44 protein-coding genes and 4 tRNA genes are annotated in these 57671 nt (G+C 47.0%); 13 read left to right on the plus strand and 35 right to left on the minus strand.

Features of this window, described 5'->3' with window-relative positions:
• Window positions 1-119: 119 nt before the first annotated feature.
• On the plus strand, window positions 120-1112 hold the full coding sequence (locus MGMO_RS12990) for a tyrosine-type recombinase/integrase (RefSeq protein WP_023495521.1): 993 nt from the start codon (window positions 120-122) through the stop codon (window positions 1110-1112).
• Window positions 1113-1179: 67 nt separating this feature from the next.
• Here MGMO_RS12990 and MGMO_RS12995 read toward each other — a convergent pair.
• The 11 genes from MGMO_RS12995 to MGMO_RS13045 all read right to left on the minus strand — a co-directional run bounded on the left by MGMO_RS12995 (window position 1180) and on the right by MGMO_RS13045 (window position 11690).
• Window positions 1180-1255: transfer RNA gene (locus MGMO_RS12995), tRNA-Thr, on the minus strand.
• 493 nt (window positions 1256-1748) lie between these two features.
• Window positions 1749-2210, minus strand: a complete 462-nt coding sequence (locus tag MGMO_RS13000; RefSeq protein WP_023495522.1) for a DUF411 domain-containing protein — start codon at window positions 2208-2210, stop codon at window positions 1749-1751.
• Between the two features lie 105 nt (window positions 2211-2315).
• The gene (gene hemE, locus MGMO_RS13005) at window positions 2316-3383 is read right to left on the minus strand and encodes a uroporphyrinogen decarboxylase (protein WP_023495523.1); all 1068 of its coding nucleotides are present in this window, start codon (window positions 3381-3383) and stop codon (window positions 2316-2318) included.
• 1 nt (window position 3384) lies between these two features.
• Window positions 3385-4881, minus strand: coding sequence for an AAA family ATPase (locus MGMO_RS13010; protein ID WP_036307998.1), 1497 nt, complete (start codon window positions 4879-4881; stop codon window positions 3385-3387).
• Between the two features lie 5 nt (window positions 4882-4886).
• On the minus strand, window positions 4887-5966 hold the full coding sequence (aroB, locus tag MGMO_RS13015; protein ID WP_023495525.1) for a 3-dehydroquinate synthase: 1080 nt from the start codon (window positions 5964-5966) through the stop codon (window positions 4887-4889).
• A gap of 3 nt (window positions 5967-5969) precedes the next feature.
• On the minus strand, window positions 5970-6521 hold the full coding sequence (aroK, locus tag MGMO_RS13020; protein WP_407656525.1) for a shikimate kinase AroK: 552 nt from the start codon (window positions 6519-6521) through the stop codon (window positions 5970-5972).
• A 45-nt stretch (window positions 6522-6566) separates the two neighbouring features.
• Window positions 6567-8867 carry a type IV pilus secretin family protein gene (gene pilQ, locus MGMO_RS13025; RefSeq protein WP_023495527.1) on the minus strand — a complete coding sequence of 767 codons (2301 nt, stop codon included), beginning with the start codon at window positions 8865-8867 and terminating at the stop codon, window positions 6567-6569.
• Window positions 8868-8882: 15 nt separating this feature from the next.
• Complete coding sequence (locus MGMO_RS13030) at window positions 8883-9443, minus strand: pilus assembly protein PilP (protein WP_023495528.1); 561 nt, start codon at window positions 9441-9443, stop codon at window positions 8883-8885.
• Window positions 9443-10057 carry a type IV pilus inner membrane component PilO gene (locus MGMO_RS13035; protein WP_023495529.1) on the minus strand — a complete coding sequence of 205 codons (615 nt, stop codon included), beginning with the start codon at window positions 10055-10057 and terminating at the stop codon, window positions 9443-9445. Before MGMO_RS13035 ends, MGMO_RS13030 begins: the two co-directional genes overlap by 1 nt.
• A complete protein-coding gene (locus tag MGMO_RS13040) occupies window positions 10054-10629 on the minus strand; it encodes a PilN domain-containing protein (RefSeq protein ID WP_023495530.1) in 576 nt (191 codons plus the stop codon). The genes MGMO_RS13035 and MGMO_RS13040 overlap by 4 nt, the downstream gene beginning before the upstream one ends.
• Entirely contained in the window at window positions 10629-11690 is a 1062-nt protein-coding gene (locus MGMO_RS13045; RefSeq protein WP_023495531.1) for a pilus assembly protein PilM, read from the minus strand. The genes MGMO_RS13040 and MGMO_RS13045 overlap by 1 nt, the downstream gene beginning before the upstream one ends.
• Window positions 11691-11946: 256 nt before the next feature.
• Here MGMO_RS13045 and MGMO_RS13050 point away from each other — a divergent pair, with 256 nt between their 5' ends.
• Window positions 11947-14223 (plus strand): penicillin-binding protein 1A, encoded by a 2277-nt coding sequence (locus tag MGMO_RS13050; RefSeq protein WP_023495532.1) that lies wholly within the window; start codon window positions 11947-11949, stop codon window positions 14221-14223.
• Between the two features lie 40 nt (window positions 14224-14263).
• On the opposite strand, the gene rpmE is transcribed toward MGMO_RS13050, so the two are convergent.
• A complete protein-coding gene (gene rpmE / locus MGMO_RS13055) occupies window positions 14264-14464 on the minus strand; it encodes a 50S ribosomal protein L31 (protein WP_023495533.1) in 201 nt (66 codons plus the stop codon).
• Window positions 14465-14554: 90 nt separating this feature from the next.
• On the opposite strand from rpmE, the gene MGMO_RS13060 reads away from it, so the two are divergent.
• Window positions 14555-15322: an exodeoxyribonuclease III gene (locus tag MGMO_RS13060; RefSeq protein WP_023495534.1), complete on the plus strand. Its 768-nt coding sequence runs from the start codon at window positions 14555-14557 to the stop codon at window positions 15320-15322.
• Between the two features lie 79 nt (window positions 15323-15401).
• On the opposite strand, the gene MGMO_RS13065 is transcribed toward MGMO_RS13060, so the two are convergent.
• The 4 genes from MGMO_RS13065 to nhaD all read right to left on the minus strand — a co-directional run bounded on the left by MGMO_RS13065 (window position 15402) and on the right by nhaD (window position 19115).
• Window positions 15402-15749 carry a hypothetical protein gene (locus MGMO_RS13065; protein WP_023495535.1) on the minus strand — a complete coding sequence of 116 codons (348 nt, stop codon included), beginning with the start codon at window positions 15747-15749 and terminating at the stop codon, window positions 15402-15404.
• Between the two features lie 63 nt (window positions 15750-15812).
• Window positions 15813-17042, minus strand: a complete 1230-nt coding sequence (locus MGMO_RS13070) for an AmpG family muropeptide MFS transporter (protein ID WP_023495536.1) — start codon at window positions 17040-17042, stop codon at window positions 15813-15815.
• 62 nt (window positions 17043-17104) lie between these two features.
• The gene (locus MGMO_RS13075) at window positions 17105-17566 is read right to left on the minus strand and encodes a GNAT family N-acetyltransferase (RefSeq protein ID WP_023495537.1); all 462 of its coding nucleotides are present in this window, start codon (window positions 17564-17566) and stop codon (window positions 17105-17107) included.
• Between the two features lie 190 nt (window positions 17567-17756).
• Complete coding sequence (nhaD, locus tag MGMO_RS13080; protein WP_051384050.1) at window positions 17757-19115, minus strand: sodium:proton antiporter NhaD; 1359 nt, start codon at window positions 19113-19115, stop codon at window positions 17757-17759.
• Between the two features lie 152 nt (window positions 19116-19267).
• Here nhaD and MGMO_RS13085 point away from each other — a divergent pair, with 152 nt between their 5' ends.
• The 3 genes from MGMO_RS13085 to MGMO_RS13100 all read left to right on the plus strand — a co-directional run bounded on the left by MGMO_RS13085 (window position 19268) and on the right by MGMO_RS13100 (window position 22242).
• Window positions 19268-20920, plus strand: coding sequence for a nitrite/sulfite reductase (locus MGMO_RS13085; protein ID WP_023495539.1), 1653 nt, complete (start codon window positions 19268-19270; stop codon window positions 20918-20920).
• Entirely contained in the window at window positions 20907-21359 is a 453-nt protein-coding gene (locus MGMO_RS13090; RefSeq protein WP_023495540.1) for a DUF934 domain-containing protein, read from the plus strand. Before MGMO_RS13085 ends, MGMO_RS13090 begins: the two co-directional genes overlap by 14 nt.
• A 127-nt stretch (window positions 21360-21486) precedes the next feature.
• Entirely contained in the window at window positions 21487-22242 is a 756-nt protein-coding gene (locus MGMO_RS13100) for a DnaJ domain-containing protein (RefSeq protein WP_023495541.1), read from the plus strand.
• A gap of 17 nt (window positions 22243-22259) precedes the next feature.
• Here the strand turns inward: MGMO_RS13100 and MGMO_RS13105 are convergent, their stop codons facing one another.
• Window positions 22260-23204, minus strand: coding sequence for a GGDEF domain-containing protein (locus tag MGMO_RS13105; RefSeq protein ID WP_023495542.1), 945 nt, complete (start codon window positions 23202-23204; stop codon window positions 22260-22262).
• 261 nt (window positions 23205-23465) lie between these two features.
• Between MGMO_RS13105 and traF the strand changes: the two genes are divergently transcribed.
• The 3 genes from traF (at window position 23466) to rdgC (ending at window position 27272) form a co-directional block, all read left to right on the plus strand.
• Entirely contained in the window at window positions 23466-23996 is a 531-nt protein-coding gene (traF, locus tag MGMO_RS13110) for a conjugative transfer signal peptidase TraF (protein ID WP_023495543.1), read from the plus strand.
• A 270-nt stretch (window positions 23997-24266) separates the two neighbouring features.
• Window positions 24267-25946 carry a hypothetical protein gene (locus MGMO_RS13115; protein ID WP_023495544.1) on the plus strand — a complete coding sequence of 560 codons (1680 nt, stop codon included), beginning with the start codon at window positions 24267-24269 and terminating at the stop codon, window positions 25944-25946.
• A 417-nt stretch (window positions 25947-26363) separates the two neighbouring features.
• Window positions 26364-27272 (plus strand): recombination-associated protein RdgC, encoded by a 909-nt coding sequence (rdgC, locus tag MGMO_RS13120; RefSeq protein WP_023495545.1) that lies wholly within the window; start codon window positions 26364-26366, stop codon window positions 27270-27272.
• Between the two features lie 74 nt (window positions 27273-27346).
• On the opposite strand, the gene MGMO_RS13125 is transcribed toward rdgC, so the two are convergent.
• A complete protein-coding gene (locus MGMO_RS13125) occupies window positions 27347-27604 on the minus strand; it encodes an Lpp/OprI family alanine-zipper lipoprotein (RefSeq protein ID WP_023495546.1) in 258 nt (85 codons plus the stop codon).
• Between the two features lie 84 nt (window positions 27605-27688).
• Window positions 27689-28231, minus strand: a complete 543-nt coding sequence (locus MGMO_RS13130) for a L,D-transpeptidase family protein (RefSeq protein WP_023495547.1) — start codon at window positions 28229-28231, stop codon at window positions 27689-27691.
• A 73-nt stretch (window positions 28232-28304) separates the two neighbouring features.
• Here MGMO_RS13130 and MGMO_RS13135 point away from each other — a divergent pair, with 73 nt between their 5' ends.
• A complete protein-coding gene (locus MGMO_RS13135) occupies window positions 28305-29939 on the plus strand; it encodes an alpha-D-glucose phosphate-specific phosphoglucomutase (protein ID WP_023495548.1) in 1635 nt (544 codons plus the stop codon).
• Window positions 29940-30046: 107 nt separating this feature from the next.
• On the opposite strand, the gene MGMO_RS13140 is transcribed toward MGMO_RS13135, so the two are convergent.
• Entirely contained in the window at window positions 30047-32434 is a 2388-nt protein-coding gene (locus tag MGMO_RS13140; RefSeq protein WP_023495549.1) for a Lon protease family protein, read from the minus strand.
• A 281-nt stretch (window positions 32435-32715) separates the two neighbouring features.
• Between MGMO_RS13140 and MGMO_RS13145 the strand changes: the two genes are divergently transcribed.
• Complete coding sequence (locus MGMO_RS13145) at window positions 32716-33030, plus strand: BON domain-containing protein (RefSeq protein WP_023495550.1); 315 nt, start codon at window positions 32716-32718, stop codon at window positions 33028-33030.
• Between the two features lie 123 nt (window positions 33031-33153).
• Here the strand turns inward: MGMO_RS13145 and MGMO_RS13150 are convergent, their stop codons facing one another.
• The 3 genes from MGMO_RS13150 to MGMO_RS13160 form a co-directional block, all read right to left on the minus strand.
• Window positions 33154-38199 carry an EAL domain-containing protein gene (locus MGMO_RS13150; protein WP_023495551.1) on the minus strand — a complete coding sequence of 1682 codons (5046 nt, stop codon included), beginning with the start codon at window positions 38197-38199 and terminating at the stop codon, window positions 33154-33156.
• A 159-nt stretch (window positions 38200-38358) separates the two neighbouring features.
• A complete protein-coding gene (locus MGMO_RS13155) occupies window positions 38359-39291 on the minus strand; it encodes an ABC transporter substrate-binding protein (RefSeq protein ID WP_036308008.1) in 933 nt (310 codons plus the stop codon).
• A 173-nt stretch (window positions 39292-39464) separates the two neighbouring features.
• Window positions 39465-41501, minus strand: a complete 2037-nt coding sequence (locus tag MGMO_RS13160) for a TonB-dependent receptor plug domain-containing protein (protein ID WP_023495553.1) — start codon at window positions 41499-41501, stop codon at window positions 39465-39467.
• 468 nt (window positions 41502-41969) lie between these two features.
• Between MGMO_RS13160 and MGMO_RS13165 the strand changes: the two genes are divergently transcribed.
• Entirely contained in the window at window positions 41970-42863 is an 894-nt protein-coding gene (locus tag MGMO_RS13165) for an EamA family transporter (RefSeq protein WP_023495554.1), read from the plus strand.
• Here the strand turns inward: MGMO_RS13165 and MGMO_RS13170 are convergent.
• Together MGMO_RS13170 and MGMO_RS13175 are read right to left on the minus strand one after the other, a co-directional pair.
• Window positions 42860-43654, minus strand: coding sequence for a general secretion pathway protein GspB (locus MGMO_RS13170; protein WP_023495555.1), 795 nt, complete (start codon window positions 43652-43654; stop codon window positions 42860-42862). The two genes, MGMO_RS13165 and MGMO_RS13170, sit on opposite strands and share 4 nt — an antisense overlap.
• 6 nt (window positions 43655-43660) lie before the next feature.
• A complete protein-coding gene (locus MGMO_RS13175; RefSeq protein WP_235557286.1) occupies window positions 43661-45235 on the minus strand; it encodes an ExeA family protein in 1575 nt (524 codons plus the stop codon).
• Between the two features lie 237 nt (window positions 45236-45472).
• Here MGMO_RS13175 and MGMO_RS13180 point away from each other — a divergent pair, with 237 nt between their 5' ends.
• Entirely contained in the window at window positions 45473-46384 is a 912-nt protein-coding gene (locus tag MGMO_RS13180) for a DUF3014 domain-containing protein (RefSeq protein WP_023495557.1), read from the plus strand.
• 376 nt (window positions 46385-46760) lie between these two features.
• Here the strand turns inward: MGMO_RS13180 and MGMO_RS13185 are convergent.
• The 10 genes from MGMO_RS13185 to tig form a co-directional block, all read right to left on the minus strand.
• Window positions 46761-46848, minus strand: a tRNA-Ser gene (locus MGMO_RS13185).
• Window positions 46849-46949: 101 nt separating this feature from the next.
• A complete protein-coding gene (locus tag MGMO_RS13190; protein WP_023495558.1) occupies window positions 46950-48866 on the minus strand; it encodes an ATP-binding cassette domain-containing protein in 1917 nt (638 codons plus the stop codon).
• A gap of 212 nt (window positions 48867-49078) precedes the next feature.
• A complete protein-coding gene (locus MGMO_RS13195; RefSeq protein ID WP_023495559.1) occupies window positions 49079-50950 on the minus strand; it encodes a SurA N-terminal domain-containing protein in 1872 nt (623 codons plus the stop codon).
• Window positions 50951-51036: 86 nt separating this feature from the next.
• Window positions 51037-51113: transfer RNA gene (locus MGMO_RS13200), tRNA-Asp, on the minus strand.
• Between the two features lie 6 nt (window positions 51114-51119).
• Window positions 51120-51195: transfer RNA gene (locus MGMO_RS13205), tRNA-Val, on the minus strand.
• Window positions 51196-51207: 12 nt separating this feature from the next.
• Window positions 51208-51480, minus strand: a complete 273-nt coding sequence (locus MGMO_RS13210; RefSeq protein WP_023495560.1) for an HU family DNA-binding protein — start codon at window positions 51478-51480, stop codon at window positions 51208-51210.
• A 186-nt stretch (window positions 51481-51666) separates the two neighbouring features.
• Window positions 51667-54093: an endopeptidase La gene (lon, locus tag MGMO_RS13215; protein WP_036308011.1), complete on the minus strand. Its 2427-nt coding sequence runs from the start codon at window positions 54091-54093 to the stop codon at window positions 51667-51669.
• A gap of 189 nt (window positions 54094-54282) precedes the next feature.
• Window positions 54283-55545: an ATP-dependent Clp protease ATP-binding subunit ClpX gene (gene clpX, locus MGMO_RS13220; protein ID WP_023495562.1), complete on the minus strand. Its 1263-nt coding sequence runs from the start codon at window positions 55543-55545 to the stop codon at window positions 54283-54285.
• A 99-nt stretch (window positions 55546-55644) separates the two neighbouring features.
• Window positions 55645-56292: an ATP-dependent Clp endopeptidase proteolytic subunit ClpP gene (clpP, locus tag MGMO_RS13225; RefSeq protein ID WP_023495563.1), complete on the minus strand. Its 648-nt coding sequence runs from the start codon at window positions 56290-56292 to the stop codon at window positions 55645-55647.
• Window positions 56293-56309: 17 nt separating this feature from the next.
• Window positions 56310-57611, minus strand: a complete 1302-nt coding sequence (gene tig / locus MGMO_RS13230; RefSeq protein WP_023495564.1) for a trigger factor — start codon at window positions 57609-57611, stop codon at window positions 56310-56312.
• Window positions 57612-57671 lie beyond the last annotated feature (60 nt).

Below are 57671 nucleotides of genomic sequence, written 5' to 3' on the forward strand. Positions count from 1 at the left end.
GGCGAAATTCCAGCGGCCAAACCAGGGAAATGTTGGGTGTTCATCGAAGACGATTTGATTAATTGGCTGCGCAGCCTCTACAATACTGGTGGGGATGCAAGGCAAGGAGGTCAGGCATTATGCTCTTTAAAAGAAAAGACTCAAAACTCTGGTGGGCGCGTTTTACCACGCCCAACGGCAAACGCCTACGCGTTTCGACTGGGACTGAAAACCGCAAGCAAGCACAGGAATTCGCCGACCAATTGAAGGCGAAAACCTGGAATGTCCAGAAATTGGGCGAAAAGCCGGAACGGGGTTGGCAGGAAGCGGTGTTACGCTGGCTGGATGAAACCAGCCATAAAGCAACGCAGAAAGACGACATCGGTCATTTACGTTGGCTTGATCCTTACCTGGGCAGTTTGATGCTGCACAGCATTACCCGCGACATACTCGATGACTTGGTCGTGCGGCGGAAACAGGAAGGGGTCAGCAATGCCACGGTAAACCGGATGTTGGCTGTGGTCAGGGCGATCCTCCGGCGGGCGGCATTGGATTGGGATTGGCTGGATAAAGTCCCGAAGTTCAAGTTGCTGCCAGAACCCAAACGGCGGGTTCGCTGGCTTACGCACGAAGAAGCTGCCCGCCTCATCACGGAATTGCCAGATCATTTGGCGGAGATGGTGCGGTTTACCTTGGCGACCGGGTTGCGGCAAGCCAACGTGACCCAACTTGAATGGGCACAGGTTGACCTGGAAAGACAGTTCGCTTGGATCCATGCCGATCAGGCAAAGGCGAGAAAACCAATTTCGGTGCCGTTAAATTCAGGGGTTATGTCGGTTCTCACGCGGCAGATAGGCAGGCATCCAACACGGGTGTTCACTTACGAAGGCAAGCCAGTGCGACAGGTGAACACCAAAGCTTGGCGGAATGCATTGAAGCGGGCGGGGATCACTGGCTTTCGCTGGCACGACCTTCGGCATACCTGGGCTTCTTGGCATGTGCAAAACGGGACGCCGCTGAATGCGCTCCAGGAACTGGGTGCCTGGGAATCGGCGGACATGGTGCGTCGGTATGGTCACCTTGGGCAAAACCACCTGGCCCACTATGCCGAAAACCTGTGCCAACCAGATTAAAATTGGCACGTTTTTGGCACGGTGAGCCGGATACAGTAACTAAAATATCGCTAACTCGTTGAAAAAATGGAGCCAATGATGGGAGTCGAACCCACGACCTACTGATTACGAATCAGTTGCTCTACCAACTGAGCTACATCGGCTTTTAATTGACGATTCCTTTAATAACTCAGGAATTCGGGATCGCGTACACTTCTATCTCGATAACCACCCTTGCACTTTTCAAGCGCGGTTAAATTTAAGTCGAAACCAATGCTGGGAGGTGCGGACAATTTTAAAACATATCATTGGGTATGATATCGGTTTTTCCCTCAACTTTTATTGCATTAAGTAATGGAAGTTTTCGCTAAGACAACCCTGATTCGCACCTTATAAAAGAAGCCTTCATAAACTCGCCATTTTTTAACGCCGAAATATTTTCCACCTACGCCGCCTGTTAATTATACACCCGAATAAGGCAAGCATTTTAGGAAGAAATTTCCAGCTTCATGACCATATACCCTACAAATTGGCAGTTCGGTAAACGAACTGTATTCGCACTGGCGTACAAAGTCTTTTTCGCGCAAATCCAATTGTTATCGGATGGCTCGTGGCACCAGAATGATTTTGTGCATCCAACTTCGCCAACAAGAACCATCACTCGGCCTGATAACTGTTAAATACGTGATGCTGATTTTTTTTGTCGAAACCGATAACCTCGTAAGCGTCTTTTTTTCCGCCCATTTCCATGCCCGGCGTCCCATTAGGCATACCCGGAACGGTAAGGCCGACAATGTCAGGCTTATTTTTCAACAGCGTCCTGATATCGCTTGCAGGAACATGACCTTCAACGACATAGCCGTCAACAATGGCAGTATGGCATGAGGCCAGGTCTTGGGTAATACCGTACTTGTTTTTGATGGCTTGCACATCGCCTGAGACAATGTCTTTCACATTGAAGTTGTTTTGTTCCAGGTGTTCCACCCACTTCCCGCAGCAACTACAGGTTGGGCTTCTGTTTACGACTATATCCACCGATTTCTCGGTTTGCTTGCTTTCCGCAAAAATAAAACCCGTATTGACCAGTAATGCAATGGTCAGAAACTGTTTCGCTTTCATAATCAACATTCCTCTCTTCGGAAAATGTGCAGGTGAAGATTTTTAAATCAATTGCTATTCGCTTGCCCCAGCCCTCTCCCATGGGGAGAGCTTAGGAATTCCTTATCAGGACTTATGATACATCGGGCTGTATTGGTGAACGGCATCCACCATCGCTTTGACGTGATCGGGATTGATGTCCGGGAGGATACCGTGCCCTAAATTAAATACATGACCGAAGCCTTGCCCATATTTTTCCAGGATAGTTTTAACTTTATCGACAATATAATCGGGCTGTGCGTACAGCGTAATCGGATCCATATTGCCTTGCAGCGCGACCTTATCGCCTACCCTGGCACGGGCCAATTGAATGTCTGTTTGCCAATCCAGGCCTAATGCGTCATAGCCAGCATCAGCCATGCTTTCCAGCCATTGTCCGCCGCCTTTAGTGAACAGTATGGTGGGAATTTTATGTTCGCCTGTCTCCGTATTCAACAACGACCGCACTTGTTTGGCATAATACAATGAAAATTCCGCATAATCTTCGGAGGTTAACATCCCTCCCCAGGTGTCGAATAACATGACGGCCTGCGCACCAGCGGCAATCTGCGCGTTCAAATACGCTGCCACCGATAAGGCCAGCTTATCCAACATGATGTGCAGATACTTGGGCTGTTCATACATCAGGCTTTTGGCTTTTTGGAAGCTTTTGCTGCTGCCCCCTTCAATCATATAGGTTGCCAATGTCCATGGGCTACCGGAAAACCCGATGAGCGGTACGCTGCCCCGTAATTCTTTTTTGATTAACCGAACGGCATCGACCACGTATCGTAACTCCGTTTCAGGGTCGGGGATGGGCAGGTTGTTGATGTCGGCTACTGTCCTCACCGGATTCTTGAATTTAGGCCCTTCGCCTTCCGTAAAATATAACCCCAAACCCATCGCATCGGGGATGGTCAGGATGTCGGAAAATAAAATTGCCGCGTCAAAATCAAACCTCCGCAGGGGTTGCAGGGTAACTTCACAGGCCAACTCAGGGTTGGTACACAGATTAAGGAAACTACCCGCCTGCTCCCTAACCTCCCGGTATTCCGGCAAATAACGTCCAGCTTGGCGCATCATCCATATCGGCGTGTATTCCACCGGCTGTTTCAATAACGCCCGGATAAAGGTATCGTTTTTTAGTGTCGTCATTTTAATCAGGCGTATCGGTTGGGATTGTGGCGTTGATTTCAGATTGGACTACGCCTATTTTACGCAACCAAGTTTTCTGCAACTCTTTGGGCAACGTGTTTATGTCCGCTTTAGCCAGTTCCGGGCTGGCGAACGAGCCGTAAAGCAAGACGAATCTGTCCCTGCCGCTTCTAGTTTTAGTTTTTAGGTAGCGCAAGTTTTGCCCTACTGCCTGATGCCTTTGCATAACTTGGATGATGGCTTGTTCATTTGATAAGGCCATAAGTTGTAGCGTGTAGTTTTCAATGGGCTGTTCTAATAGCCATCGTTCACCGGCATCCAGCGCGACCGAAGGATCAAGTTGAACCTGACGGCCTGAATCCGCACCTATTTCTGCCGCCTTTGGCGTATCATTGGCTAAAGGTTGACTGGGGGGGGCTACGACAGGTGCTGGATGGGGTGCTTGTAATGGGGTATCGTTATGTTTCAAACCTTCTTCAATAGCCTCCCGGCTGTGCATGTCATTGATGACATCATTCCTGATGCCGGTTAATGGGGCATTATTCAATGATTCCACAGGTTTTTGGGGTTGGGATGAGGTAGCTTGGGACGCAGGGATTTCCGGTGCCTGGGCAACAGTTTGCGGTTGAACGGCCTGCGCCGGAACTGCTGGCTGCTGAATAGTTGGCTTAGTTTTCGGGGTGGCTATGGCTACGGTAGTTTCTGGGGCGGCTTTTTTGGGCCTGGAACTCCACCACTGCACACCCAATGCCAAAACAATTAATACAGCAACGGCAGAAAACAAGATAGTCTTGGAATAATCCTTTTTGTTGTCATCGGTTGCTGGTAAATGGGCCAGTATATTCCCAGGTATGCCATGCGTTTCACGATAAAGCGAAGCAACCATACTTTCGTTGATGGCACTGAACTGGATACGTGGGTTAGGCAAAGTCGATAAATATTCCAGGAAATCCCCGCATTGTTTTTCAGACAATGGCGGGATGTCGATTTGATAACAATCATCAATCGCGGGATCCGTGCCGTTCTTTAAATATATTTCACTGTGCGTCAATGTGAGAATGACCCTTAAAACGGGCTTTCTTTCCGCATAGGAAATGATTTTTTCAATCAACCCGGGCGCCAAGTTTCCGGCATCATCAATCACTAAAACGATTTTATTATGACGGGCAGCAATTTTGTCAAACGCATTTGCCAGAGGCAACGATTTAAGGTCGGGCATATACTGGGCGATATTTTCACCCAATATTTCCTGAATCTTTTCCATGCTTAATGAATTGTCGCCTTTTAGCCAACAAAAAATCCAGGATTCGGTAGTGGTTTCCTGAAATCTCTTGAGCAACCGGCTCTTGCCAACGCCTTCCGGCCCACAAATGATAACCGTATGCGCCAAGTTGGCGACAAGATGTGTCAGCAATTCAAGCTTCTGGACGCGTTCCCTGCTAATTAACGGATTGCCGGAAACCGTCACAGTCCTTTGCATATTGAGTTGGGTTTTCAAAATAATCAGCTTTTGTAAGATTCTAGGGTCAAACGCAATAACTGTTCATCAACGCCAACAGGCAGCGTAGCTTGCCCAATGGCTTTTAGCAAAATGAGCCTAATTTCGCCATCAACATTTTTCTTGTCTACCGACATCAATTGCAAAAATTGCTCAGTGCTAAGAGCGTCCGGCGGATACACGGGAAGCCTTGCCTTTTTTAACAGCGCCTTTATTTTTCCCATCTCGTTATCGCTTAACCAGCCTTTCCGTCTTGATAGATCCGCCGCTTGGCATATCCCGATGGCAACCGCTTCACCATGTAAATACTCACCATAACCCAGCCCTGTTTCTATCGCATGGCCAAAGGTATGGCCCAAATTCAAAGTTGCCCTAATGCCCGACTCGGTCTCGTCTTCCGCAACGACCTCCGCTTTATTCATGCAGGAGCGTTCTATAGCGTATGCCAGCGCTTTCTTATCCCTAACTAACAGCGCATCCATATTATCGTCTAACCAGTCAAAAAATTCAGCATCCCTAATAAGGCCGTATTTAATGACCTCAGCAAGTCCGGCGGACAATTGGCGATCATCCAACGTATCAAGGACACCGGTATCAGCGATGACGCACTGCGGCTGATAAAATGCGCCGATCATATTTTTGCCAAGCGGGTGATTGACTCCCGTTTTCCCACCGACAGAGGAGTCCACTTGCGCCAGCAAGGTCGTGGGTATTTGGATAAAGGGAATGCCGCGCTGGTAACACGCTGCCGCAAATCCGCCCATATCCCCTATCACGCCGCCACCCAAGGCAATCAAGGTCGCATTCCGGCCAAATTTGTTTGCCAATAAGGTATCGAATATTTGGTTGAGGACATCCAGCGACTTGTATTGTTCCCCGTCTGGCAGGATGACCTGTGCCGTATTGTACGCCCTAAGTTGCATCAAAACCCTGTGCAAATATAAGGGCGCAACCGTTTCGTTCGTCACCAGCAGCACTTGCTTACCTTTAATGTGCCGTGCATAACATTCAACCTGATCCAGCAAATCAGGACCTATGTATATGGGATAACTGCGTTCACCTAACGCTACTTGAAGTGTGTTCATTTCTTATTGGCTTGCTTGATTGACCGCCCTGTAATCTTCCAAAATCCGGCTGACTACAGTTTTGCTCTTGAGGACACCGGTATCTATCTTGAAATTGGCGCAGGACAAATATAAGGCTTGTCGCTGCTCAAACAGATATTGCAAGTTCTCCTTAGGGTTATCCGCCTTTAATAAAGGCCGCTGGGTATCCCTGCGGGTACGCTCCAATATCCTATCCACAGAACATTGCAAATAGACGATATAACCATTCTCTTTAAGCAGCTTCCGGTTTTCTTCCCGTAAAATTGCACCACCGCCAGTTGCCAGCACGATGCCTTGCAATTGGGTCAACTTCTCGATCATTTTCTGCTCGCGATCCCTGAAACCTTGTTCGCCTTCAAATTCAAAGATGGTGGGAATATCGACACCCGTATTCTCTTCGATGGCTTTGTCGCTGTCGTAAAACGGCACGGCCAGGGCTTTCGCCAATTGCCTGCCAATAGTGGTTTTACCAGCGCCCATAAGGCCTATCAGGTATATATTCTCCGAGGTCATCTGGGCTATATTACAACGCATTAAAAAAGGGGCATTATGCCCCTTTTTCGTCCCGAGTTGAAGCGGTCAGTTTACCGCCACATTGTCTTTTACGATTTTCGGCGTAACAAAAATTAGCAACTCATTTTTGTCGTCCTGCTTTATTGTCCGCTTAAACAAGAAACCTACGCCTGGTAAATCACCAAAAAACGGCACTTTATTAAGGTTATTGTTTAGAGTCCCTTGAAATACCCCTCCCAAAACGACGGTTTCCCCATCCATGACATGGACATTCGTTTCCAGTTGCTGGGTATTGATACCGGGCGCTGTCGCCCCGGCGACGATAGATGGCGCATCTTTTGTGACCCTTAATGCCATCACCACGCTACCGCTCGGCGTAATTTGTGGCGTCACATCCAGCACCAATGCCGCATCGACAAAGATGGTCGTGGTACCTAGGTTGCCGCTCGTCGTTTGATAGGGAATTTGCACACCGGACTTTATGGTTGCCCTGCACCGATCTGATGTCAACACCCTGGGATTTGACAGCAATTCACCTTGGTTCTGATCTTGCAAGGCCGACAATTCAAGATTTAACACATAGTCAGCCCCTCTCGCCAGCGTCATTCCTAATGCACCGTAAGGATTAGCCGTAGTCCCTAACTCCACTAGCGTATCTGTGACAGTGGTAGCACCAGACGTGCTGTTTCCTTGAGTCCCAAGACCGCCTATCGCAAATTTTTTACCGTCCCCTGCGCTGCCTTGTTTTGCCACGCCAAACCTTACGCCCAGTTGCTTCGCAAAATTATTATTTGCAGCCGCTATCCTGACTTCAATCATCACTTGCCGTACGGGCAGATCCAGCCTACGAATTAATTTTTTGGCTTCTTCCAATTTCTTTGCCGTCTCACGAATGATCAAGGTGTTTGTCCTGGCATCGACAACGGCCGAACCACGGCCGGACAGGATCTTGAATCTTTCATTTTGGGCGTTACCTCCTTGACCTTGGGCTTGAGCTTGGCCTTGTTGACCTTGACCGTAGCTTTGTGAGCCCGGTGTCAATGAACTCGCGGATGCTGTGGTCGCACCACCAGAGGTCGAGCCGGAACCAGTGAGCCCAGACCCGCAAGCGCCAAAAGCCCCGGTATCCAGCCCATTCAACAAATTCCTGAAATTTTCCGCCCGGGCATAATTGATTTTAATGTACTCCGTTACCAAAGGTTCCAGTTGCTCAACGACTTTTTCTGTCGCTTCTTGTTTTTCTTTGTATTCTTTAATCCTGCCGACTGGCGCAATCAGGATGACATTGCCCGATTCAAATTTTTCCAAGCCCTTGGTCATCATGATGAAATCCAGCGCTTCATCCCAAGGCACGTCGTCCATTTTTAAGGTGATGGTGCCGGCCACATCATCGCCAGCCACCACGTTTTGCCCGGTAAACTCAGCCAAGATGGCGATTACGCTGCGTATGTCAATGTCTTGAAAGTTTAGGGATAACCGGTCCCCTTTGTATTTTTCCCTTTTGCTATCGAGAATTTCTTTCTCTTCACTTGTCAAAGGACGAAATTCAACTGTCAACAAGCCCTCGGATTGAAACAGGGAATAATCATACAGGCTATTTTGCATCCCTGCGGTGATGGTCGTTTCCCGGCTTGAAGAGGTTGCTGCAATCGTTTTGACCGGTGTTGCGAATTCAGAAACGTCCAGGCGCTTAGCCAAGTTATCGGGAAGCCGCGTGTTGACAAAACTTAGGACGACATTGCCGCCCTCTTCGCGCGTATTTACGATGGTATCGGGATTTTCCAGAGAAACCAGGATACGCCCTTCGCCATTATCGCCACGCTTGAAATCGATGCCCCTGATGCCTTGCTCAGGTATTAGGCCTGCTGCGACCGAAGATGGTGTCGATTTTCTTATAAATGGTCGAGTGACCGACGCAACGGGCATGTGCTGGGCTGATTGTGAATGCTTTAAAGACAGCAATACCCTATTGCCTTCAATCTTGGTGTCAAATGGCATAGATTCCGCTAAATTAACCACCACGCGAACCCTATCCGCCGCTTCCGCCACATAAATACTGCTCACTGAACCTTGGTTTATAGGGAACATTTTTTTCTCAAGGCCATTGGCTACACCCGGAAAATCCAACGCTATCCGTGCGGGATTATCAGTCTGGAAGACTTTGGGCGCAATGGCAGGCCCAGTCATTTCCATCTGTATCTGTAGTTTATCCCCAGGCATTGAAGCAACGTCAATACTCGAAATAGCAAGACCAGCAGCATTAACAAAAGTAATTTGGAACATCAATAACAATACGCTCAAACAAATGTACGCATCCCTATGTCGCACCATTCTGCCACCCATCATATCACCCTGTTTAATATTCATTTGTTACCCTCAAAATCACTCTGTTAAAGCTAATGAAGTTTGTTGTTCTCGCCAGGTGCCAGGCGTGTCAGGAACAATTTCCATTAATTCAATCTTATCGGTCAATATGCGGATAATTTTCCCGTAATTCTTGCCCATGTAGTTGCCGACTTGTACACGATAAATAGTCTTATCGCTCGCTTTTACCAAGCCCCATAAATTGCCCTTCATGACGACTGTACCCACCATTCTCAGGCTATCAAGCGGAAATGCCTCCAATTCTTCTTTACGCCTTGAGGTGTCAGGTTTAATGCCGTTTCCGGCAGCAACTTGTGCCTCATCGGCTTCTTGGGTCTCGCTAATGGGTTTAAAGGGGTCACGTAACCCTTCCGGTTTAAACACAAAGGGTTCGACTGTCTTTATTTCCGGTAACGGCTCAATGGTTCCCTTAGGCCTGGCATTAACGTCCGCTATGTATTGCTTAAGATCAGAAAAGCCGTCATCGCCACAACCAACTAGCACAATCGAGATAACCAGCGAGAACAGCACCCAATTTAGGCACCTAAGGCTTATAACATATAACTGTTTTTCACCCATTACTTACCTCCCCTTGTTCTTACTCCGGGAGTGCTTACTTCTGTTAATTGTTCGTTATATGTCTTGACTGTTGCATCCATTAACATCGTATCATCCTTGCCGACCGGTGAGATTTTCACATCATGCACAGTAACGATTCTGGGCAGTGCCGCCAACCCGCTGACAAACAGGCTTAGTTCCTCATATTTGCCGACGACCTGTATATTGATGGGCAGTTCCGAGTAGAAATCCCGCGCAATCGGCGCACCCGGCCTGAACAACCTGAATTCCAACCCGCTCGCCAAGCCGGTTTGGGAAATATCGACCAACAGGCTAGCCACTTCCTCTTTTGTTGGCATCTGTTTGATCATGATAGCCAAGGATGTTTCTATTTGTGCCAGCTGATCCCGGTAATCCTGGAGGTTGGCCGCTTTTTTTTGTTTGCTTTCAAAATCGCTTTTTAGGTCAACTTCTTGTTTTTCTAATGCTTCAAGTTCCTCTATTTGCCCTGCCGTATCCAGGTAAAAGCCGGCTGCACCCACCACAATACAAATTAGCGCGGCTATGGCTACCTTGACGGGGAAAGGCCATGTCCCTGAAGCGTTTATGTCCCAATTTATTTCCGACAGGTTCATCGTTTTACCTTTTCATTCGCTTCTGTGATCTTCTTACCCAACGTGGCCCGCAGGGTAAAGTCGCTATTTTGCTCTACATTAGTTTTATCGGGCGAAATAATGACCCCAAGCTTGGGTGTCCGCAACCAAGAGGAGGCTTCAACGGCCCGCATGAAAGCCGAAACCCTGGCATTGGACTGGGTTTTACCATCGAAGGTTATGTCTGCGCCTAATTGAGTGAACTTGGTCAAAAACACCCCGTCTGGCGTAGTCCTTGGGATCTCGTCGAATAAATGGACGATTTCTGGCCGACTTTCCTGCAACCGTTGCACGAGGTCAATTTTGGAAAGCAGCTTGCTTTTCCTTTCACCAATACTCTTTACTTCGACAATTTTCGTGTCCAGCAGGGCAATTTCATCTTGCAATAATTTGTTCCTTTGCCCTTGGTGTTCTTTCAGCCCAAGCATGTAAAGGTGAACCAAACCCATTACGATGACAGTCATTAAGGCGGCCAACCCCAGCAAGGATAAAAATTCCTTTTTCTTTTCTTGGCGCAGTTCTTCCCGCCATGGGAGTAGATTGATTTTTGCCATTAATCAAAACTCCTTAATGCCAGTCCGCAAGCCAGCATCATTGCCGGTGCATCCGCACTCAAAGTTTGTGGTTTTACCTTATTGGAAAGCGCCATGCTGATAAACGGATTTGCTATGTAGGCGGTGATTCCCAGCGTTTGCTCAGTCAGGCTATCAATCCCTGGTAGGGAAGCACAACCGCCCGCCAGAATAATTCCGTCTACACTCCGGTTCGCACTTGATGATATAAAAAACTGCATGGAGCGGGAAATTTGTTGCACCATGGCTTTTTTGAATGGCTCTAAAACATCGACAATATAACTCTCCGGCAACCCGCCACGCTTTTTTGCCAGCCCCGCTTCTTCGTACGAAAATCCGTAGCGCCGTTGGATTTCTTCAGTAAGCTGCCTTCCGCCGAATCCTTGCTCCCTCGTGTAAACGGTACGCCCATCGTGGACAATATTGAGGGTCGCCATCGTAGCGCCTATGTCCGCTACGGCATACGTCTTACCTTCAGTGGCACCTTCCAGTTGGTCGGTAAGCAACTTGAATGCGTTCTCTATCGCAAACGCCTCAACGTCGACAATTTTTGCCTTGATACCTGCCTTGGTTAGGGCTTCAACGCGGTCGTTAACGTTTTCTTTCCTGGATGCCACCAGCAATACATCCAGCATTTGCGGATTGGATTCATTGACGCCCTGCACTTCAAAATCAAGATTGACCTCGTCAAGCGCGTAAGGGACATATTGTGACGCTTCGTCCATGACTTGTTCTTCAATTTCAATGTCGCCCAGGGACGCAGGTATGGCAATAACTTTCGACATGACTGCCGAACCAGAAACGGCGACGCAACCCTGTTTTAATTTTGTGCCCGATTGCTTTACCACCAACTTTACCGCTTCAGCAATCATGTCAATATTGGCCACATTTTTATCGACAAATGCTTCTTGGGGCAAAGGCGCGACGGCATAGCTTTCTACCCGGTATCGGGTCCCAAGATTACTTAATTCCAGTAACTTGACAGCGGCTGTGCTTATATCCAGACCTAGCACCGAATTCTGTTTCTGATTAAACCAGCTCATGAAACGCCCTTATTTGTTATTTATCCCAGGTTGCAATGCTGTAATCACTGATAGCGTAAAACTATCAAAATTCTACCCGGAAAAGTATAGTAGCCTTTTCAGTTTTCATGTTAAAAAAATATTCAATTTATTTGTTTCTATTGTTGTTCTATACTCGCTGCCTGATTTTTTTGAAGCATTTAAAGAAACAAAAAGCCGGGTGAGGCCCTTAAAACCCCTAGCTTGCCAACCGAATAACAACTCACCAGGATTATTTGTGCCCCAAAAAACACAAAGCGGCAGCATATTGAAATGGTTCGCTATTTTTTTTGTTATCGTTGTTATAGGCGTTGCCGCTTTAAGTTACGTCACCTATACCCGCCTGTCCTCTGACTTACCTGACGTAAAGACCTTGCATAATTTCCGGTATGAAGTACCGTTAAGCGTTTTCAGTAAAGATAATCGGCTGATTGCCCAGTTTGGCGGCAACAAGCGTATGCCCGTTAAGATCGAAGAAGTCCCCAAGCAGCTCATCAATGCATTCCTTGCCGCTGAAGATGACAATTTTTTTAAACATCCGGGCGTCGATTATAAAGGACTTATAAGGGCCGGATTGCAGCTAGCCTTGACCGGAAAAAAAAGACAAGGCGGCAGCACAATCACCATGCAGGTGACGCGCAATTTCCTGCTGTCCAATGAAAAAACCTTTACCCGCAAGCTTAAGGAAATCCTTCTTGCCTTAAAGATAGAACGTGAATATACCAAAGACAAGATTCTTGAACTCTACCTCAACCAAATTTATATGGGCCATAGTGCGTATGGCGTGGTGGCCGCAGCGCAAACTTATTACGGTAAAGACCTGAACAATTTGACACTCGCCGAGCAAGCCATGATTGCCGGCCTTCCGAAAGCACCATCGGCGTATAATCCCATAGCCGATGAGGCCCGTGCACTTGAACGCCGAAATTACGTCTTGCAACGGATGCTTGAGCTTAATTACATCACCCAGGAAGATTATGGTTCCGCTTTAGCGCAGGATTCAACGGCAAAGCTCCAATATCACTCTTCTGAGGTTTCGGCCCCTTTTATTGCCGAAATGGTTAGGCAATATGTCCATGAAAAATATGGTGATGAAGCTTATACATTGGGCTTAAAAGTCTTTACGACCATAGAGCCAGACTTGCAAAACGCGGCTGAACAAGCACTTAGGAATGCGCTGCACACTTACGATGAACGTCATGGCTTCCGTCTCCTTGCTCAAGGCATGACGGACCCCAATAAGCCATCCGAAATAATCAACCCTCTCATTGGCGACACGGTAGCGGCCACTGTCAGCAGTGTTGATAACGACGGCGTAAACGCTCGGCTATATAGCGGCACTCCGATCAAAATTTCATGGAAAAAAATAACCTGGGGCGGAAATAAGCTCAAAAATTATTTGAGAGCAGGGGCCGCTATACGGGTACGTCAAATAAAAAATGGCCCCTGGACACTGACACAAATACCTGACGTCGAAGGTGCTTTTGTCTCCCTTAATCCTTCTAATGGCGCTATCTTGGCCTTGGTTGGTGGTTTTGAATTCGACCAGAATAAATTCAACCGCGCTATCCAGGCCAAACGACAACCCGGTTCAGGTTTCAAACCCATTATTTACACAACAGCTCTTGAAGAAGGCTATACCGCTGCCAGCATGGTCAATGACGCACCGCTGGCAATCTTTGACCCTGGCCTGGGAAGAATCTGGAAGCCAGAGAATTTCACCAGAAAATTCTATGGCCCAACCAGCCTTAGAAAAGGCTTAACCTATTCAAGAAATATGGTAGCCATCCAGTTGCTGAAAGAAATGGGCATCGCCAAAGGTATCGCCACTGGCTTGCGTTTTGGTTTTGCCAAAGAACAATTACCTTACGGGTTATCACTTGCCTTGGGCAGCGGCTATGCATCGCCATTGCAGATGGCCCGCATGTATTCGGTTTTTGCAAATGGCGGTTTTTTGGTGGACCCTTACTTTATCGAACGCGTTGAATCGCACGAAGGCACGGTCATTTTCCAGACCAATCCCAAAACTGCTTGCGATGCATGCCAAAACCAAGCGCCAAGGATTATCTCGCCTGGCATTAACTACGTCATGAATTCGATGATGCAGGATGTGGTAAAAATGGGGACAGCAACTGATGCCAATATCCTGGGACGCAACGATTTGGCGGGGAAAACAGGCACTACAAATGACCAGCGTGATGCATGGTTCAACGGGTTCGTACCCACACATGTCGCATCTACCTGGGTCGGCTTCGATAATTTCAAACCGCTAGGGCATTATGAAACAGGGGGGGCGGCTGCGTTACCCATGTGGATTGAATATATGCGCACCGCCCTTAAAGACACACCGATCGCAACATTTAATCCACCTGACGACGTATATATGAAAGGTACGGAATACGTCCAAAAAGGTGTCGCACTTAAGAATTTATCGCCGATTTCCTCCGCCAAAAAATCGGCTGCGGAAGCAACCAAGAAATTGATCAAGGAAAAACCGATGGAAGCGCTGTTTTAGCGCTTCCATCTTTTTAGTAAAAAATTAAAACCGGGAAAGCTTACTTACCGTATTTTTTACGGAATTTATCAACCCGCCCAGCGGTATCAACAACCCGTTGTTTGCCGGTATAAAACGGATGGCAGGAAGAACAAACTTCGATTTGCAAGTCCTTAGTGAGCACGGAGCCGGTGGTAAAAGTATTGCCGCAACCGCAGGTCACAGTAATTTGTTTGTATGCTGGGTGAATTTCGGGTTTCATAGCTTATAGTCCGCTGATAAAGTTACTGCTTGTAATTTAACCCAATATGATACGTTTTCCATTGTTAAACCGCAACCTCAAAATTAATCCATGCGAATAATTACCCTGAACGCCAATGGTATTCGTTCAGCAGAACGCAAGAATTTCTTTCTGTGGATGCAAGCCCAACAGCCGGATATCGTCTGCCTGCAAGAAACCAAAGCGCAATTGCACCAGCTTGATTCCGATGTTTTTTGCCCGGTCGGTTATCATTGTTATTATCACGATGCCCAGAAAAAAGGTTACAGCGGTGTCGCCATCTATAGCAAAAAGAAACCCACGGAAATTATCGAAGGTCTCGGCTGGCCGGATATGGATACCGAAGGCCGATTTATCGAAGCGCGGTTCGGCAATCTCAGCGTCATTTCCCTCTACTTACCCTCTGGCTCATCAGGCGAAGAACGGCAGGCCATTAAATTCAGCTTCATGGAACGCTTCATGCCGTTTTTAATGGCATGGGGGAAGAATGGGCGGGATTACATCATTTGCGGCGATTGGAACATCGCCCACAAAGCAATTGACCTAAAAAACTGGCGCGGCAACCAAAAAAACTCAGGCTTCTTACCGGAAGAACGGGCTTGGATGGATGAGTTACTAACCAGCGGCCATTGGCTGGATGCGTTCAGGGAGATCAACCAAGAAGGAGACCAATACACTTGGTGGTCAAACCGGGGACAAGCCTGGGCTAAAAACGTCGGCTGGCGGATTGATTACCAGATTGTCAGTGCGGCGCTTAAAGACAAGATCAAAACAACCAGCATTTATAAGGACGAACGGTTTTCTGACCATGCGCCGTTGATTGTTGATTATGATTTGTAATTAATGCCTAGTTGATTGCGAGAGCTCGAAAGACTGTTTGAGAGAAGTTCTAGCGGTTTCACAATATTCCATCATTTTTTTAATGCTTCTTAATGTCGGCAGAATAATATTCCCCATGCTGATAGTTCTTATTTTCATCTTGCTCCGAATAATCAACCAACAATTTATCCTCAGAAGTTACAACGATACGAAACCTGTGTGGTTCAAACCAATCTGCACCTGTAGCCGATGCATCCCTTACTAAAAGACCCTTCGGCAGGGTGAAAACTGCATCCCTCCCATTGAAATAGCCTACTTTTAAGTCTTTCGAAAGCACACCAAGCTTACCATTTGGTTTTTCGGCACAGCCTTCAAGGCTCAAGTATGTAACTAAAGCCATTAGTACAATGTTCAGCAGAATCGATCCAATTAATGCAAAGATTTTCATACTGTTGTAATATAAGGCATTAATTGTTAAGAAGAATTTAAAAGCGAAGGATTAATAAACAGTCTATTCTTTCTCATCCCACGGCGCAACCTTAAACAGCAACAACATCCCCGGAATGGCAATAAAAAAACAAATCAAAAAAAACGTGTTCCAGCCTAACCATTCCACCATATAACCCGTGGCGGCATTGGCGAAGGTGCGCGGGACAGCGGCAAGGCTGGTAAACAAGGCAAATTGGGTGGCGGTATAAAGCGGATGGGTAGCACGGGCGATGAAGGCCACAAAAGCCGACGTTCCTAATCCTACGCCTAACGCTTCTACGCCAATCACCACTGCCAACCAGAGGTGACTATGTCCTACCATCGCAAGCCAGGCAAACCCTAATATAGCGAGCATTTGCACGGCACCGAAAAGCCACAAGGCCCGGTTGATTCCCAGCCGTATCATCCACACACCACCCAACAGTCCACCGATGACGCTAGGCCATAACCCCGCATTTTTGGCGATTAGGCCGATCTCGGTTTTGCTGAATCCCATGTCGAGATAAAACGGCGTTGCCAAGGCAGTCGCCATGCTGTCGCCCAGTTTGTAAAAAAAGATGAACGCCAATATGAGCAATGCGGGTTTTATGCCACGGCTACGGAATTCTTCAAACGGCTCAACCACTGCCGCCCTCAATGTCTTTGGCGCACCTTTAAGTTCCGGTTCGTTGACCAACAGCGTCATGACGATCCCTGGCAACATGAACAAGGCGGTGATGAGGTAGACGCTACTCCAAGGCAAATGGTCGGCCAGCACCAGGGACAATGCCCCAGGCACCAAGCCGGCAATTTTGTACGCATTGACATGGATGGCATTGCCCAGGCCGAGTTCTTCTTCCAGCAATAACTCGCGGCGATAGGCATCCAACACAATGTCTTGCGAGGCACTAAAGAAAGCGACGATGATAGACAAGTAAGCGATAGCCCATAAGTCCAGCTTGGGGTGCAAATAACCAAAGGTCGGAATCACCAATAGCAACGCAATCTGAGTAATGATTAACCACCCGCGCCGACGACCCAAGGGGGGAATGTATCGGTCAAACAAAGGTGACCACAGGAATTTCCAGGTGAACGGCAATTGGATCAACGCAAATAAGCCGATGGATTTCAGGTCCACACCTTCCGAACGCAACCAGGCAGGCACCAGGCTTATCAGGATATACAGCGGCAAGCCGGAGCTGAAGCCCGTGAAGATGCAAATCAGCATACGCCTGTTAAACAACGAATCGCGGAGAGTTGCTTTATCTGTCATCGAGTGACCTTAATTCCCGAGAGTGCACGAATGCCATCGCATTGTAAAATTTTGCAGGCGGCCTATTCATTCAGGATGAGGCGCAGGGGAATCATGTCAGAAAACCTGAAGCCATGCCTTTGATAAAAACGATGCGCCGCCGCATTAACACGATCCGTGAGCAAGGTAATACGCTTGCATCCGTTCAAACGCGCGAATTGAATGGCTTGTTCCAAAAGCAGGGAGCCCACGCCGACACCCCTAACATGGGGGGAAACCACCATATCTTCCAGTAGGGCAACGCGGTCGCCTAGCACAGTCGATATCGTGTACAGAAGACTGACCATGCCTACAACGTGGTTGTCTTGGCGGGCGACAACAATAAGCCCGACATCCGGGCTGATAATGATGCGCGCCAAACCACGGCTTTGTGCTTCGCGATTGGGTGCAAAATCCGCTTCTTGAGCAAACAAGAGATGTAACAGCTCACAAAGCGCGGGGATGTCAGAAGTGTCCGCAGGCGTAATTTGAATTGCCTTGTCCATTAATAGCGGCGGTTAACCATTTAAGTTAGGCAACAATGCCATGCCCTATTGCCTGTTCGCTTCTAGCGGAAATACCATACTTACGCCACCAAATCCCAAGAGCGAAGCTATCGATAAAAATAAAATCGGGGTCAATTGCAATTGGCCCCGACTTAATTCAAACATCAGCCAGTTTGGCTAGATCGTTCTATCAGCCATTAATCAGGTAATGCGCAAAAATACTGCCCGCATAACCCGCCGCAATGGCAGGTGTCCATTTCAAGTGGCTGAAAAAGGTGTACTTGTGGTCGGATTGCCCCATCAGCGCAACACCCGCAGCCGAACCGACCGACAACAAGGACCCACCCACCCCAGCGGTCAATGTCACTAGCAACCATTGGTACAAATCCATATCCAAGTTCATGTTCAATACCGCAAACATCACGGGAATATTATCGACCACTGCCGAGATCAACCCGACCAGGATATTGGCCGTGGTTGGGCCAAGCGTGTCGTACATCGCGCCAGACAGCAATTCCAGGTAGCCGATATAACCCAAACCACCGACTGCAAACACAACCCCAAAGAAAAACAACAAAGTATCCCATTCGGCATTGCGAACATGATCGAAAATGGTAAAACGTTTGTCGCCTTCTACGGTAACATTGATTTTTAGATAATAGCCATAAAGCATCAAAACAGACAAACCCACCATCATCCCCATGAAAGGCGGCAAATGCAGGACTTGTTTAAAACTGACCGCCGATGCAATCGTTGCCAAAAACATGAAGCAGATGACCAAAGCACCTGGCTTAAGTTGTACAGCCACTTCATTGGTTGCCGCTGGCTGTTCGTCCGGTAACGCAAAATACATCACCGCTGCCGGGATGCCATAATTGACCGCAGATGGGATAAATAATTTAAAGAAATCAAAAAACTCAGCGTATTCGGCCTGCCAAACCATCAAGGTGGTAATATCACCAAATGGACAGAAAGCACCGCCGGCATTCGCGGCAATAACGAGATTCACAAAGCCCATACTGATGAATTTTTCATTACCTTTGCCCACCGCAGAAACCACCGCGCCAATGAGCAGTGCAGCCGTCAGGTTGTCGGCCACGGACGAGAGGAAGAAAGTGGTAATGCCCGTAATCACAAATAATTGCCGATAACCGAATTGCTTCCTGACCAGCCAGGAACGCAAGGCCTCAAACACGTCCCGCTCAGACATGGAATTAATATACGTCATGGCAGTCAGCAGAAACAGCATCAGCTCGGCATATTCTTTCAGGTTATATTCGAATGCCTTGTGCATGTCCTCCGCAGAAACACCCGCTTCTTTGGAAAGAATGGCCGCATGGGCCCAGATAATCCCGGCGGCCAGAATCACTGGCTTGGACTTGCTCAAATGGGTAAATTCCTCGGTCATCACGAACGCATAAGCAATGATAAAAATCAATACCGTATAAATGCCCCGTTGTGTCCCCGTCAGCCCCAATGTATCAAAATCTGCGGCCATCGCCATTTCCGGCAATAACAGCGCGAACAATAAGACGAATAAAAATCGCAACACAATCCCCTTCCTTATGTCTGTAATTATAAAAATGAAAAATTTAAGCCGATAATGGTATCACTAAACCAATAAATTTTGTCATTTTAAGACGCACAGTATATGATTGAAAGTCTTGATGAACGACCAGCAAAGGCCACGAAAAGCCCACTATGTACCAGTACAATGAAATCGACCAAAAACTTGTGGACGAACGGGTCGCCCAATTTCGGCGACAAACCGAACGGTTTTTGAAAGGCGAACTCAGCGAAGACCAATTTAGGCCATTACGGTTAAGGAATGGGCTCTACATCCAAACCCATGCTCCGATGCTACGTATTGCTGGCCCTTATGGTTTGCTAAATACGAAGCAATTCAGGATGTTGGCACACATTGCCCGAAAATACGATAAAGGCTATTGCCACTTTACCACCCGCCAAAACATCCAGTTCAACTGGCCTAAATTGGAGGCAGTGCCCGACATCCTGGCAGACCTTGCCAGTGTACAAATGCACGCCATTCAGACCAGCGGCAACTGTATGCGGAACACTACGTCCGACCATCTGGCTGGCGTGTGTGTGGATGAGATCGAAGATCCGCGCCCGTATTGTGAAATCATTCGCCAGTGGACGACCTTGCATCCCGAATTCGACTACCTGCCGCGCAAATTCAAAATCGCCGTTAGCGGCTCCCTGAATGACCGCGCCGCAACCCAACTGCATGACATCGGTGTCCATATCGTCAAGAATGAAGCGGGCGATCTGGGCTTCAGGATCCTGGCTGGCGGAGGATTGGGACGCACGCCCGTTATCGGGCAAGTTATCAAGCCCTACCTGGAAAGGAAATACCTGCTCTCATACCTGGAAGCCATCCTCCGGATTTACAACCTGTATGGACGCAGGGACAACAAATACAAGGCGCGTATCAAAATTCTGGTCAGAGAAACGGGTATTGAAGAATTTACCCGTCAAGTTGAAGAAGAATGGTCGCATACCAAAGACACGCTTATCTTGACGGATGAACGAATTGCCGCCATCAAAGCACATTTTGCGCTACCGCCCTATGATAAGGACGCAGCGTCGAATACCCGTTTTGCTACCCACCAAGCCACTAACCCCGCCTTCGCCACTTGGTACAAGCATAATACGGCCGACCATAAGGTTGCAGGTTACCGAGCCGTGTTCCTGTCGCTAAAAGCGCCCGATGTGCCGCCCGGCGATATGACCGATACCCAACTCGATGCCGTTGCCGATTTGTCCGACCTCTACAGTTTCAGCCAAATACGTGTTACGCACCGACAAAATCTAGTGTTTGCCGATGTCAGGCAAGCGGATTTATTTCCGCTTTGGCAACAATTGGATCAGCTGAAACTCGCCACTCCCAATATCGGCACGGTAACCGATATGATTTGTTGCCCTGGCCTGGATTTTTGCTCGCTTGCCAATGCAAGCTCTATCGGTGTCGCCAAAGAAATCAACGAAGCCTTGGACGATATGGATTACATCCACGACATCGGCGAACTAAAAGTCAACATGTCCGGCTGCATGAACGGCTGTGCCCACCAAAGCGTCGGACATATCGGCATATTGGGTGTCGATAAAAAAGGCACGGAATGGTATCAACTGACCTTGGGCGGCTCGTCCGACAATGAAGCAGCGATCGGCGAACGCTTGGGCCCAGCCATTGCCAAAGACGAAGTCACCAATGCCATCACCACGATTCTCGATGTCTATGTCAAACAGCGCCAGGAAGAAGAATCCTTCCTGGACATGGTAAAACGCGTGGGAATCGAACCGTTTAAGGACCAAGTTTATGCAAATCATTAAAGACAACCAGATAACGGACGATACTTGGGAATATGTCCCCGACGATACCGACCTAAGGAATGGGGACATCACCGTTTCCCTAAATCACTTGAAAGAAAACAATAAAGCCTTGTTTGATCGAAACGGAAAACTGGGGGTTCGCTTAACACCGAGCGACTCCGCCACTGCTATTGCAGAATTTTTGCCGAATTTGTCACTCATCGAACTGTACTTTCCAGAACTTGCCGATGGGCGCCTGTTTTCCCATGCTTGGCTACTCAGAAACCGATACGGTTATAAAGGTGAAATCAGGGCTTGCGGACATTTTTTGCCTGACCAAGTGTTTTACTTGTCCCGCGTTGGCGTCAATTCGTTTTACCCTGAAAATACGGAAGACTTATCCTCAACACTCGTCGGTTTGAAGGATTTTTCGGTGAACTACCAGCCCTCCGTAAACTAAAAAACCTCGATTCAACAATGGCAAGGCCGAATTTATAAGGGTTTTACAATCATGCATCTTTATGTTGATTTATTCTTAAGCCAACAGGCGGGATTTTTGCTTTGTCCGCTGGACCGATAGCGATGCCATGAACAATCGACGCAATTTCTATCGCATTTTGCATGTACAACCTGAGGCCCCACTTGAGGTCATCAAGGCAAGCTATCGCAGCTTGATGACTAAACTCAAATTGCATCCTGACCTAGGCGGGGATCACGAATCTGCCGTACTGATTAACCAAGCCTACGCCGTCCTCAGTGACCCGCAAAGGCGCAGGCAATACGATGAAATACTGAATGCACGCAAAAACCAGGGTCGTAGTCACTTCACTGGCGAATTTCACACCCATTCAACCGGCTGGACAAGAACCCGCAATCCTTCCGGTTACCCCAATACCGGGGACGACGACCAGCCCCCCTCATCCACAACCTATCGGTGCCTTTTTTGCCGGGGTAGGCTGATTTCGCAGGGCAACAAACATTGTATACATTGTGGAAGCCCCTTGTCGCTGGCACAACACATTCCGAATGACCGCCTCGGTGAGCTGATTGGCCGACGCACGACGCCGAGGATCACAAAAGCCGGAACGATCATCATTTATCCAAGCTGGCCCCATCCAGGCTATCCGGCGAGGTTACGCGACCTGTCGACATCCGGCGTGAGCCTATTGACGGCGTATGGCGCACGCGTCGGACAAATCCTAAAATTTGATTCCAACAACCTAAAAGCCGTGGCGCGTGTCGTTTCTGTGCGGGCAAATGGCTCGACCTTCTCGGTGCATGCCTCATTCCTGACTGCCGAATTCGTCAGCAAATCCGGCCTGTTCGTCACTGAAAAAGCCTAGCGTCCGATGGGCTGCTGCTAATATTTCACGCAATTGCGCCCACTTTGTTTAGCTGAATATAACTGCTTGTCTGCGGCTGAAAATAGTGATTTTGACGTTGAGCTTGCATCGCTAAGCGCAATACCAATTGACACCGTTATACTCGGCATTGCAGCACCGTCGGGGTGCGCAATGACTTGATTTTCTGTTTCCTGCCGTATTCGTTCCGCTAGTGCGATACCGACCGTCAAATTGGTGTTTGGCAGAAGGACCATAAATTCCTCACCCCCAATACGGGCGGCAAAATCATAAGGCCGAATATTGGACCTGACAACATTCCCCATATAAATTAACGCGATATCACCCCCCTGATGACCATGTAAATCATTGTATTTTTTGAAGTAATCGATATCAATAACGAGCACGCAAAGCGGTTGGCCGATGCCAATCATTTGCGAAAGGATGCGCGGAAGCGCATTATCCAGCCAGCGGCGGTTGTATAGCCCGGTTAGCCCATCGATGTTGGCCTGATTGGTTAGTTCGGATATTTGGACTTGGTCATTGATGATTTTCTGCGTGTTGGCTTTCATCCATTGGGTAAGTAAACGAAGCAAATTGTATGCAATCGGCTGGGCATTATGTATGAGCTCGAGCAGAAAATCGCGATGAATGGGGAATACCCTGCAAAAACCTTTGGCCTTCACGTAAGCGGACGGGGCCGTATCGCCAATAATTGACATTTCGCCCACCGAAAAACCTTCGGTTATTTCCCGAATTACGGGCGAGTCCGGCGAATCAAAATGCACTGTGAGCGTACCTGAGAGCAACAAGTAAATATGCTTATTGTCCTGCTCGGGTGAAAGCAGCACTTCACCAGGGCTGAAACCCAAAGGTTCGGCATGCGCCAAGACTTGTTTTAGGATGTCATCCGATACCTGCCGTAATAATTCAGTTTCTGCTAACTCCTGGATGAGAAGGGGCATGGAGCATCCTGTATTGTTGAATGTTAACTGTCAGTAAAGTACAAAATCGGCGGATCTTTCTTTGTACACTTCCTTAGGCCCCATATAATACGATGAATGCTTGAAAAGTGTAATTTGTAAGGCTTTATTCACGGCATCCATTTCAACGGGACCCCACCTATTGCCGTTTCAATTCTATAAATGATCCATAACGCGGCATTTTACGGTAATTTCCATAATGTTATACTGGATGCATCATCAACCCTGTAACCATTCGACTCTATGGACAAAAATAAAGCTTCAATGACGCTCGTGTCAATTACCGCCATTTTATTATTGCTGTGCGGTGCTTTTTTCACGATGGGCGGTATTGTCAATACGCGTTCAACCATACCTTCCGGCTTGTACTGGAAAGTCGATAAGCCCTTAGGCATTGGCAAGACGGTTGTTTTCTGCCCGCCCAACCGACCCGAATTCCAGGAAGCACTGAATCGCGGCACTATTGGTCCAGGCAATTGCCCGGATGGTTTCGACAGCATGATGTTAATAGTGGCAGCTAAGTTTAAAAATAGAGTGACGATCAATGCTGACGGCGTATACGTAAATAATGTATTGTACCCCAATAGCAAGCCGCTCGCGCATGACCGGGATGGGCATCCTATGGCCCTGCCAACAATAGAAAATTATGAATTAAAAGAAGATGAAATTTTGTTAATGTCCAATATCGATGAAGATGCGTTTGATGGCCGTTATTTCGGCCTGATCGATGTCGAACAGGTGGACTCAGTCATCAAGCCGGTTTTACAGTGGTGAAAACAACGACTACACACTGAATTACCGCTTAACTTAATGGCGGCAACCGTCCTTTCTGCGAGGCGTTTGTACCGTAGTAGCCATCCGAAACAGCAGTATTGATGGGTTACATTTTGGTTAAGTTAAATTTTGGCGGAAGCAAATGCCGTTAAAGTTTGCTAAAGTGTTTCTAAAATCACAATCTCTAACTAAAATTAGATGCAACCACAATTTTATTGCATGGAAAACTTTAATGCCCATGCAACTTTACCTCAACCCAAGGCGTAACTGATGAGTTCTCACTCGTTTAATTTGTCATCAACATACCCATCTTGCCCACAGCCCATTACCGTGCCATTGCCGTTTGCCATTGATGAGATGGCGTTTTCAGAATGGCTTAAGACGCTAGCCAAAGAGGGAGAAATAACAAAATGCCTGAAAATCCTGCAAGTACTACAAGCGCTGAATAACGATTACCCTCCTGCACGGAACCTCATCCCCGGCAGGACGCGCTTGTTTTTTTTGGAAAAAATGGGTTTGATGCTGGTGGCAGCCACAACCATGCTAACTGCCCTCCCGAACACTAACGACTCCCTTTCCGAATCGCCTGACAATGAATCGGTCAGAAATGACCTGTCGGTTTGGAGCACCCTGGAACTTGCAGAGGGGTATGCGCTGTTTTGTCAGGACGACGCTTTTAAAGGGGATGAATACTTCACCATCGAGGAAAAAACCTCGATCTTGTCCAACGGCATCCAAGCAATGGGCAGAAGCTTGTTATACATTTTCCAAACTTACACCAAACCTGTCACTAATTTTTGGCACAGATGCTTTCAATTTTATCGTCACGCCCAACTTAACCGTCTTACGGACAGCGAATTCAATCCCGGCGCACGGGCCATCGACAACGCCTTCAAACGGGTACTGGTGTTTGCCCTAAGCAACACCAATCAATTTTCACCGTCGGAAATGCGGACGATTTACGACTTGTTGGGGCTCTATGCAGAAAATACCGGATTATTGAAATCCGTCCCCCAAAAGAAGTTCAAGGGCATTCCCTCCATACACTTGAGAGGCAATAGCCCACCCCTTATTTCTAATGAAAACTCGGAAAACCCCGACCCAGACCGCTTGTATATCGCCACGGTCATTGTCGCCAGCAATATTCTCGAAGCGACTTACGATAAACGCACCCATTATGTCCCTACCGATCGTTTAATGCTTCTGCGCCTAGCAAAAACATTAACCCTCAACGAGCAAAGAAAAGACCCGAGGGAACCTGCGGAAGGCAACCATCTCGGCATTATGGATTTTGATAACATCGTCAATTTCTTGCGCAGCAAGGAAATTGAACAACAAAATTTTCTTGCGCAAGCAGGATATTTCGACCCCAGCCGGCCCGGTGAATTACGCGAACTGGATTTTGAAATAACGCCGACAGATGGCAAACATACTGGAAACTTGATTTCGCAACCAACCTTCCAGGTTGAATTTACCGACACATCGGAGATCTGGAAGAACAACCAACAAACCCCGCCCCATAAAACCAATATGCACCTCGTCGACAAAAGCCCAAAAGGCTTTGGATTATTATGGACAGACCACCATATAAGGCCCAAAGTAGGCAGCATTATCGGAATCATGAATAAAAACCTGACCATTGGCTTAATCCGTTGGCTGGCACAATCCAAAGAAACGGGGATGTTCATGGGTGTTGAACTAATGGGAGAGAATGCCTCATTCGTAAAGGTTTCCAATCCAGGTTATCCAAATAACGAGGTTTATGCCATTTTGTTGCCCGGCAAGGAAGCCACCAAACAACCCACCAGCTTGATCTTAATGAACAAAGACTTTCGTCCTAGCGAATTCATATTTATACACAAAAACCACAGGAATGCCCGCTATCGCCTGACCAAACAGCTGCACCTCACCTCGTTTATCAACCATGTTGAAGTGATCCGTTCACATTAGGCCATTGGGCTATAATTAAACTTAAACGGCTGATTGGCTTAGCGTCCACTCGACACAAGGCCACTAATTGACCTCGCCTATCTTAATAGGGAAAATCACGGCATCCGGGAAACAAACTCCGAACAAGTCCTGACAAGCTCAGGACGAACGGTAAGGTGTTGGTTCCGTTCATGGCGAGTGTGTCGAACCATGAGCGGAATCAACTTATTCAGGGATTCCACAAGTATTCCTTCAAATGTCGCCCGTACCGATTCGTACGATTACACCCATAGCTATAGACCTGGTTTAAGGCATCCTTAAACCATCCGGTCATATCCTTAAAAGCGACAAGATTGCCTTGGTTACGAAATGAAGTTCGCGTTCAAGCTTCATTGTGCAATAATGCCGCTCCCATTTTCTTGAGGTAACAATACATCCATGTGGTTTAAAAATCTTAGCCTTTTTCGTATCACAGAACCGTTTACTTTTGATCCCGATGAGTTGGCAGAAAAAATGGAAGCATTACGGTTTCGCCCCTGCGGAGCCCATGAAGAATCCAGTTACGGATGGGCTGCACCCATGGGAAATTCAGGGCAGGCATTAGTCCACGCAACCAATGGCTATATGATGCTGTGCGTCAAGAAACAGGAGCGGGTTTTGCCGACAGCGGTCGTCAACGAAATGCTTCAGGAGAAATTGGCTGACCAGGAAGAACAGCAAGGGCGAAAGCTATCGAAAAAGGAACGTACGCGCCTTAAAGATGAGCTTATTTTCGATTTGTTTCCACGGGCGTTTACGTTTTCCCGCAAAACATACGCATACATTGACCCTAAAGGCGGCTGGCTGGTAGTGGATGCTGCCTCGTCGAACAAGGCCGAGGATTTGTTAAGTTTATTGCGCAGAAGCCTAGGCTCATTGCCTGCCGTGCCGATAAACACCACTAACAACCCGGTTACGGTTATGACCCAATGGCTGGTAAGCCAACAAACGCCTGACGATATTGTGGTTGAGGACGAATGCGAGTTGCGTTCGCCTGGGGAAGAAGCCAGCATTATCCGCTGCAAACGCCAGGATTTGGCGTTGCCGGAGATCCAGAATCATCTGGATTCGGGCAAGGAAGTCATTCAATTGGCACTGAGTTGGGCGGATCGATTGTCTTTTGTGCTGGATAAAAATCTAGCCATCAAGCGATTGCGGTTTTTGGATTTGGTGCAGGATCAATTGAAGGAATTGGATATCGAGGATGAAGCGACCCGCTTTGATGTGGATTTTGCGATAATGTCAGCGGAACTTGGATTGTTTCTGCCGCGCATTATTGCCTTGTTTGGCGACGTAAGCCAGCCGTAACCCAGGGCAAAAAAAAGCTCGATGGCTTCAATGCCACCGAGCTTTTTTTGGTCTCACTATAGCAATAATGACGATTATTTCATCATCGATTTTTTGAACATGTTGTCCAGTTTGCTGTTTGTATCTTGTGCATATTGTGCAGCACGTTCTGCAGCGGCTTTCGCGTCAGCAGCAGCCGCATTTGCGCTAGCTGCATCAGAAGAAGCTTGTGCAACAGAGGTTTTCAAACCATCAATCTGAGTTTGCAAATTTTCGATATCTGAATTGGTAGCACAGCCAACCATTAAGCTAGCCGCTAGAGCAATCATTGACACTTTAACTAATCTTTTCATGTTATTTTCCTTATTTCAAAGTTATTGCTACAAAAAAACGTATAGCCAATTAAATTCTAGCATCGTTTTTAATAATTTCCAGCTTTATTTTATTTTTACAAGCGTTCCCGTATCGACCCACTGGCTTAAATGGTCAATTTGGTTATTGGTTAACGCGATACATCCGTGCGTCCAATTCATCGTCCTATGAATTTCTTCACTGGCATTCCCAAGCCCGTGAATGCCAATCCGACCACCCAAAACCGTGTTTTGCGGCGGAACTTGATGGTACATGTGGGCGCTTAAGATATCCTTATAAGTATATCGGTCGATCATGCCTTTCCGTAACGCATTATCAGCATCTTGAATGGATGGGTAGTTGAGGCCGAAAAACTTGTGAAACGAGCTTTGCTGGCCCACCCAGCCAATACGATATTCGCCGTAAGGGGTAATATTGTCGCCACGATGCGTCTTTTGTCCAGCACCTGCCTGCCCTATGGCAATGCCATCAATGATGTCAATGGTTTGTTCGCCGCGTTTGACTTCAATTTTAAGCGCATTCGTGTCGATAAGCAGCCAGATATCGTCGTAAGCAAAAGCACTTAAAGGACAAAAACAACAAATCAGAAATAAAAAAATCCGTAACATATCGCAAGGTCTACACGAGATAGGAAATATAGTGTACTTTACTCAGACAGTCTAACACCGTACAGGATAAAGAATGCAAATCGAAACCATTAACACCCACTCTTACGACGACCAAAATCCAGGAACATCTGGGCTGCGCAAAAAAGTTAAGATTTTTCAACAACCCGGCTACCTGGAAAATTTTGTCCAAGCCATTTTTGATTCGCTCGAGGACTTTTCCGGTAAAACCTTGGTTTTGGGGGGTGACGGTCGCTATTTTAACCGAACCGCCATTCAAAGCATCATCAAAATTGCGGCCGCTAACGGTTTTGGTGAGCTTATTATAGGTCAGGGCGGCTTATTATCAACCCCTGCCGCATCAAATATTATCAGGAAATACAAGGCGTTTGGCGGCTTGGTGCTATCTGCCAGCCATAATCCCGGCGGCCCTAACGAAGATTTCGGTATCAAGTACAATGTCAGCAACGGCGGCCCGGCACCTGAAAAATATACCCATGCTTTTTTCAAGCGCAGTCAAGTGATTGATAGCTATAAGATTGCCGTGATGGAAGATGTTGATTTGGATCAACTTGGCACCCAACAACTCGATGGCATGACCATCAAGATAATCGATCCAGTCTCCGATTATGCCGAACTGATGCAATCCCTATTTGATTTTGACTTACTGAAACAAAGTATTGGCAGCGGTTACATCACCTTGCTTTTCGATGCCATGAGCGCCATCACCGGCCCTTATGCCAAACGGATATTGGTCGATTTGCTGGGCGCAAGCCCCAATTCAGTCATCAATGCAGAACCTTTGGAAGACTTTGGCGGACATCACCCTGACCCAAACCTCGCTCATGCCCATGAACTGGCAGAAGCAATGTTCAGCGATGACGCGCCAACGTTTGGTGCAGCTTCTGATGGCGACGGCGACCGCAACATGATTACAGGCAAACAAATTTTTGTCACACCCAGCGACAGCTTGGCAATCATGGCGGCAAATGCCCATCTGATACCCGCTTACGCCAAGGGTTTGGCGGGCGTCGCCCGTTCCATGCCGACCAGCCAAGCGGTAGATCGTGTCGCCGCCAAATACAATATCCCCTGTTTTGAGACCCCAACCGGCTGGAAGTTTTTCGGTAACCTGCTGGATGCCGGCAAGATCACCTTATGCGGCGAGGAAAGTTTTGGCACAGGATCCGACCATGTACGCGAGAAAGACGGCGTATGGGCGGCACTGTTCTGGCTGAATTTAATCGCCGTAAAACGCCAATCTGTTGCCGAAATCGTCCACGAGCATTGGCAAACTTTTGGACGGGATATATACAGCCGCCACGATTACGAAGCGGTTGACGCGACCATTGCCAAAGGCATTGTAGAGCATTTATGCGGCCAATTGCCTATCTTACCGGGACAGCACTTTGGCGAATACGAAATCAGTTTTGCCGATGAGTTCAGCTATACCGACCCGGTCGATGGTAGCGTCAGCAGCAACCAAGGCGTTCGTATTGGCTTTACTAATGGCTCAAGGATTGTATTTCGCTTGTCAGGGACAGGTACGGTGGGCGCGACTTTAAGGATCTATTTGGAACGTTTTGAACCGGATACCACAAAGCATAACCAAGACGCACAAACCGCTTTGGCAGACTTGATTGACTTGGCGGAACAACTTTGCGAAGTTAAAAAACGGACAGGCAGGACCGAACCGGATGTGGTCACCTAAGCCCTGAACCTGTGTTACCTTAATTACGGCTAAAAGCGCGGACAATTCCAACCACTAAGAGCAAGCAGATGGACGAGCCTTATCCGGGCCATAGGGTTCCGGCCAATTTACAGCGCACCTTCCTTATCGTCATCACCGGCCAGGTCGGAAATTTCTTTTAACCGGGATATGGCTTTAAAATTAAGGCTGTGTTCCGGGTAATTACCGTCGTTGTCGATGGTGCCTATGGTTTTACCGGTTAGCAACTCCAAGGTTTCGTCGACGCTTGAGACGGCATAAATTGAAAATTGCCCTTTCATGACGGCATCGATGACCTCTTGCTTCAACATCAGGTTACGCTTATTTGCGGTGGGAACAATAACCGCATGGTCGCCATTAAGGCCCCGTGCTTGGCATAAGCGGAAAAAGCCCTCTATTTTTTCATTCACGCCGCCGATGGCTTGCACTTCACCGTATTGGTTGATTGATCCGGTCACTGCGAAAGACTGCTTGATCGGAGTACGCGTAAGGGCGGAAATAAGGCAACACAATTCCGCCAACGAAGCGCTATCGCCGTCTATGTAGCCGTAAGATTGTTCAATAGCGATACTGGCAGAAATTGCCAAAGGAAATTGTTGGGCGTAGCAATGGCCTAAATAACCGGTCAATATCATCACGCCCTTGGAATGGATGGATTGGCCTAACTCGGCTTCCCGCTCAATATCGACGATACCCCTTGAGCCAGGGTACACGGTAGCCGTGATTCGTGCAGGTGCGCCAAAACTGCTGCCGCCTATTTCAATGACGGTCAACCCGTTGATTTTGCCGACTGCCTCACCCTCCGTATCGATGAGTATGGTGCCATCCAGCATTTCTTCCAGCACGGTTTGGGGTATCCTTCCATTGCGGTATTCCCGCGCAGTCAACGCTTGTTCGATATGCGACTTATCGATGAAATCATCATGAGTTTGGTCTACGAACAGTTGGGCTTCTGAAATAATATCCAAGGAATCATTGATGTGTGCAGATAGATGATGTTGATTTTCCGATTGACGGCAACTATGCTCCATAAGCCGTTGGATAGCGGCTTTGGTTAAGGGTTTAAATCCTGTGTCCGCGGCATGTTTCACCATACGAAATGCAAATTGTTGCGCGGATTCTTGGTTCAGCGGAATGTAATTATCAAAATCGGCGAGGATTTTAAACATCTCGTTAAATTCACTATCCAGTTCTTCGAGCAAATAATAAATATCCCGTGATCCGACCAGGATGATTTTGGTTTTTAAGGGAATGTCCTGGGGTTTTAAGGTCACGGTGTTGATACCCAAATCGGAATAAGGCGATTCAATTTCTATGCGGCCTGCTTGTAAGGCCCGCTTAATGCCTTCCCAAACAAACGGATAGGTTAAGAGTTTTTCAGCATCGAGGATGAGATAACCGCCATTTGCCTTATGCAACGAGCCCGCACAAATCCTGCGGTAAGTAGTAATCAGCGTCCCTTGGTCGCTAAGGTACTCAATGCGCCCAAACAGGTTTTGGTAAGTGGGGTGCGGTTCAAAAATAACGGGTGCGCCGCTGCCATGAGGGTGATCGACCAAGATATTAGGGGCATAAAGCTCGATTAATGCGGCCCGTTTGATGGCGTTATTGCTGGGCTCAATCGAGCGGGTCGGTGCCAAGTAGTCGGTAATCGTGTTATTCAGGTTTTTTTTGATTTCCGACAAATAACCGCAGACATCAGCCAAGTCTCGGTATTTCTCATCAATTGCCGCAAATAGGGGAGTAATGGCAAGTTGAATTGTCTCAGTATCTAATTGTTTGATTTTTTCGACCATCGTCCTGCGCCATTGGGGCAAATCCAATAACGCTTCATTCAAATATTCTTCAAGTTCTTCGACATCCTGGTGAAACAAATCCCGTTCGGTTTGAGGCAATTCAGCGAATTGGTCCTCATCAAGGGATTTATTGTTTTTTATCGGAACGAAAGTGACCCCTTCATTTTCCCGGAATAAGGCAATGCTTTTGCTTCTTGATTTTTTATCAACTACGTCAATCGCATTGTTATAAGCTTGATTGAACGACCGCTCGATGGCCGATTTTTTTTGCTGGTAACTGGGGCTTTCAAAAACAGCGGGGAAAGTGACCAGCAAATTATCGATCAGGTCTTCAATATCATTGCAAAATTGCCGACCCAACCCAGGCGGCAATGAAATAGCCAGTGGCTCCCTTTGGTTGTCAAAGTTATCGACATAGGCGTAAGAAGACGGGGTGGGGAGATTTCGGCACAATTCGTTCAGATGACTAGTGACCATAGACAAACGCCCCAATCCTGGCTCACCCATCACAAAGACGTTATATCCTTCGTTGGGCATGGCGATGCCAAACTCCAGCGCGGATTGCGCCCTGGGCTGGCCCAGAATGTTATATTGGGGTGAGGATATTGCTTCTAAATCAATATCCGCTAGGTCGATAGTTAATTTCAGCGCATCAGATGGGAGCTTCAAGCGTGAGGACATAGAGTAATGAAAATGGTTGGCATAAGGTTTAGGATTTTATCATTCTTCTTGATAAACGCCGATTTACTGAGCTTAAAGCAAACGCCGCGAGGGATTTTGTAACGAGTGGTTACAACTATTCGATATTGTTGTATGATAAATCTCAGCCAGCAAAAACGGCTGTATCTTTTGGTGGTTTGCTTAATTGTGCATTAAGGGATCCCTGCCAGAATGTGCGGCGAACATAGCTTGGATTTTAGTATTTCAATTTTTGCTCTCTTCACCCTTGATAGACAAATACCATGCACAATTTAAAATTATTGGCCCTTATTTTGCTCAGCCTTTCTGTGCCTCCTTCACTGGTTGGTTGTGCCGGGGGCAAAACCTATCAAAGTACAGGAGAATTGCTCGATGACAGCGTTGTCTCCAATAAAGTGAGATTGTCAATCCTAGGCGATTCCAAAGTTAAATTCGGACAAGTTTCAGTCGAAACCTTTAAAGGCGTCGTCCAATTGAGTGGTTTCGTGAACACTAAAGAAGCTGCCAATCGGGCCGTAGATTTGGCGCGTCGCGTTAAAGGAGTCAAACAGGTCAATAACAGCTTGATTGTTAAGTAGCTTACCCCTTATGGCCTTGCTAATTTGTCATGTAAAATCGTAACATCCTCGTCTTGACCCTGCCAATCAGGCTTTGCTTAACGCATCGATAAACCGCATTGCCTATCCTTCCCGATGAAAGGATCAACTGTTAGTTTCATCAGGTTCCGTTTTGAGACTAGTGGGCACGACAGCGGTATCTTTAGTCAGGTTGCCCTTGTTTTCAATTGAAAAATCATGCGCCATGAGTGCAGGAATTTCGCTGCCCGAAACGGGACGGCTAAACAAATAACCTTGCATGACATTGCAACCCAAACCCAACATCACGGAAGCCTGATCCTTGGTTTCCACACCTTCGGCTATGAGGGTAAAATTCAACGCGTTAGCCAAACCGATAATAGTACCTAGCAGTAATGGCGTATGCGGATTTGTCATCAGGTCTTCGATAAACATTTTGTCGATTTTTAAGCCGTCAAGAGGCAGTTGCTTTAGCGATGCCAAACTGGAAAATCCGCTGCCGAAATCGTCTATCGCTATTTTTACGCCCAGCTTTCTCAAGTGACCAAAGATTTCTATGCGGCTAACAGCCTGTAATCCATTTTCAGTTATTTCCAATTGCAGGTATTGGGCGGGAACTTGGGTTTTATCAAGCAATTCTTTTATGGTGTCCAGTAGGCTTGGATCCTGAAAATAAGCTGGCGAAATATTAACGCCAACTTGGATATACGGAAGCCCCGCGCTATGCCACTCGGCAATTTGTTCGCAGGCCGTTTTCAATGCCCAATGACCCAGTTGGGCTATTAAACCCAGTTGCTCGGCAAGGGAAATAAAATCGCCGGGGGAAATGATCCCTTTCTCTGGATGTTGCCAACGGGCGAGAGCCTCAACCCCCACGATTTTGCCCGTTTTCAACGACACCTGAGGTTGATAGTGCAGCACAAATTGTTCCTTGGCAGATGCTTCGCGCAACATACTTTCTTTTTCCAGGCGTTGTTGGGTCTGGTTAGCCATGTCTGGGGAATAGAAAATATAACGCTGTTTACCGGTTTGTTTAGCCAAGTACATGGCGGTATCCGCCGCTTTCAATAATTCCGGTTCGCTGATACCATCTTTTGGGAATAACGCGACCCCTATACTGGCTTTGGGCTTGATCTGGTGATTGTTCAGCATCAGTGGCTGATTGATTTTTTGCAGGCAGCGTTTCGCGACTTCCGAAACGCTAGCCTCATCCGTAATATTGTTCACGATGATGCAAAATTCATCCCCCCCAAGCCGTACGATAAAATCTATTTCCCGTGCAATAAGCTTTAGCCGTTGGGCGATTTCTTGGAGATAAACATCGCCGATATGGTGGCCGAAATTATCGTTGATGCTTTTAAAGCCATCCAAGTCAATAAACAAGAAGGCGAATTGGGCCTTGCGTTGCGCGGCTGACTTGATGATGTCTTCCATGCGTTCCTGGTAGTAGGATCGATTGGCCAGGCCGGTCAGGTGGTCAAAGTAGGCTAGGCGATGGATTTGCTTTTCCGTTTGTTTCTTGTGGGAAATGTCCTGGACGATGCCGGTAATAAAAAGCAGGTTCTTGCTGGTTAAGGCTTCAATTTCTTGCTGCACCTCGATAATTTCCGATGGCTTGGCATTAACCCGATATTCAATATGCTGGATTGCCTTGCTGTGTGCAGCGGCGTTGATGACATCTTTGACGAACTCCCTGTCCTTGGGATGAATAAGATTAATAAAACCAGCTAGCGTGCCGTCGAACGTATTCAGGTCTATGCCGCATAATTGCGCCAGTTGGTCAGAAATGGTGAAGTGGTCACGTTGTTTGTCCCACGTCCAGTAGCCTAAACGGGCAATCCGTTGTGCGGCGGTCAACTGGAGTTTGCTGTTCCTAAGTTCAGCCGTCACTTGTCCAGTACGTAAACCAAAGTTAATGCGCTGTATGAGAATCGGGTAGTTAACAGGCTTGGCAACAAAGTCTGTAGCGCCCGCAGCAAAGGCCTTATGTATAGAGTCCACATCATCCATGCCCGTCGCCATGATGATAGGGATGTCCGTCAAGTTTGGGTCCTGCCTTAACAACCGGCAAGTCTCAAAGCCGTCAAGATCAGGCATGTTAGCATCAAGCAAGATTAAATCCGGCAACTGTTGTTTGACCCGTTCTATCCCTTCAGGCCCGCTCGCTGCCTCATCGACGACAAAGTCTGAAGCCGTTAACGCGGAACTGGTTATTGCACGAAATCCGGAGTCATCGTCAATGAGTAAAATTTTATTGCGCGATTGATAATTTTGCGGTTCGGTATTGCCTGTTTCCACTGCTGAAGGCGCATCGGGCTTGGCAATTTCTTTTTGTAACGCCTCGATAACCAAGGGCAATTCATCGCCCATGGTTCGCACCAATTCGATTGCACCTTGCGTGTGTTTTTGTCTACCGATGGATTCCAGCATCGCGGCATTTTTGGCCATGGCATTCGCACCGAGGTTGCCGCAAGAAGATTTGAAATTGTGTGCGATATTAGCCAATTGCACGGCATCCCTATTTTCCGCCGCCTGCTTTAGCGCCTCAATTTCCTGGGGTGCCGATTCCAAAAACAAGGCGACGGCCTTATCCAACAAGTTCTCTCCGCTGGATGTGGTCAGGTAACGTAAGTTATCAAGTGCCGCTTGATCAAGCAATGTTTGGCTGGATTGCTGATCGTCGGTTTGTTTTGTTGATTCATCGAAGCCTTTTGTGGGTGTTTTTTGTTTAAGGGGCAACCATTTCACTAAGGCTTGTTGCAACTGCCTTCGGGTATAGGGCTTACTGAGGTAACCGTCCATTCCAGCGGCGGAGCATTGTTCGATAACACCTTTTTGTACATCGGCAGTTAAGGCGACGATAGGGACTCGGGAAACATGACCTGACAGTTCACGCCGCCTAATTTGAGCGGCCGCCTCAAAACCATCCATCCCAGGCATGTGGCAGTCCATGAGGATAAGGTCATATTTGACCTTGGTGGACTTGTCCAAGGCTTCCAAACCGTTATGGGCTACATCCACATCACACCCTATAACCCTAAGTAGGCCTTTAGCAACTTCCTGGTTGATAAAATTGTCCTCCGCCAATAAGATATTCCCTTCCAATTGAAGGTCTTCGTCATTGCCTAGGGATTCAGGCAAATTGAGCGAGTGTTCACTTTCTACACCAAAGACATTGAGCAAGGTATTGCGCAAGTTTCTTTGAGTGACGGGTTTGTTTAAAAAATGGCTGATCCCATATTTGCTGTGTTGGCCGTAATCCAGGGCAAGATTTGAAGTACCCATCAATATGACCGACAATGGCGGAATGCGAGGTTCCGTCCGTATGGCCAGGGCGGTTGCCAAGCCATCCATGCCAGGCATTTGACAATCCAATAATACGCAGGTATAGGGGTTGTTGATTCGAGCCGCTTCAATCAATTCCTTGAGCGTGGAATCGCCGCTCTTCACACAATGGCAACGCATTCCCCAGGTGGTCAACTGGTCATTAATAATCGTCCTGATTATGGGATTATCATCGGCAACGAGTACCGGTTGATTTTTCAAGGCGCTAATATCTACGGCTTTGTCAAACGCTTTTGTGCTGCGGAGGTTAAGGCTAAAAAAGAAACAAGAACCCTGCCCCACACGGCTTTTGACCTTGAGCTCACCGCCCATAAGCGCGACCAAGCGCTTGGAAATTGTCAACCCCAACCCTGTGCCGCCGTGCACGCGAGTGGTGGAGTTGTCAGCTTGCGTAAAGCTGTCGAAAATTTGCGCCTGTTGCTCCGGCGCTATGCCGGAACCGGTGTCAATAACTTCAAAAAGGAGATTACTGCGTCCACCCGGCTCAAGGCCAGGAAGACGGCTAACTTTAAGTTCTATATAGCCTTGATCGGTAAATTTTAATGCGTTCCCCAGCAAATTGACCAGAACTTGCCTAAGCCTTTCATCATCGGCGTTAACCTTACCGGACAAATCGAGCGGCAAGTTTAAGACCAACTCAAGGTTCTCCCTTTCGATCTGGGTGGACAGCATTTCCGCTATATCGGTAAGCAATTGGCGTAAATCAAACTCTCTTGGCACGAGTTGGAATTTACCCGATTCAATTTTGGAGAAATCCAAGATGTTATTGATGATGCCGAGCAGCGATTTTGCTGACCGGAACGCAGTGTCAGCCAATTGTTGCTGTCGGGAATCAAGATAAGAATCTAACAGCAGTTCCGTCATGCCGAGCACACCATTCATCGGGGTGCGGATCTCGTGGCTCATAGTTGCCAAAAATTCACTTTTGGCTTTGCTGGCGGCTTCCGCTTTATGGGCAAGCTCGACGGCTTCATTGGTCTTTTTTTGCAGATCCCGGGTACGCTGGCTGACCTGTTCCTCCAAAATCTCACGGTGTTCAGAAACCTCTTTCTGATAGAGCGCCAACTCTTGGGACATTTTATTGAAGGATTGCGCAAGTTCGCCTATCTCATCGTTTTTTGATGAAACTGTAAAATCTTTGCCAAAATCGCCCTTGGCAATATCGTGTGTGGCCAATACCAATTTCTTAATGGGTTGGGTGATCCGACGAGTTTGCCAAAGCGTCAAAAACATGCCCAGAACGATAGTCAAAGGCGCGATTATCAACGTTTGCAATACGAATTTATTCGTACTCTGAGAAATGCTTTTCTGGCTAATTCCAAGCTGGATATAACCGATGATTTCTGGATTGCTTGATGGGCTTGGGGACGCTGTAAACTCTTGTTCCAGGCCAGTGCCGGACATGCCTGCCTTAATATAAACGGGGTTGACAATATTGATATAGCGATTGCCTTCAGGGTCGGAGTACTCGTCACTCTGGGACTGCAAAATGGGCAACTTCCCGCTATCCAGCAAGGGCAATTTGGCTAAGTTGCGCTTATGCCGCTGGGTTAAGACTTCCCCACCCTTGTTATAAACCATTACATAGGCGATGTCCTTATTATCTTCCAAGCTTTGCAGGGATTGCCCGATAGCCTCCTGGTTTTCGGTGTAAATGCCGTAGACAATGTTCTTGGAAAGCATGGCGGCAATTTCTTCGCCATGCTCCGTAAAGTTCTTGTAAGCACTGAGTTGATGCTGCCAAATGATGTAACCAGCGGTGAGAAAAGCCGTCAGCGCGATTAAAAAAATAGTCAGTAAATTAAATTTTGTAGCAATTGATCTCAAACGATTGATCTCTCCAGTGTCCTACCAAGCAGGAAATCCCTAAGATTCCCAAAACTCCTGCCCCTTAAGAAATAGGGCAGCGATAGGTATAAAATTTAAATTTATCATTTCTCCTTAAGCTCTTCCTGTTAGGAAGGAAATGATCTTGAAGAATTTAGCTTAATTAAATACCATTTTAGCGTTTTTAAGCAGTGCTTCTGGAATGTCCATCTTCATGTGTTCAGCAATCTTGGCATTAATAGTATATGTGACTTTTCGCGGATGTTCTGGAGAAATTGTTTTAATTGATGCACCGTTCAATATTTTTAGCGCCAATTCCGCAGATTGTTGGCCCAAATCCGCATAATCCCAGGACAAAGCATAAAAGGCCCCTGATTTTACCCAGTTGTCGGACAAGCCAATAAATGGCACTTTATTCCTGAAAGAGGCCAACAACACTTCTTTGGCAGTATTGACGGACATTACCGTTTCATCCGGGATAGCCAACAGGATTTCGATGTTGTTTGCTAACTGCTCGAGAGCGAAAGGCAGTTGCTTTGGCGATTCGACCGGAATGGCGACCAAATTGAAGCCATTTTGCAGGCCCGCTTTTTGGGCTTCCAAGACGGTGGCGGCATTCTCGGCAGGGTTAAATAAGACGGCTACCGTTTTTTGTTGAGGAAAGAATTTTTTTAACCATTGGAATTGGGTTTGTAATGAATAGCCCAGGCTGATACCGGTAATATTGGGCGCTTGCCTGAACACATCTTCTTTCAATACCATGGTGGCGACAATCGGGATGCTGGATGTCTGTAAGCTGGCCCATTTCGCAGCATCCACACCCAACGCATAAATCAAGTCAGGTTTAATGCTGTCGATTTGCTTAACGGCGGGAGCGTGGACTTGAGACAACAACATCTCGGTGAATTTGATATTGCCGCGCGCTGAAACTTGCTGTTTAAACCCATTTATCGCTTCTTGCAATGGGGCATCATTGGAAGTGGCTATGATTAAAATATGGCTGGTTTTTTCGGCAAAAACAGGATTGGCCCACAAGCAAATGCCAATGATTAGTGCAATCAAATTTTTGTGTACCGTAAAATAAAAGCGCATCACCCAAAACCATCGTAACCTTATTGCGACAGGCCATACTAAAACCCGCCCCTCAGCCTCGCAATTAGTACGAATACCTATGGCACAGTTATGGATCGATTTAATACCAGGGAACACCGGATGAATCGCCTTACTATAAATTAAACTATTATTTGTGTGATGAAAGCAACAGATTAGAAATCCATGCTTGCCTTGACCCTGAATGTTATGCCGTCTCTTTGTATGCCTGTTTGCCTGTGGTCGGGGGAGCCGGGATCGAAATAACGTTCGTCAAACAGGTTGTAAGCCCCCGCCGACAACTCCAGGCCTTTCACCCAGTTCTTAGTAAAGACGGTGAGGTTACTGATGACATAATCATCCACTTTTCCAATGACCCCGCCAGGATTTTTTGCAGGCACTAACCTGCTGCTCAGGTATTGGGTTTCAAAGCCAAGAAATACGATGTCCTGCCAAAGCGGCGCAATTAGGTTGAGCTTGGCCATGTGGGCAGGGGAATTGGCTAGGCGTTGGTTAGTCTTTGAGTCTGTGGTTTTTTGAAAGGAATAACTGATACGGCCCTGAAAGCCATTACCCCAGTTATCTTCTAACTGTAACTCAAGGCCGTTGGATTCGGCATTATTGACGTTTTGGGATTGTGTGTTGTTGTTATTCACTGAAACCTGGGCAATGATGTTATTGACATCGGTATGAAATAAGTTGAATTCTCCACGCAGGTGGTCATTGAAATAATGTTCTAGGATTAACTCTGTGGTATCCAATTTTTCAGGTTTCAAGCTAGGGTTAGGTAAGTTCCCGAAGAAGGGGGTATTGATCTCAAATTGGCTGGGTGCCCTAAAAGCGGTGCCGTACAGTAATTTTACTGTCGTCTTTTCCCAAGGGTTATAGATCAAGGCCAAACGCGGGTTGAGGGTGTCACCGAAAATACTGTAAAAATCATAACGAATACCGGCATTGAAGGTAAATTGGTCATTGAATTTATATTCATCCTGGGCAAACAGCGCCCAGCGGTAAGAGTTTACGTTAGACGAAACTAGCTGGGAAATTGGCAAATTGGGACGGGCATTGAAATTGCTAAGGAACTGGTCGAAATCATGCTGGATTTCGCCGCCGACGGTAAGCCTATGGTCGTCAATGACTTTGGATAGTTCCGTAATGGCACGCCACCACTGACCATGGGTCGAATCCTTGTTTATGGCAATCCCCGGGGGGGTGAATTGATTTCCGAAATCGGTTGGGAAATCCCCTTTGTAGTTGTATTGATTGTACGAAACCCTTGTTTGCAGGTTAAGTTGGTTCTCAAAAGTGTGGTTGTAGTTAAGGTACAAAAAAGCCGCCTGGTCTGTGGTATGGGTGCGTGGATCGTTAAAAATGGTTTCGAACGATGCGGTAGGAATTCCTTTCCTGCGGTTGACATAGACCCCTTCCAGGGTAAAGTCGCCGTAGCTGAACTTGCCCATCAGTTTTTGGGCCTCTTCGTAATCATTGTTTTGGTAAATGCCATTGTTGGTGGCAGGGCTGTCAAACTCCTTGGAAAAAAACCGGGTGTTGCCTTGGCTGTTATAAATCGTTCCGGTAAGGAAAGCTTCCAGTCCACTGTTAAAGCGTTTGCCATAGCTCGCGCTAGTCTTGTAAGTATCGAAGGACCCATATGAAGCCTTCACATTCGCACCGTCCAGGTCCCGCCCCCGCTTAGTGATGACATTAATGACGCCGAAAACCGCACTGCTGCCGTAAAGGGAAGAACTGGGGCCACGCACCACTTCCACCCGTTCTATCATGTCCACATCAACCGGAAAATTTTGATCGGAATAAAAGGATTCAAACAGGTTGTCGTTATATCGATGACCGTCAATCAGCAGCAGCAAACGGGTGTTGTTGTCGGTGGGAAGGCCAAATCCGCGAGAGCCGATAAAACCATAATTATGGTCAGTCGTATTGTAAAAACCTTTCAGGCTGGCAATGATGTCGCCAAAACTCTGGTAACCCCATTTTTTTATCTCATCGGCAGTCACAATGCTAACAGATGCAGGGGCTTTGCTTACTTTCTGTTCGTATTTGGAAGCGGTGAATACAGAGGGGATTTCCTGGAACAATTGTTTTTCTTCGGCAGTTGCCGAGCCTCCTGGCGAATAAGGGTCATTTTGAGCGTAAGCCAATCCTAGGGGCAGGAAAATCATGCTCACTAATTGGATAAATGATTGAAATCTCATAACTACTACTATGTCTAGTGTGTTTCTTCAAATATAGCTGAATTTATCAGAAGGTGCGCTGTAAAACTTATAGCAGTGAGCAAACTTCGCTTAAGTCGTTGCCTTTTTTGAAATGCCAAGGGATAAATTGCTTAGGGAAAACTTCTCCTTTATTTTTTATTTCGCTTCGTAGGTATTCGTACTAATTGCCCACCTAACCAACCTTCCATAATATAAGACAGATTATTTTGTCAAGGTGTAAAATCAAGCAATTTTTGGATTGCGTGACATACCTCACATTATTGCGAATTATTTATTCATTTATTGTGAGTTCATCTACGCTTTTACAAAAAGACAATAGCATTTTTAAAGCACTTATGGTTGGCATTTTCGATCCAGGAAGCGTTTGACCTTTTTATACTGAACTGTGCAGTTTGCCGGACTCGGGCAGCTGCTGGAACTTACTATAGATATAGAGGATTTAAATTTATGTGGTTGTATTATGCGCTGTTGGGGCCACCATTCTGGGCATTGGTTAATATTCTCGACAGCCATTGCGTAGGCAATGTGTTTGACCGTCCCTGGATTGGCGTTATTACTGGCTCCCTGGCGACGGCAGTTATCTTGCTGGTATTTCCTTTTGTGTTGCCATATATGGAATGGCAACTACCGGATTGGCCTATCATCGCCTTGGCTTTGTTGTCAGGGGCGTTGATACAATTAGCCCAAGCCTTTTATTTCCAAGCATTGGAAGAAACTGAGGCGGGCATCGTAGCGGCCTATGAAAATTTTACCCCTACGCTTTTGCCGTTAGCCAGCTATTTTTTGATGGGCGATGAATTGGAACTTTGGCATTACATCGCGATTGGGGTATTGATCATCGCATCACTCTGTTTTTGCTTGATCGATATTTCCAGAAACGGCAAATGGGATTCGATTTTTTTAATGCTGATGGCATCTTCAATTCAGGTTGCTGCGATATTGCTTGAAAAATACGTGTTTGAAAATGGCACGTTTATTATCTGTTTCATGTTTATCATTATCGGCGTGGTGTTTAGCGGCCTGTTGCCCTTAGTGCTCAGCCCTCAAGTTAGAACGACATTCAGCAATAATCTCCCCAAACTGACCCCCATGGCCCCGCTTTTTATCGGGCTTGAATTTGCCAATGTGGTCGCCTTATATTTGAGCCAGAAGGCGCTTGATTTGGGTTCGCCCGCATTGTCCGCCGCTATGGAAACCACGGTGCCCGGCTATACGTTCCTGCTTACGATCTTACTGCTGTATTTCAAACACCATTATGGCGATGAAGATGCCCGCTATAAAATCCGCACTAAAATGGTCCTAGTGGGCATAATGACAGCGGGCGTTATGCAAATAGCTTAAGGCCGATCAACCTTAAACGTGTCATTACCGTTCTCGAGAATGATACTGTCTGCACGGATTTCCTTGAGTTTTACTGAACCCTTTATGAACTGCCCGGCCTTGTATTTAACCATATCGATGATGACAAATCGATCTTCCGGTTGTTGGGCATAACTGAACACATTGATGGTTAAATTAGGCAACGTGCTGCGCTCTTCGTAAGGCAGTTCGTTCAAGTCATGGACACTTTCCCCCTTGGGTGCAAGCAGTGGCTTTGACGGAGACATAGGTTCTTCATCGGCAATGGAAAATTCAGGCTGGCTTGCGGGCAATGCTTTGCTGCGGCTAATCGTCTCTTTATTCATGGTTGGCCATTTTTTTTCTGGGGCCTTCTTAACGGGCCGCTCGATTTCAGCCATTTTTTTTGATTCGATCAACTCCGCAATGGAAGGCGAAGGCGGTTGTGGTACTGCCTGTTGGGGCGACGGCTTAACCGCTTGGTTAATGCCATTCTGTGATGCGGGGCTTCCTAGAGGCAAAAGCCGCTTTTCTGATGTCAACGGCAATAGCTGTGTGTCTAAGCTTCCTGTGGCCTTACCTTTGGGTTGCGACTCCACAGAGGACTTCTGGGTGAAATGCCACACAAAATATGCGACCACCAATAGATTGCCGATAATCAACGCAATTATCCACTTGGTTGATTTTTGTTTAGGTTGCGGCGGGTTAAGCAAGATTCTGTCCGTCGCGGAATCCGGTTGGGTAGCTTGCCGTTGCTGTTCGGATTTACGTAAGGCATCGAGGATATATGACATTGTGCATCAGTCCTGTTTTAAATGCGGCGAACCCTGTGCGCCAGTTGCATTATCTAGGTGAAAAATTGTTTGGATGCCCACTTTGCCGTCTTGCTTTAAGTGGTACGTTCGTTGAAAATTGACGACCCTTGCTTTCAGGTCGGCATCAAAAAAACGGCGATTTTTAACTTCTGGGTTAACGCCGTCTATTGCCGCCAACCGCTCCCGCAACCAAACGACATTATCGGACGATTGCCCTGGGAAAATCATGTTCACCCCAGGCTTGGGGGGTTGCCAAAGCAATACGTAATAACCATCCCAAAAACTCAACACATCCGCTAACGGAAATGTCACATCGTGGTCGAATGCGAAGGTTGGCCGTCCGTCCTTTATCGCTGTCAATAGGACGTAATGTTTAGTTTCTGGCGACAACGAAAACTCCAATACCACAGGACGATTAAATGCCAGCAGGTCTTTCCAGTTGCCCTTGTCAAACTGACATTTCAACCCCATTTTTAGGGCAGTATTGCAGTCTACTTGTTGGCTGGTTGGAGGTTCTTTGCCCCAGCGCTTCAAGGCATTGCTTAACCCCGCGCTTAAAGTAAGGGCTGGATCGGCCAACCACGCACTAAAGGGTTTAGTTTCAGCAACAGGCGGTTCGTGCTTAATGACAGTCGGGGCAACCTTAGCGGGCACTAACGGTCCTATGCTGGGCTTTTCTGGCAAAGCATCGGGTATAATCGTCTTGATTTTAGGGGGGGCTTGGTTGCTTGCATAATAAGTTTTGTAATATAGCCCAATAGCAAGGCAGCTTAAGGCCAACCCAGCCAATATAGGCTTTAACCAAAATGGCTTATCATGGGTAGGTGCCAGCGTTTCTTTGGCGGCACGTTTGATGATGGCCGGTGTAATGACGCGGGTGTCAGTTGAGTATGCCCCCAGCAAGGCGCAATGGCTGATAATGTTGATTATCCGAGGGATGCCCTTGGAATAATGGAAAATCTTATCGATTGCTTTTTCTTTGAACAGGTCAGGATCGCCTTTGCACATCATCAACCGGTGGCGTATATAGGTACGGGTTTCGGGAAGAGAGAGCGGCAGCAGATGATAACGGGCGGTTATGCGCTGATTTAACTGGCGCAATTCGCGCCGATTCAATAAATCTTTCAATTCCGGCTGACCAACCAGGATGATTTGCAGTAATTTTGTCTTCGTGGTTTCAAGGTTGGTCAGCAAGCGGACTTGCTCCAAAACCTCCAGGCTTAGGTTTTGGGCTTCATCAATGACCAGGACGGTGCGCCTACCATTGGCGTGGGCGGTGAGCAAGTGTTGGTTGAGTGCATCAATAAGGTTTTTTAAGCTGTGCTGGTGCTTGTCATAAGCTATCCTCAATTCGTCGCAAATCGTCGCCAATAGTTCAATAGCATCCAACTTGGGGTTTAAGATAAGGGCAATGTCAATATTTTCTGGCAATTGCTGCAACAAACAGTGGCACAATGTTGTCTTACCTGTGCCGACCTCGCCGGTCAAGGCGACGAAGCCGCCACCGTGATTGATCCCGTACAATAGATGCGCCAAACCTTCCTGATGACGGGCACTCATGAAAATGAAGTGCGGATCCGGTGCGATCGAGAACGGCAACTCGCTAAAATGAAAATATTCGTTATACAAAATTATTTTTTCTAGATAGTTGGTAAAATGAATTTTATTTCAGTAACCTGTATGCGAAAATTTATCAAGGCATTATGACTAATGCCTGTCTTTTTGCCTTGAATCCTGAACCTTGCACCACCTAATGCATAATTGTAACCTACAACAGAAATAAGGTCTCGCTGCAACATGGGTCGCTACGATCAAAACAGAAACAAAAAGTCCAACAATACGGCTTTTATTATTGCTATCCTGGTTTCATTGCTTACCGGAATCAGCGGCACTTATTATATTTTGACCAATTTCGAGCTTCCTAAAGAAGCAGAAACTACGGATTTGGGCATTGAACCCACCAACAAAACGACGATTTCAAAAGCATTTCCTGATGAACAAAAAGCTGTAAACCTGAGCGAACCCCTACCGCCCGCAAAGCCAGAAATTTTGGTTCGCAACAACGATAAAATCCCAGCCCAACAAGATGGATTGCCCGATTTACTGGGCAGTGATAATTATGTCAGGCAAACACTGGCTTCGCTTTTTCCAGGGCTTGCCCAATGGCTTAATACTGACCGGTTGATTAGGCGGTATGTGGAAATCATAAACGATTTCGCCCAAGGCACACGCATTGTCAAACATGTCAGCTTTCTGCGGTTTGACGAGTACTTTACCGTAGCCCAAGATGAAAATGGCCTGTATATTGCGCCTAAAAGCTTTGCGCGATACAACAACTTAGCGCAAACGATCCACGCTATTGATGTTAAAGCCGCCGTTGCCGTTTACCAAAAACTCAGGCCGTTGATGCTTCAAGTGTTTGCAGAATTCAATTATCCCGACGACATCACCTTAGAAAACATCGTAAATAAGGCTGCAGGTGAAATTATTGCCACACCTGTGCTGGATGGAAATATCACCTTGGTCAGGCCGTCCGTCTTCTACAAATTTGCCGATCCCAAACTTGAAGCGCTCAATCCCGTCCAAAAACAAATGCTAAGGATGGGCGCTGAAAACACGCGTCTTATCCAAAACAAATGCCGTGAATTTTTGGTCGAATTGGCTAGATCAGATGTTAAGGCTATCGATTATCAGGAAACCCCACAATAGCAAAACCTATTTCATAAACAGAAAGACAAGTGATTATTGTAGAAGGACAATAATTTCTTCTGTGCCGGGGATTAATATCTTTCCCTACAAGCTGCATTATTAAGGATTTAAGAACCTTAAAATAACATAGCTATGAACTTTACCACAGGCATCAAACTCCAGTCCTGTACTGATTGCCTGGAGACGGAGAGTCGCCATGCCAGCATGAAGTGTAGTCACCCCGCCCGAATTGGTGGATGATACCAATCCTAAAAAAACACCTCATTTGTTGCGGATATCAATACACCTTGTTGTACTTTATTGGGCAATAAAAAAACCGCTATGCCACAAAACATGCAGGTTTTTGTACTTTGTTGAACGGCGTTAAAGCACTTGGTGGCGGAGAGAGAGGGGTTCGAACCCTCGATACGTTGCCGTATACACACTTTCCAGGCGTGCGCCTTCGACCACTCGGCCATCTCTCCTGATTGTTACTGTTTTGATGCTTGCCCTGGGGTTATCTTAATTTGGGCAGGGCGGCAAGGATAAGCCAGAATGCCTTTTGTTGCAATGATATTATGTGATTTTATGCTGATTTCAGGCTTTCAAGCTCATCCCAGCGTTGGTAAGCTTGCTCTAACTGGGTATCTGTGACTTGCAGTTCTGCCAAGGTGTCGGCGACAACGGTTGGGTCGTTTTTGTAAAAATCCGGGGAACTGATCTTTTGGGTCAGTTCCGCTTGCTTAGCTTCAAGCTGGGCGATGATTTCGGGCAAAGCATTTAACTCTTGTTGCTCTTTGAAGCTGAGTTTACTTTTAGTCGGTTTTTTAGGGACATTTGGATTTTCAACGCCTGAGTCCGGTTTCTTTTTGCCATCCAGGTTTTTTTTGTCAGTTTCTGTTTTTGCGATGGCTTGTTTCTGTTTTTGCCAGTCGCTGTAACCACCGACTAACTCTTCCACTTTTCCTGAGCCATCCAGAACGCAAACGCTGGTGACGACGTTATCCAGGAATGCCCTGTCGTGGCTGACTAATAATAACGTCCCACTATAATCAACCAGCTTTTCTTCCAATAGCTCCAGGGTTTCCAGATCGAGGTCGTTGGTCGGTTCGTCCATCACCAAAAAATTGGCAGGTTTGGTGAACAATCGCGCCAACAACAGGCGATTTTTTTCACCGCCCGACAGGCTCTTGACGGGCGACCTCGCCCTTGCTGGAGCAAACAGGAAATCGGACAAATAGGACATGACGTGTCGCCTGTTTCCTGCTATTTCGACAAAATCATTGCCGTCAGCAACCGTATCAACAACTGTCATTTCAGGATCAAGCTGGTCGCGGAGTTGGTCGAAATAGGCGATTTCCAGGCGTGTACCGTGTTCCACCGTGCCGCTATCGGGCGGCAATTCCTTGAGCAATAGCCTAAGTAAAGTCGTTTTACCTGCCCCATTTGCACCGATAAGGCCGATTTTATCGCCACGTTGGATGAGCGTGGAGAAATGACTGATGATTTGCCTTTCCGGATAACTAAAGCAAATATCGTTGACTTCGATAACTTTTTTGCCTGATGCGTCGACATTAGTTAATCCCAGCTTGCTGGTTCCTTGTTGAAGTCGGCGTTGCGCCCGCTCTTTGCGGAGCTTTTCCAATGCCCTCACCCGGCCTTCGTTACGGGTACGCCGAGCCTTTACACCTTGCCTGATCCAGACTTCTTCTTGCGCCAGCTTTTTGTCAAATTCGGCATTTTGGTTCGCTTCGTCTTCCAGTGCCGCCGCTTTACGCCGCAAGTAATCGTCATACGTGCCTTGCCAAGACACCAAGTTGCCGCGGTCCAAATCGACAATACGGGTTGCCAGTTTCTGTAAAAACGCCCGGTCATGGGTAACGAAAAGCACCGCGCCATCGAAGTTAAGCAATTGCTCCTCCAGCCAAGTAATGCTTTCAAAGTCGAGGTGATTGGTTGGCTCGTCCAGTAACAGCACTTGCGGCTCGATAACCAAGGCTTTCGCCAACGCAACTCGGCGTTTCCATCCGCCCGATAAATCCTTGACCTTTAATTCTCCCGGCAGGTTCAATTTGCTGAGTGTGGCTTCTATTTTGGTGTTGAAATGCCAACCATTCAGGGCTTCCAGCTTGTGCTGCAAATCACCCAGTTCTTGCAAGGATTTCTGGTCGTGGTAATCCATCGTCAATGATAGGTCATGGTAACGCGCAATCACTTCACCCAGTTCGCCTAAGCCACTGGCAACCGCATCGTAGACAGTCGCTTCATTTGGCAATTCGGGCGCTTGTTCCAGCCATGCCAGTTTTAATGCAGGTTCCCGCCAGATGTCGCCGCCATCAGGCAGTACACTGCCGGCTATGATTTTCATCAGGGTCGACTTACCTTCGCCATTGCGCCCTAACAGCCCTACCCTTTCACCCATATCCAACTGGAAATTTTCCTTATTTAATAAAGCATGGGAGCCAAAAGCGATGGCGATGTTCGATAGGCGTAATAAAGGCATTGGATCAGTTGCGTATTGTTTATGCCGTTAAGCAAAAAAAGCAAAGCTCCCTCTCCTATTGGAGAGGGACGGGGTGAGGAGAAATAATCTCGTCTGAACGTAGATAGTTATGCCTGTTTTTGGGCGCACAAGGGAACAGGACTCAATCGATTAACTCTACGGCATTAGATATTAAATTTCCCCGTCAATACATGACGGTGCTGCATCGCTGTTTATTGTACTTTAGGCTGGGTTTTTATCGATACATCCGCTTTTGTTTGCAGGCTTGCCAGCATCGCATTAAATTCTGACTGCCCAAAAGCTTTAGCTAAATTTTTCTTGGCAAGATCCATTTGCTTTTTGTCGTCTTCGCTCATAACACCCGCTGTCACTTTTTTCAGGCTGACGACGACTTGTTCACCTGTGGGCAAGACGACATCAAAAATTGTCGCTTTTCCAGCAACCGGTTTTGCTGCCCTAAAAATGGCATCGCTCAGTTGTTCAGGCAAAGCGCTTTTGTTTCGGGTCAGGCCGGTTGCCTCCTTTACAGGCAGTTTAAAATCAGCAGCGACTTTCTGGATGGCTTCACCCGTCTGTAGCCGTTGTTTAATTTTGTTTGCCGTATCGACCGCTTGCTGTTTGGCCCTCTCATTTGATAAGGCCACAATCACATCCGTTTTAACGTCTTTCAATTCACGTACGGCGGCAGGTTTGTGTTCAAGTATCCTAAGAACCACCAAGCGATCGCTCCCTAGCTCTATCGGCGTACTGTTATTGCCTTGCAGTACTTCCTCGGTAAAGGCGGCATCACGGATTTTTTGTTCAGTGGCGATACCTTCGCCTTTGTCCTTCGTAAAGAACCCCGATTTTTTAACCGCTAGCCCAAGGTTTCCTGACACTGTTTGCAAATTGTCGGGATTCTCGTAGCTCATTTCCGTAAGTTTTTCGCCCGCTTCATAGAAAGCATTTTCCGCTTGAGCTTTTTGGTAGGTTTTGGTGAGTTCGCCTTTAACTGTATCAAAAGACTTGACTTCTGCTGGCACTAATTCAGTGACCTTGATCAGATGATAGCCGAATGAGGATTTAACCGGCTTGGAAACTTCGCCCGCTTTCAATGCACTTGCGGCTTCTTCAAAGGATTTCTCCATGCTGCCGACAATAAACAAGCCCAAGTCGCCGCCTTTTTTGGCGGTGAGTTTGTCGTCGGAAACTTCTGCGGCAACTGCCGAGAACTCTTTGCTTTTCAAATCTTCTTGCGCCTTTACGGCTTTTGCCAAGGCAGTTTTATCATCCGTTTTTGCATTGACAGCAAACAGGATATGGCTGATTTTTCGCCGTTCCGACGTACTGAATTGGTCTTTTTGCTCTTCGTAATAGGCCTTGAGTTTGTCGTCTGTCACTTCCACTTTTTTGGCAAGTTCTTCTAACGACAATTCTACATAATCCACTGCCACTTGTTCGGGCAATTTATAAGCGTCCTGGTGCTGTTGGTAATAAGCGACAATCTCTGTGTCGCTGGGTTGTGCAGTCGCTTTTTCCAAGGCGACCGTAATATAGTCAACATCGCGTTGCTGATTTTGGATTTTGAAAAAGTTTTCAATTGCGTAAGGCGTAGCAAAACTGCTGTCAATGACACTGCGTTGGAATTGCTCCATAATCAGTGCGCTTTTGATTTTGTTTACAAATTCAACTGTTGACAACTTTTGTGTAGCAAGCAGTGATTTATAGCGTTTTTCGTCAAACTTTCCATCGGTTTGAAAATACGGCAAGGTCTTGATGAAATCACGGGCGCTAGTGTCCGTTGTGACCAAGCCCGCCCCTTTGGTGTACTGCAACAGCACTTCGTCTTTTATCAGCTTGTCTAAGGCTTGCTGTTTCAGGAGTTGCTCATCAATGTTCATCCCCCGAAAATTCTGGGCATACTGTTCGTAGGCATTGTTGACATCGCGCTGGTAAAAATCCTTGTCGCCTACGGAAGCGACCGGCGCTTCCTTGCCAGTATCAATATAATTTTGGATACCCCACAACGCAAATGGCACACAAATCACTATCAAGATTATCCAAGCGAAAGCCCCTTGCGCTTTTTCTCTGATTGTTGTCAACATAAGTTCAATTCCAAAAAAGCCAAATAACCCATAAAAACTCCTGTAAAAAAAAAGCCCCGAACCTTGTCGGTACGGGGCTTTCGATTTGGCGGAGCGGACGGGGCTCGAACCCGCGACCCCCGGCGTGACAGGCCGGTATTCTAACCAACTGAACTACCGCTCCAAAGTCTGGTGGGTGCTGAGGGGTTCGAACCCCCGACCCTCGCCTTGTAAGGGCGATGCTCTCCCAGCTGAGCTAAGCACCCGACTCAAGACGACTATTTTATAGCATCTTTGAGCGCTTTACCAGCCTTAAATGATGGTAGTCTAGCTGCGCTTATAGTTATCTCGCGCCCTGTTTGGGGATTGCGGCCTACCCGTTCAGCCCTTTCTTTTACGGCGTAGGTGCCAAAACCGACTAAAGTAACTGAGTCCCCTTTGCTTAAAGCCCCTGTTACCGCACCGATAAAGCCCTCTAAAGCACGACCGGCATCGGCCTTAGTCAATCCAGAAGACTCAGCTATAGCGTCAATTAGTTCCGATTTATTCATTTATTCCCCCTTAGGAAAGTGAGTATTGTTTTTATGTAGCAAGAACTGCGTATCGATTCTTAGCCGCTCGTTTGGACAACTAAAGAATAAGATGGGTGTATTTATAACAACTGCCTTTGTAGAGTGTCAAGCGTTAAAGGTCAGTATATTTTGCACCCCGACCATTTAACGCCCTTACTCATTGTTTCAATGCGCGATTACCCCACTGCTGGGTTTAATTTTTGCCGTATCGGCTTCCACTTTACTTTGCTCATCGCCCGCAATTTTCTCCAAAGGGCTGGGCATATATTGCAAGGCGACTTCCAATACTTCATCTATCCATTGCACAGGCTTGATCAGCAAATTCTGCTTGATGTTTTCAGGTATTTCCGCGAGATCCTTTTCGTTTTCAGAGGGTATCAACACGGTAGTAATACCGCCACGGTGCGCGGCCAATAATTTTTCCTTTAACCCACCAATAGGCAACACTTCGCCACGCAAGGTGATTTCGCCCGTCATGGCAACATTAGCACGCACCGGAATCTTAGTCAGTGCCGAAACAATCGCCGTACACATGCCAATCCCGGCACTGGGCCCGTCTTTCGGCGTCGCCCCTTCCGGCACATGGATATGTATATCATTCTTTTGGAATATTTCGCTATCTAGGCCCAATATGTCCGCACGACTCCTGACCACGGTCATGGCGGCTTCGATAGACTCTTTCATCACGTCACCCAGCTTACCTGTAGCCGATTGTTTACCCTTGCCTGGAATCACCGCAGTCTCTATCGTCAACAGTTCGCCGCCAACTTCCGTCCAAGCCAATCCTGAAACATGACCGACCTGGTCTTGTTCTTCGGCAATACCATAATGGTAGCGTTTCACGCCCAAATAATGATTGAGGTTTTTAGGCGCAACCACCACGGTATCCTTGCTAGGCTTCAATAATAACTCTTTGACAACTTTCCGGCATATTTTTGAAATATCGCGCTCAAGGCTACGCACGCCCGCCTCACGGGAGTAATACCTGATCATGTCCCTAACCGCCGTTTCGGTAATTTCGATTTCCTTGCCTTCCAGTCCATTGTTTTTTATCTGCTTTGGAATTAGGTACTTGATCGCGATATTGATTTTCTCATCTTCGGTATAACCCGCAAGCCGTATAACTTCCATCCTGTCCAATAAGGCATGGGGAATATTCATAGTATTGGCAGTAGCGACAAACATCACGTCGGACAGATCAAAATCCACTTCCAGATAATGGTCAGAGAAAGTATGGTTTTGTTCTGGATCAAGGACTTCCAATAATGCCGAAGCCGGATCGCCACGAAAATCCTGCGCCATCTTGTCGATTTCATCGAGTAAGAATAACGGATTTCTGGTTTTTACTTTGGCCAGACTTTGCAATATTTTACCCGGCATGGAACCGATATACGTCCGGCGATGACCGCGTATTTCCGCTTCATCCCGAACACCACCCAACGCCATCCTCACATACTTCCGATTGGTCGCCCTAGCGATGGACTCGCCCAATGAAGTTTTGCCCACACCCGGCGGCCCCACCAAACACAATATAGGCCCTTTGAGCTTCCTGACGCGTTGTTGCACGGCGAGGTATTCCAATATGCGTTCTTTGACTTTTTCCAGCCCGTAATGCTCAGATTCCAATACGAGTTCCGCATCCTTTAACACTTTGGTGACCTTGGTTTTTTTCTTCCAAGGCACATTCACCATCCAGTCTATATAATTCCTTACAACTGTCGCTTCAGCGGACATCGGCGACATCAGCTTAAGCTTGTTCAATTCGGCGTTGGCTTTAGTTTTCGCCTCTTTGGACATACCCGCGTCTTCAATTTTGTTCTCCAGGTCTTCGATTTCATTAGGCACATCATCCATATCGCCCAATTCTTTCTGGATGGCTTTCATCTGTTCGTTAAGATAATATTCCCTTTGGTTTTTCTCCATTTGCTGCTTCACGCGCACGCGGATTTTCTTTTCCATTTCCAGAATATCGACTTCGCCTTCCATCAGTGCCATCAGGACTTCAAGTCGTTGCTCTATGTCGGCGGTTTCGAGAATCACCTGTTTTTCTTGGATTTTGATGGCGATATGCGCAGCCATCGTGTCGGCAAGGCGACTGGGGTCATCAACCCCGTTCAATACATTCAACACTTCAGGTGGAATTTTGTTGTTGAACTTGACGTACTGGTCGAATGTATTCATGACCGTACGTTTCAGGGCATCCAACTTTTGCTCTGAGATGAGCAGGACGTCATTAATTTTTGAGACAGTCGCCGAAAAAAAACTGTCCGTTTCTTGGTAAGAGCTTACATGGCTGCGTTCACTGCCTTCCACCAGCACCTTGACCGTCCCATCCGGCAATTTCAACAATTGCAGGATGTTGGCTAAGGTTCCGACTTCATAGAGATCGGTAAATTCTGGCTCATCGACACTCGCTTCTTTCTGGGCCACTAGCAAAATCTTCTTGTTTTCCAGCATCGCGGCATTCAAGGCGTCGATGGATTTCTGCCTACCGACAAATAAGGGGATAACCATGTGGGGATAAACGACGACATCCCTTAATGGCAAGACCGGAACTATTATTTCTGATTCTTTCATCTTCTGCTCTTCCATATATGGAACAAAACCTACGTTAACTGTGATTATGGGGATGTTATTTCAAATAGCAAGAATGAAATGGCTTTATCTAGACTGACTTAGCAATTTTTTTTTTTGCTTTTGCGAATCGAACAATACCCACAAACAAAAAAGGGGCTTTAAACGACAAAGCCCCTTTTATGTGAATCCCTAATCATAATGCCACTAAGCCTTAATCTTTTCTGTCTCGTAAACTAAGTACGGTTCGGCCTCTCCCATAATAACGCCCTCATCAACCACAACTTTGCTGATATTGTCGGCAGACGGCAATTCATACATGGTGTTGAGCAGGACGTTCTCCACGATAGTCCGTAAACCCCTGGCGCCAGTTTTTCGCTCCATGGATTTACGGGCAATTGCGCCGAGTGAATCATCACGGAATTCCAATTCTGCACCTTCCATCTCAAATAAATGTTGGTATTGCTTGATTAAGGCATTCTTAGGTTCAGTCAAGATCTTAATCAGCGCCGATTCATCCAGTTCATCCAGCGTGGCGACTACAGGTAACCTGCCCACAAATTCGGGGATCAGGCCATATTTAATCAAGTCTTCAGACTCGACATCGGCGAAAAGCTGACCGACATTTTTGCTCTCATCCTTTGTTTTGACATCCGCAGAGAAACCAATGCCGCCTTTTTCGGAACGCGCCTTGATGACCTTATCCAACCCCGCAAACGCACCGCCCACAATAAACAAGATGTTCGCGGTGTTGACTTGCAAAAACTCCTGTTGGGGATGTTTACGGCCACCTTGTGGCGGTACGGAAGCTATCGTGCCTTCAATAAGCTTTAATAAGGCTTGCTGTACGCCTTCGCCTGACACATCGCGGGTAATAGAAGGGTTGTCGGATTTACGCGAAATTTTGTCAATTTCGTCAATATAAACGATACCCGTTTCAGCTTTTTCAACATCGTAATCGCATTTTTGCAAAATCTTTTGGATGATATTTTCGACATCTTCGCCAACATATCCAGCCTCGGTCAACGTAGTGGCATCGGCAATGGTGAACGGCACATCCAGCAAACGCGCCAGGGTTTCGGCCAACAAGGTTTTGCCTGATCCGGTAGGGCCTATTAACAAGATATTGCTTTTTGCCAATTCAACGCCGTCTTTCTTGGTCTTGTTCCGTAAGCGTTTGTAATGGTTGTATACAGCAACTGCCAGGATTTTCTTGGCGCGTTCCTGCCCGATCACATAAGCATCAAGCTCTGATTTGATTTGTTTGGGCTTGGGCAATTCGCCACCATAAAAAGATGATGATTTGTCCAGTAGCTCATCTTTAATGATGTCATTGCACAGGTCTACGCACTCGTCACAGATGTAGACTGAAGGGCCTGCGATCAGCTTCCTGACTTCTTGCTGGCTTTTGCCGCAAAATGAACAATAAAGCAATTTATCGTCCTCTTTACCGTGTTTGTCATTACTCATACGTGGACTCCACTAAGGCCCAGTTCAACAAGATTTTTACCGTTACTGCAAACATACTAAAAACTGGATGTTATAGCTACTATTAATTGCGTTAATTGATTAGGCTGTCACAGAAGTTCTATGCGCCAACACTTTATCAATCAAGCCGTAGCCGACCGCATCGTCAGGGCTTAGAAAATTATCCCTATCTGTGTCAATCTGAACCTTCTCTATAGGCTGTCCTGTATGATGGGACAAAACCTTATTCAGCTTGTCCCTGATGGACAAAATTTCCCGTGCATGGATATCTATATCCGATGCTTGGCCTTGAAAACCGCCTAAAGGCTGGTGAATCATCATCCGTGAATGCGGCAAACAATAGCGCTTACCTTTCGCGCCGCCCGTCAACAGCAAAGCACCCATACTGGCGGCTTGGCCTATGCACATGGTACTGACATCTGGCTTGATGAACTGCATAGTGTCATAAATCGACATACCTGCCGTCACAGAACCACCCGGGGAATTGATGTAAAGGTGTATGTCCTTATCAGGATTTTCAGATTCCAGGAACAACAACTGCGCCACAATCAGGTTGGCCATATAATCTTCGACCTGCCCAACCAGGAAAATGACCCGCTCCTTTAAGAGCCTGGAATAAATATCAAAACTGCGTTCGCCCCTAGCGGTTTGCTCGATGACGATTGGCACTAAATTGCCGGCAGCTTGTGGCGTTGTTATCTTGTTTGCGTCAGATTTGGTGTATATCATAATAACTTTAGAAAGAATTAGCGTTGATTTGCGTCCATAATATCACTAAAACTCATTGTTTCATTAGCAATTTTTGCTTTTGAAACCAACCATTCGACGGTTTGGTCCTCCAACACCATCTGTTGAACGCTATGCAAGCGGCTTTTATCGGAATAATACCACGATACATAGGCCTCCGGCTGCTCGTAGCTTTTCGCCATATCTTCTATAGTGCTGCGGACTTTATTGTCATCAACCTTGATTTCTTGGGCATGGATGATTTCGCCCAAGATCAATCCCAATGCCACACGCCGTTGCGCTTGGTCTTGGAACATTTCCTTGGGCAGTTGAACATCCGTCTGCTTTAGCTTATTCCGTTTGGCGGATTCCAGGTACGGTTTCATGAGGTTTTGAATTTCTTCGTCAACCAGGGCGTTAGGAACCACCAACTGCACTTTTTCGTATAGGGCATCCAACACCGCATTTTTCAGCCTGCCATGCAGGGCTTGCACCAATTCGCGCTCCATATTGGCCTTAATATCCGTCCGAAAAGTAGCCATTGATCCGCCCTGGGTGCCGTAACCCTTGATAAAATCCTCGTCGACAACAGGTAACGCCGCCTCTTCAACCTTAATCACCTCGACCGAAAACTCAGCAGGTTTTCCCGCCAGTTTTGCGTTACTGTACCCTTCTGGAAAAGTCACCGAAAAAGTCTTGGACTCTCCTTTTTTAAGGCCAACAAGATTATCTTCAAAACCAGGTATCATTTGTTTGGCGCCGATTTCCACAGGAAAATCCTTAACCGTGCCATCGGTAAAATTTTCGCCTTCGCTAATTCCCGAAAAAGCAATCGATATCCGGTCATTTTCTTGCGAAGCACGTTCGACTTCATTCCAGGTTTTTTTCTGCGCCCGCAATTTTTCGATCACAGTATCTACATCGCTTTCTTCTACGGTAGCTGTTGTCTTCGTTATCTCCAGCCCTTCGATTCCCGCCAAAGAGATCTCAGGATACACCTCAAACTCAGCAATATATTGAAAGCCTTCCGTTTCGTCCAAGTCGCGGATATTCGGTTGTCCGGCAGGTTTTAAGTCTTGATCACGCAAGGCATCATAATACGTGGATTGAATCAAGTCGCCCGCCACTTCTCCGCGCACCTTGTCACCGTACATTTTATTGACAACATGTTGAGGTACTTTGCCTGGGCGGAAACCATCAATCTTGACCTGACGCGCCAGGGCTTTCAGACGTTCGGCCATTTTTTCCTGGACAACGGTTTCAGGGACACTAACGGTCATTTTTCTGCTCAATTCTGATATTTTTTCGACAGAAACTTGCATGGTCTTTCCTCAACAAACGGGTTTGATTTTTACGGGAATGCCGACAATCGGCGTATAAGT

It is taken from the genome of Methyloglobulus morosus KoM1 (genome assembly GCF_000496735.2).
Taxonomy (GTDB): domain Bacteria; phylum Pseudomonadota; class Gammaproteobacteria; order Methylococcales; family Methylomonadaceae; genus Methyloglobulus; species Methyloglobulus morosus.

Bases quoted from the DNA above. Each gene is read 5' to 3' on its own strand.
- MGMO_RS13175 (WP_235557286.1), bottom strand. From the start codon at position 45,235: ATGAGTGCCCGTCATCAGGAAGGTTTGGCGCATCTATTGTACGGGATC.
- clpX (WP_023495562.1), bottom strand. From the start codon at position 55,545: ATGAGTAATGACAAACACGGTAAAGAGGACGATAAATTGCTTTATTGT.
- MGMO_RS13065 (WP_023495535.1), bottom strand. From the start codon at position 15,749: ATGAAAATCTTTGCATTAATTGGATCGATTCTGCTGAACATTGTACTA.
- MGMO_RS13155 (WP_036308008.1), bottom strand. From the start codon at position 39,291: ATGCGCTTTTATTTTACGGTACACAAAAATTTGATTGCACTAATCATT.
- MGMO_RS13210 (WP_023495560.1), bottom strand. From the start codon at position 51,480: ATGAATAAATCGGAACTAATTGACGCTATAGCTGAGTCTTCTGGATTG.
- aroK (WP_407656525.1), bottom strand. From the start codon at position 6,521: ATGCGTTGTAATATAGCCCAGATGACCTCGGAGAATATATACCTGATA.
- MGMO_RS13105 (WP_023495542.1), bottom strand. From the start codon at position 23,204: ATGCCCCTTCTCATCCAGGAGTTAGCAGAAACTGAATTATTACGGCAG.
- MGMO_RS13000 (WP_023495522.1), bottom strand. From the start codon at position 2,210: ATGAAAGCGAAACAGTTTCTGACCATTGCATTACTGGTCAATACGGGT.
- traF (WP_023495543.1), top strand. From the start codon at position 23,466: ATGGACAAAAATAAAGCTTCAATGACGCTCGTGTCAATTACCGCCATT.
- aroB (WP_023495525.1), bottom strand. From the start codon at position 5,966: ATGAACACACTTCAAGTAGCGTTAGGTGAACGCAGTTATCCCATATAC.
- MGMO_RS13180 (WP_023495557.1), top strand. From the start codon at position 45,473: ATGGGTCGCTACGATCAAAACAGAAACAAAAAGTCCAACAATACGGCT.
- lon (WP_036308011.1), bottom strand. From the start codon at position 54,093: ATGGAAGAGCAGAAGATGAAAGAATCAGAAATAATAGTTCCGGTCTTG.
- MGMO_RS13045 (WP_023495531.1), bottom strand. From the start codon at position 11,690: ATGAGCTGGTTTAATCAGAAACAGAATTCGGTGCTAGGTCTGGATATA.
- MGMO_RS13190 (WP_023495558.1), bottom strand. From the start codon at position 48,866: ATGCCTTTATTACGCCTATCGAACATCGCCATCGCTTTTGGCTCCCAT.
- MGMO_RS13070 (WP_023495536.1), bottom strand. From the start codon at position 17,042: ATGACAGATAAAGCAACTCTCCGCGATTCGTTGTTTAACAGGCGTATG.
- rpmE (WP_023495533.1), bottom strand. From the start codon at position 14,464: ATGAAACCCGAAATTCACCCAGCATACAAACAAATTACTGTGACCTGC.
- MGMO_RS13160 (WP_023495553.1), bottom strand. From the start codon at position 41,501: ATGAGATTTCAATCATTTATCCAATTAGTGAGCATGATTTTCCTGCCC.
- MGMO_RS13040 (WP_023495530.1), bottom strand. From the start codon at position 10,629: ATGGCAAAAATCAATCTACTCCCATGGCGGGAAGAACTGCGCCAAGAA.
- MGMO_RS12990 (WP_023495521.1), top strand. From the start codon at position 120: ATGCTCTTTAAAAGAAAAGACTCAAAACTCTGGTGGGCGCGTTTTACC.
- MGMO_RS13060 (WP_023495534.1), top strand. From the start codon at position 14,555: ATGCGAATAATTACCCTGAACGCCAATGGTATTCGTTCAGCAGAACGC.
- MGMO_RS13145 (WP_023495550.1), top strand. From the start codon at position 32,716: ATGCACAATTTAAAATTATTGGCCCTTATTTTGCTCAGCCTTTCTGTG.
- clpP (WP_023495563.1), bottom strand. From the start codon at position 56,292: ATGATATACACCAAATCTGACGCAAACAAGATAACAACGCCACAAGCT.
- MGMO_RS13030 (WP_023495528.1), bottom strand. From the start codon at position 9,443: ATGGGTGAAAAACAGTTATATGTTATAAGCCTTAGGTGCCTAAATTGG.
- MGMO_RS13130 (WP_023495547.1), bottom strand. From the start codon at position 28,231: ATGTTACGGATTTTTTTATTTCTGATTTGTTGTTTTTGTCCTTTAAGT.
- MGMO_RS13115 (WP_023495544.1), top strand. From the start codon at position 24,267: ATGAGTTCTCACTCGTTTAATTTGTCATCAACATACCCATCTTGCCCA.
- MGMO_RS13170 (WP_023495555.1), bottom strand. From the start codon at position 43,654: ATGTCATATATCCTCGATGCCTTACGTAAATCCGAACAGCAACGGCAA.
- tig (WP_023495564.1), bottom strand. From the start codon at position 57,611: ATGCAAGTTTCTGTCGAAAAAATATCAGAATTGAGCAGAAAAATGACC.
- MGMO_RS13125 (WP_023495546.1), bottom strand. From the start codon at position 27,604: ATGAAAAGATTAGTTAAAGTGTCAATGATTGCTCTAGCGGCTAGCTTA.
- MGMO_RS13090 (WP_023495540.1), top strand. From the start codon at position 20,907: ATGCAAATCATTAAAGACAACCAGATAACGGACGATACTTGGGAATAT.
- hemE (WP_023495523.1), bottom strand. From the start codon at position 3,383: ATGACGACACTAAAAAACGATACCTTTATCCGGGCGTTATTGAAACAG.
- pilQ (WP_023495527.1), bottom strand. From the start codon at position 8,867: ATGAATATTAAACAGGGTGATATGATGGGTGGCAGAATGGTGCGACAT.
- rdgC (WP_023495545.1), top strand. From the start codon at position 26,364: ATGTGGTTTAAAAATCTTAGCCTTTTTCGTATCACAGAACCGTTTACT.
- MGMO_RS13075 (WP_023495537.1), bottom strand. From the start codon at position 17,566: ATGGACAAGGCAATTCAAATTACGCCTGCGGACACTTCTGACATCCCC.
- MGMO_RS13085 (WP_023495539.1), top strand. From the start codon at position 19,268: ATGTACCAGTACAATGAAATCGACCAAAAACTTGTGGACGAACGGGTC.
- MGMO_RS13135 (WP_023495548.1), top strand. From the start codon at position 28,305: ATGCAAATCGAAACCATTAACACCCACTCTTACGACGACCAAAATCCA.
- MGMO_RS13100 (WP_023495541.1), top strand. From the start codon at position 21,487: ATGAACAATCGACGCAATTTCTATCGCATTTTGCATGTACAACCTGAG.
- MGMO_RS13165 (WP_023495554.1), top strand. From the start codon at position 41,970: ATGTGGTTGTATTATGCGCTGTTGGGGCCACCATTCTGGGCATTGGTT.
- MGMO_RS13035 (WP_023495529.1), bottom strand. From the start codon at position 10,057: ATGAACCTGTCGGAAATAAATTGGGACATAAACGCTTCAGGGACATGG.
- MGMO_RS13195 (WP_023495559.1), bottom strand. From the start codon at position 50,950: ATGTTGACAACAATCAGAGAAAAAGCGCAAGGGGCTTTCGCTTGGATA.
- MGMO_RS13140 (WP_023495549.1), bottom strand. From the start codon at position 32,434: ATGTCCTCACGCTTGAAGCTCCCATCTGATGCGCTGAAATTAACTATC.